Raw genomic sequence first — 55,596 nt, forward strand, 5'->3', positions numbered from 1 at the left:
ACCAGAAGCGGGCGCTGTCCTCGCAGTCGGCGAGGTACAGGAGGCTGCCGAGGATCCGTGCGCCGGAGGGCTCCGGCAGGGAGCTGCCCAGGAAGTAGCCGAGGCCCTTCAGGGCGCCGGGCCGGGTCAGCAGCGCCTCGCAGAGCGCTCGGAGGTCCCGCGCCGCGGGGTGCGGCCGCGGGGACCTGTGGGCCGCCGCGGCGCGCTGCGGGCACACCCGCGGCGCGGGCCCGTCCGTGCCGCCCGCCGCGACCCGGGCGGCGATACGGGCCTCCGCGGCCTCGATGTCCGAGCGGCTGTAGGGGGTCGTGGGGGTCAGCCGCGCCCCCGCCAGCAGGGTGTCGATGTCGCTCACGGTGTCGAAGGTCATGACCGCTCCGCCTCCTCCTCGGCGCACGATGTGTAGATCTCCCGCAGCCGGCGTTTGGCATAGCGCTCGGTGGAACGCACCCCGGCCTCGGTGATCCCCAGCTGGAAGGCCACGTCGGCGGTGCTGTAGCCCTCGCAGTAGCGCAGCCGGATGACGTCGCGCTGGCGCTCGGGGAGGGCGGAGATCGCCCGGAACAGCCGCAGGTTCTGCTCGATCACCTCGAAGGCGTCCTCGGCGCCCTGGAGGGTGACCGTCTCGAAGACGGCCGTGTCCATCAGCGTGGCGCGCCGGCCGCGGGCCCGGGCATGGTCGACGACGCGGTTCTTCATCACCCGCCAGGCGTAGGCGGCGGGGTTCTCGGCGCTCAGTATCTGCGGCCACTGCCGGGCGAGTTGGACGAACGCCTCGTCCACCGCCTCCTCGGCGTCGGCGCGGCAGCGCAGACAGCGCTCGGCCTCGCGGACGTAGCGCGGGCGGTGCATCTGGTGGAAGGCGCTGAAGTCCAGGGGCAGCTTCTCCGGCGCGCGCGGGCTTCCCGCGGGTCGCAACTCCTCCTGGGTCACCGATCGCCTCCCGGGAGCCGGTGGTCCATTTCCCGGACGCCCACCCGCACGAGCGCGGCGACGAACCTGCGCGCGAGGGTGAGGACCGCGGGTCCGAAGACCCGGAGGGCAAGTACGGACAACGCCACGTCGCGGGCGAGCTGTTCGAACTGGTCGTTCACGGACCCTTCGGTCCTTCCGCTGGCTGTGCGGGGCTCAGGGACCCCGGAAGGCATCGGTCACACCTTCTGCCCCCACGGCGTCCGGCGGTGCCGTTTCGTGCACTCCGGATTCGAAAGTCCCACGGAATTGGCCGTTTCGGACTACGGACCGTGCCGTTCCGGGCTAATACCCGTTCCCTGACTGCCGCTTGGCGGGCTACTTCCGCTCACTCCCGTCCGTTTTCGCCCGCCCGCGCCCGCCGTCCGTACCCGCCGCCCGCCGCCCGCCGTCCGTCGTCCGTCGTCCGTCGTCCAAGCCCCGTCCGCCGTCCGTACCCGCCGTCCGCCGTCCGTACCGGGTGCCCGCCCCGCGCCTCGCGCGGCTCAGTGCAGCGGCTTCTCCAGCACCGCCTTGCGGTGGCTGAACGTCTCGATGGACCAGCGGCCGTGGTAGTTGCCCATGCCGCTCTCGCCCACTCCGCCGAACGGCAGGTCGGAGACCGTGAGATGGGCGAGCGGCAGGCCGTAGCCGAGCCCGCCGGAAGAGGTCTCGGCGGCGATGCGGCTCCGGGTCTCGCCGGACTCGGTGAAGACGTACAGGGCGAGGGGCTTGTCACGGTCGTTGATGAAGGCGATCGCCTCGTCCAGTCCGTCGACGGTGACGATCGGCAGGATCGGGCCGAAGATCTCCTCCCGCATCACGGGCGACCCGGGGTCGACGTCGGCGAGGACGGTCGGCGCGAGGTACTTGTCGGTACGGTCGCTGCCGCCGCCGACCACGATCCGGCCGGAGTCGAGCAGCGCGGCGAGCCGGTCGAAGTGACGCTCGTTGATGATACGGCCGTAGGCGGCGGAGGCCTGCGGATCGCTCCCGTACAGCGTCTCGACCGCGCGGGTCAGCAGGGGTTCGAGGGCGGCGGCCGTCTCCGGGTCGGTGAGGACGTAGTCCGGGGCGACGCAGGTCTGGCCGGCGTTGAGGAACTTGCCGCGGGCCAACCGGTCGGCGACGACGGAGAGATCGGCGTCGCGGTCGACGAACGCCGGTGACTTGCCGCCGAGTTCGAGGGTGACGGGGGTGAGATGCTCGGCGGCGGCGCGCAGGACGACGCGGCCGACGGTGCCGTTGCCGGTGTAGAAGATGTGGTCGAAGCGCTCGGCGAGCAGGGCGGTGGTCTCCGGGATCCCGCCCTCGACGACGGCGACCGCGTCGGTGTCGAGATACGCCGGCAGCAGCCGGGCCAGCGCGGCGGAGGTGGCGGGCGCGAGCTCGCTGGGCTTGACGACCACCGCGTTCCCGGCGGCGAGAGCGCCGACCAGCGGGGCGAGCAGGAGCTGCGCGGGGTAGTTCCAGGGCGCGATGACGAGGACCACGCCGAGCGGGTCGACCTGTGTCCACGCGGTGGCGTCGGCACCGAGGTGGGCCGGGACCGGGGCGGACTCGGGGCGCAGCCAGTCGTCCAGGTGGTCGAGGGTGTGGTCGATCTCCCGGACCGTGAAGTCGATCTCGGTGCGGTACGCCTCGGCGGAGCTCTTGCCCAGGTCGGCGTGGAGGGCGTCGGCCAGGTCGGCGCCCCGCTCGGTGAGCAGCAGGCGCAGCCGGTGCAGCTGCGCCGTGCGCCAGGCGACGGGCTTGGTGCGGCCGGTGCGGAAGGTGGCGCGCAGCCGGGCCACGACGTCGGCGGGCTGCTCGGGAGTGGCGGGGGTGGTCACGGTGCCTCGCTGGGGTGCGCGGGCCTTGCGGCCCTGGGGTCTGGGTGCGAGCGGTCGGCTCGTTCTGGGCGCGAGCGGCAGCTCGATGTATATGCCAACCTTTCATGCACCAAAATACATTCCCGGCGACGCCGGCTACTCCCCGGACCCTTCGGTGAGCGCCTGGCGGCGCCGCGCGAGGAAGGCCCGTTCCGCCGGACTGTCGCTCAGCGCGAGGGCCGCCTCGTAGGCCTCCACGGCCTCGGTCACCCGGTCCAGGCGGCGCAGCAGGTCGGCACGGACCGCGTGCCAGACGTGGTAACCGTCGAGGTCCAGCGCGTCGACGAGGTCCAGGGCCCGGTCCGGGCCTTCCGTCTCCGCCACGGCGACCGCCCGGTTCAGCGCCACGACCGGACTCGGGGCGAGCGCCATGAGCTGGTCGTACAGGCGCAGGATCTGGCGCCAGTCGGTGTCGGCGGCGGTCGGCGCGTCGCTGTGCACGGCCTGGATCGCGGCCTGGATCTGGTACGGCCCCGGCCGGCCGCGGCGCAGGCACCGACGGACGAGCGACTGCCCCTCGGTGACCAGGTCCCGGTCCCATCGGCCGCGGTCCTGCTCGGGCAGCGCTACGAGCGTGCCGTCGGCGTCCTCCCGCGCGGTCCGGCGCGAGTGGACGAGCAGCATCAGCGCCAGCAGCCCGGTGACCTCGGGCTCGTCCGGCATCAGCTCGGCGAGGAGCCGGCCGAGGCGCAGGGCCTCGGCGCACAGCTCCGGATCGCCGCCGTATCCCTCGTTGAAGACGAGGTAGACGACGGCGAGCACGCCGTTCAGCCGGTCGGGCAGGTCGGCGTCGTGTGGCACGCGGTACGGGATGCGCGCGTCCCGGATCTTCGCCTTGGCGCGGACCAGCCGCTGGGCCATGGTCGGCTCGGGCACGAGGAAGGCGCGGGCGAGCCGGGCGGTGGTGAGTCCGCCGAGGAGGCGCAGGGTCAGCGCGACCTGCGCCTGCGGAGCCAGCGCGGGATGGCAGCAGGTGAAGATCAGCCGGAGCCGGTCGTCGCGCACGGGACCCTCCTCCACGGGCGGCCCGCCGGTGTACAGCAGGCGGGCCTCGGCGTGCCGGGCGTCCCGGGTGGACTCCCGGCGCAGCCGGTCGACGGCCCGGTTGCGGGCGGTGGTGATGATCCAGCCGGCCGGGCTCGGCGGCACACCGGTCCGCGGCCAGCGGGCGACGGCCGTGGTGAAGGCGTCCTGCACCGCCTCCTCGGCGAGGTCGATGTCACCGAGGAAGCGGACCAGGACGGCGACGGCCCGGCCGTACTCCGCGCGGAACACGGCCTCGACGTCGAGGGGCATCAGGCCTCGCCCATGAAGGGGCGCACCTCGACGGGAAGGGTGGTGGCCCAGGTGGCCCGGCGGCCCCAGTGCAGGGCGGCGTCCAGGTCCGGCGCCTTGATCAGGCAGATCCCGCCGAGGTACTCCTTGCCCTCGGCGTACGGCCCGTCGGTGACGAGGACGTCACCGCCGCCCGGCCGCAGCACGGTGGCCGTCTCCGGGCCGTGCAGCCCCCCGGCGAACACCCAGGCGTCGGCCTCGCGCAGCTCCCGGTGGAACGTCTCGAGGTTGCGGCCGATCTCCGCCATCCCCTCGGCCGACGGGGGTTCGCCGTCGGTGGGCGTGATCACGCTGAGCAGGTAGTACTTCATGACGTCCTCCGTGTCTCGGGTATGTTCCGGCCGTTCTGTCACCTCCTACACGAACGGCGGCCCCCCGGATCGACACCCCGCGCCGCGCAACCGGAAGAATCCCGCCCATGACCGCACCGCACCCCCTCGTCACGCGCGCCCGCAGCCTCGCGGACGGCCTCCTCGCCCCGCACGCCGAACAGGTCGACCAGGAAGAGGTCCCCTTGAGCCACCTCGCGGAGATCAGGCGCTCGGGCCTGCTCGGGCTGAACGCGCCGAAGGAGTACGGCGGGGCCGCGGCACCCGGTGCGGTGCTGCGCGAGACGGCGGAGATCCTGGCCGGGGCGTGCTGCTCGACCTGGTTCGTGCAGGCGCAGCACCACACGCCGGTCCTGACCCTGGCCGGGAACGAGGGTCCGGCACGCGAACGCCTGCTGGGGCCGCTGGCGACCGGTGAACTGCTGTCGGGAGTGGCGTACGCGCACCTGCGGGCGTATCCGCGCGTCCCCGTACGGGTCACCCCGGAGCGGGCCGGCTGGCGCTTCGACGGGACGGTCCCCTGGTACACGGGGTGGGGCCTGAACGATGTGCTGCTGCTCGCCGGGGTCACCGGCACCGGCGAGGTCCTGTTCGCCTTCACCGAGGCACGCGAGCAGCCGGGCCTGCGGGCCTCGGCCCCGATGCGGCTCGCCGCCCTCACGGCGGCCCGCACGGTCTCCCTGGAACTGGACGGCCTGTGGCTCCCGGAGGAGGCGGTGGCGCTGCGCACCCCGCACGAGCGCTGGTCGGCGGCGGACCGCCTCCGGACGGTGAACGCCAACCCGGCGGTCTTCGGTCTCACCGAAGCGGCCCTGGCCCTGTTGGACGAGGACACGGCGGCCCCGCTGCGTGCCCGTCTCACGGAGGTCCGCACCCGGGCCTACGCCCTCGCCGACGGTCCGGCGCCCGATGAGTGCCTGGCGGAGCGGCTGGCCCTGCGGACCCGGGCGTCCGAGGTGATGCGGGCGGCGACCACGGCGGCGGTGGTGACCGGCGGCGGCCGCTCCATGCTGCTGACGAACAGGGCCCAACGCCTGGCGAGGGAGGCCCTGTTCCTCATGGTCCAGGCCCAGACGCGGGAGTCCCGCACGGACCACTTGAGGTCACTGACCGCGTAGTTGTCCCCGGGGGCGGGGAACTGTGCGTGGGACCTGCCACGTTGTGCGGCGCCGGCGCCCCCGGACACCTTGCTCAGCCCGCGAACGGCACCTGCACCGACGTCACCTGCTTCCCGGCGGGGTGTTGCCACAGTCCCTCCCCGGCCAGCCGGGGCAGCACGCCCTCCCCGAACCAGTACGCCTCCTCCAGATGCGGGTAGCCGGACAGCACGAACTCCTCGATCCCCAGCGCCGCGTACTCCTTGATCAGCTCGGCGACCTCCGCGTGGCTGCCCACCAGCGCGGTTCCCGCCCCGCCACGGACCAGGCCGATCCCGGCCCAGAGGTTGGGATGGATCTCCAGCCCGTCCCGGCTGCCGCCGCCGTGCAGCGCGAGCATCCGCTGCTGTCCCTCGGACTCGCTGCGCGCGAGCCCGGCCTGGACGGACCGCACGGTCTCCGCGTCGAACCCGGCGAGCAGCCGGTCCGCCTCCGCCCAGGCCTCCGCCGAGGTGTCGCGGGTGATGACATGGAGCCGGATGCCGAACCGGAGCGTCCGCCCCTCCTTCGCCGCGAGCTTCCGGATCCAGGCGATCTTCTCCGCGACCTGGGCCGGCGGCTCGCCCCAGGTGAGGTAGACGTCGACGTACTTCGCGGCGATCTCACCGGCGATCGGCGAGGACCCGCCGAAGTACACCTCCGGGACCGGATCCGGCACCCGGGCCAGCTTCGCGTCCTCGACGCGGAGGTGCTCGCCCGCCAGGTCGACGGTCTTGCCCTCCCACAGCTCCCTGACGATCCGGAGGAACTCACCGGTCCGGCGATATCGGTCGTCCTTGTCCAGGAAGTCGCCGTAGGCCCGCTGCTCGTGGCTCTCGCCGCCGGTGACGACATTGAGCAGGAGCCGTCCGCCGGTCTGCCGCTGGAAGGTGGAGGCCATCTGCGCGGCGAGCGTCGGCGAGACGAAGCCGGGCCGGAACGCGACCAGGAACTTGAGCCGCTCGGTGTGCTGGCTGACCATCGCGGTGGTCAGCCAGGCGTCCTCGCACCAGGCCCCCGTGGGGGTGAGCACGCCCAGGAAACCGAGGTCCTCCGCGGCGCGGGCGATCTGGCTCAGGTAGGCGACCGTCGGCGGCCGGTCCCTCCCGGAGGCGGTGGCCGGGGTGCCGTGGCCGCCGCCGACGACATGGCGGCTGTCGCCGTTGGTGGGCAGGAACCAGTGGAAGGTGAGGGACACGTGGGGTCTCCGATCAGGGATGTCCGTCTGCCGGGCTGCCGGGCTGCCGGGTTGCCGGTGCGCCGGGTTGCCGGTCTTTCGGGGTCCGGGTCTGCCGGGGTCCGGGTCTGCCGGGTCGCCGGTCCGAAGGGCTTCCGGGCCGAAGGGTTTCCGGGCCCGTGAGGTCCGTCGCGGGCTAGAGCAGGCCGTGGCGCGGCGGCCGGGTGCCGTTCAGCGCGAACCGGCCGAGGTGCTGGATCTTCCAGCGGGTCGGATCGTGCAGGGTGTGGGTGCGGGCGTCGCGCCAATGCCGGTGCAGATTGAGCGAGTGGAGGGCGGACCGGGTCCCGGACACCTCGAACAGGGCGCTGGAGACCTCCACCGCCGCCCGGGCCGCCTGCACCTTCGCGGCGGCGACCGCGAGGGACGCCCCGGCGGCCGTGTCGTCGGTGAGATCGGCGCGTGCGGCGTCGACCGACCGGGCCGCCTCGCGCAGCAGCGCCTCCGACGCCCGCACCTCCAGGGCGAGTTCACCGAACCGCTGGATCAGCAGCGGATCCTCGGCGGCCGTCTCGACGCCGCTCTCGAACCACGGCCGGCTCTTCGTCCGCACGAACTCCGCCGCCTCGGCGAGCGCCCCCGCGGCGATCCCCGCGTCGATCGCCGAGTGCAGCAACTGGGCTGTCGCACCGTGGAGTTGCGGCCCCTCGAAGGTGAGGTGGTGCGGCAGGACCCGGTCACCCGGCACCGGCACGCCGTCCAGCCGGACGGTGCCACTGGCCGTCGTCCGCTGGCCCAGCCCGTCCCAGTCGTCGAGCACGGTGAGACCGGGCGCGTCGGAGGGCACGTACGCGACGTGCAGCCTGTCGTCGTCGGCACGGGCCAGCACCGGGATCCAGTCGGCGAAGAGGGCGCCGGTGGAGTAGTGCTTGACGCCGGTCAGGACGTACGAGCCGTCCGGCCGGGACTCCAGACGGGTGCGGATGTCCTGGACGTGCTTGCCGCCGGCCTCCGACTGGGCGTTGCCGAGGCGCCGGCCGGAGAGCAGCTCGGCGAAGAAGAACTTCCGCTGTCCCTCCGTACCCTGACGGCGGATCACATCGGCGTAGACGAAATGGCTCTGCGGGATCTGGGCGAGGCTGCCGTCGGCGGTGCCGAGCAGACGGAAGACCTCCGCGAGGGTCAGGGCGCTCACGTCCGCCCCGCCGTGGTCGGCGGGGACGGTGACGGCGAGCAGACCGGAAGCCGACAGCTTGTCCAACTCGGCGCGGGGCAGGCGCCGTTCGCTGTCGCGAGCGGAGGCTCCGGCGCGGAACTCCTCGGCCAGCGACGCGGCGACGGCGAGGGCCTCGGCGTCGTCGGCGATGACATGGGCGGACATCGTGCGCTCAGCTCGCCGCGGCCAGGTACGGCGTCCGCCCGAGCGCGGCCGAGAACTGGTCGACGACATGGGTGAGCGCCTCGGTGGCGGTCGGGGCGATCGTCACGGAGCCGTCCTCGTGGGCGGTGATGTCCTTGTCCAGGGTGAACCAGCCCTGCACGATGTGGGCCGCGCCCATGGAGTTGAGCACGGGACGCAGGGCGTAGTCGATGGCGAGGACGTGGGCGGTGGATCCGCCGGTGGCCAGCGGCAGGACCGTCTTGCCGGTGAGCGCGTACTGCGGGAGCAGGTCGAGGAGCGCCTTGAGGACGCCGGAGTAGGACGCCTTGTAGACCGGGGTGGCCACGATGACACCGTCGGCGCGTGCGAAGAGGTCGGTGGCCTCGACGATCGCCGGGTGGCGGAAGTCCGCGCCGAGCAGGGCCTCGGCCGGGACGGTACGGACGTCGAGCGGGATCACCTCGTGTCCCTGGACGGCGAGCCGCTGATCGAGGTGGCGCAGCAGACGGCCGGTGCGGGAGGAGGCGGAAGGACTGCCGGAGACGGACAGGACGGTGGCCATGGGTCCTCTTTCGAAGGAGCCCGGGGCACCCCGGCAGGGCGGGGTGCTCCGGTGGGAGCGGTCAGGAATGCCGGGCGGGTGCGGGCGGTTCGCCCTCGAGGACCCGGCGGCCGACCTCGCGGGGCGTGCGGGCGCCGGGGTCGTGGAGTGTGCGGGGACGGTCAGGCGGGAGCGGGGACGGACTCATCCCGCGGGTCCGGGAGGTGCGCCTCCAGCTCGCGGACCAGGGGCAGGACGCGCTTGCCGAAGTACTCGACCTCCTCGTGGTAGTGCAGGAAGCCGAGGAGGAAGAGGTCGACGCCGAGGCGCTTGTAGGCGACGATGCGCTCGGCGATCTGCTCCGGGGTGCCGATGAGGCCGGTCCGGAATCCGTCGTTGTACTGGACGAGGTCCTCGAAGCCGGAGTCCTGCCACATGCCCTTGCCGTCGGCGGTGGACGGCCCGGCCTGCTTGACGGCGGCGCCGAAGCCCTCGACGGCCTCGCTGTCGGCCTGGGCGACGATCTCCCGGAGGGTGTCGCGGGCCTCCGCCTCGGTGTCCCGGGCGATGAGGAAGGCGTTGAGCCCGAACTTCGGCGCCCGGCGGCCTGCCTGCTCGGCCGAGGCGCGCACGTCGGCGATCTGCTCGACGACCCCGTCGAAGTCCTTGCCGTTGGAGAAGTACCAGTCGGAGACCCGGCCGGCCATCTGCCGGGCGGCGGTGGAGTTGCCGCCCTGGAAGATCTCGGGGTGCGGACGCTCGGGGGTGTTGAGGGGCTTGGGCTTGAGGGTGAAGTCGCGCAACCGGTAGAAGTCACCGGCGAGTTCGGCGTGGTCCTCGGTCCAGATCCGGCGCAGGGCGCGGATGAACTCCTCGGAGCGCCGGTAGCGTTCGTCGTGCTCCAGCCAAGGCTCGCCCAGTGCGGTGAACTCGCCCTTGAACCAGCCGGACACGACGTTCACGGCGAACCGGCCGTTCGAGAGGTGGTCGGCGGTGGCGCCCAGCTTGGCGAGGACTCCGGGGTGCCACAGGCCGGGGTGGACGGCGGCGATCACCTTCAGGCGCTGGGTGGCCAGGAGCAGGGCGAGGCTGAAGCTGGTCGACTCGTGCTGGTACTCGGCGCCGTAACTGGCCATGTAGCGGACCTGGCTGAGGGCGTAGTCGAAACCGTTGTTCTCGGCGAGGACGGCGAGTTCCCGGTTGTAGTCGTACCCCCAGTCGGTACGCTGCTCGATCTTGCTGGTGACGAGTCCCCCGCTGACATTGGGGACCCAGTAGGCGAATTTCACGGGCGCGGCAGACATGCGGAACTCCTGGTGCGGAATGCTTTCGGGCACACCGAATTCACGGGGGCGCGGCGGCGCCGGCGGGGTGCGGACGCCAAGGGGCGGGCGGGCGCGGTGAATTCAGGCGGGGAAAGGAAAAGCGCGGCGGATCGCGAGGGAGGATCAGGCCGCGGCGCAACAGGAGGCGCTGGAGACGCGCGCGAGGTCGACATGGCGTCGCCGCGTGAGGTCCAGTCGCATCTTCATGTCCTCGATCGTGGCAGCCGCCTCCGACGGCAGTCAAGGCAAACCCGACCGGTCTCGTATCGCGGACCATTGAATTTCACGAAGGTGTGACAGGGAAACCCTTGAACGGGCTCCGGACGGACCCGCATTCTTCCGTCGTGCGAACGGAACAGCTGGAATACATCGCGGCCGTCACCCGGCTCGGTTCGCTGCGCCGGGCCGCCGAGGAACTACGGCTTTCCCAGCCCGCGTTGAGCGAGACCGTACGGAACCTGGAACGTGAACTCGGGGTGGATCTCCTGGAGCGCAAACGGTCCGGCGCGACCATGAGCGCGTCGGGCCGGGAACTCCTGCCGCACATCATCGGGGTGCTGGACGCGGTGGACCGGCTGCGCTCGGCGGCGGGCGAGCGGCACCGGATCAGCCGGATGGTGCGGGTCGGCACGGTGAACGCGGCGACCGTGCCGCTGCTCATCCCGGTGGTCCGGGAGTTCCGCGCCGCGCATCCCGTCACCCAGGTGGAGGTGGTGGGCGCCCAGCAGACCGACATCCACCGGACCCTGCTGGAGGGCGGGTTCGACCTGGGCCTGGTCAACCATCTGGAGGGCGACGACGTGCCCGCCGAGTTCGAGTCCACCGAGCTGCTGCGCGGCCGGCCGGTGGTGTGCATGCGCCCCGACAGCCCGTTGGCCTCCGCGCCTTCGGTGTCGGTGGACGACCTGCTCGACGTACCGCTGATCGGGATGCGGTCGGGCTATGTCATGCATCGTTACGTCCACCGTCTTCTCGACGGGCGCGGTCTGTCCTTCGCGTACTCCACCGACGGGGCGGAGATGGGCAAGCTGATGGTGGCCGAGGGACTGGGCGCGACGGTCCTGCCCGACTTCAGTGTGATCGGGGACCCCCTGGAGCGGTGCGGGGCGCTCATCCACCGGCCGATCGGCGGCGACACGACACGGGTGCTGCTGATGCTGCAACGGCGGCGGGCGGAATCCGTACCCCAGGCGGCACGGGACCTGCACGAGGTCTTCGTCCGCACGGCGCGGACGCTGAGTGCGACGCCCGAGGCGCCCTAGGCGGGTGACCACCGGGGTGGCCGTCCCATGATTCACCCGTTCGACGGAGCGCGGGGGCGGTACGGCACCGGCCGCGGAGGTACCCGCGACCGGTGGCCGTCCGGTCGCGTCCACCGGCCGGCACCCGGTTGCCCTGCTCCCCGGCCACGCCAAGCCCCGCACCCGCGACCTGTCCCGGCCCATCGTTCGCGGGACCCTGCGGGAGACCGGCCGCCGTTGAGCCGGGCGTTGCTGGGGGCCACCCGCCGCTCGGGGACGGCCGCCGCTGGGGGCCGCCCGCCGCTCGGGGTCGGCCGCTGCCGAGGGCCGGCCGCGGAGGGCCGGCCTCGGAGTCCGGCCCCGGGCCGCGGTGGCCCGGGGTCAGTCCTCTTCGCCGAGGGGGACCACGACGAGGAAGGCATCCGACTTCAGGTCCATGACCACGGTGGCGGGCTCCCCCTCGGCCCGCCGCCGTGCCGCGTACTCCTCCGCGGGCCACGATCCTCGCGGGGATCCTGCGGGGAAACGCTCCAACACCTTCGCGCCCATGACGGCAGACACCTCCCGATGCGAAACGGTCAAGCTTTTCGAGGTGCGCCTGCCCGGGATCCGCGCGGTCATGTTCGGGTCAGCACCAACGGCTCGTCACCCGCCTTGTCACCCTCGCGACCGAGCCGTCCCGGCCACCAGGCGGGGGCGCCGATGTCCCGCACCAGCGCGGGCACCAGCAGCGAGCGCACCACGAGCGTGTCGAGCAGGACGCCGAAGGCGACGATGAAGGCGATCTGGGCGAGGAAGGCCAGCGGGATCACCCCGAGCGCGGCGAACGTGGCGGCGAGCACCACGCCGGCCGAGGTGATGACGCCGCCGGTGGTGACCAGCCCCCGCAGGACGCCCTCGCGGACGCCGTGCCGCAGCGACTCCTCGCGCACCCGGGACATGAGGAAGATGTTGTAGTCGACGCCCAGCGCCACCAGGAAGACGAAGCCGTACAGCGGCACGGACGGGTCGGTGCCGCTGAAGCCGAACACGTGCCGGAACACGAGACCGGAGACGCCCAGGGTGGCGAGGAAGTTGAGCGCCACCGTGGCCACCAGCAGCGCGGGCATCAGCAGCGAGCGCAGCAGGACCGTCAGGATGAGGAAGATGATGGCGAGGACGACGGGGACGATGAGGGTGCGGTCGCGTTCGGCGGTGCGCAGGGTGTCGTAGCGCTGGGCCGTGTAGCCGCCGACGAGGGCGTCCGCGCCGGGGACGGCGTGCAGGGAGGTGCGCAGCCGCTCCACGGTCCGCAGGGCCGCGTCGCCGTCCGCGGCGGAGTCGAGGGTGACGTCGACCCGGACCCGCCCGTCCACCACCAGGGGTTCGCCGCCGGGCCGGCCGGACGCGGTGGCACCGGCCGCCGAGGCGACGCCCTCGGTGTCCCGGGCCGCGGCGAGGACCTCCGGCAGCCGGCCGGCGTCCGCGACGACCACGGTGGGGTTGCCGGAGCCGCCGGGGAAGTGCCGGCCCAGGGTCTCCTGCGCCGCGACCGAGGGGGCGTCGTTCACGAAGGTCTCGTCGAGGGGGACGCCCTTGGAGGCGAGCGTCGGGGCGAAGGCGGCTCCGGCCAGCAGGACGGCGAGGGTCACCGCCCAGACCCGGCGCGGCGCCCGGTCGACGAGGCCGGCGACGCGCCGCCAGACGCCGTGGCCCGCGCCGCCAGCCTTCGTACGGGCGGGCCAGTAGGCGGCCTTGCCGAGGAGGACCAGGACGGCGGGCAGGAAGGTCAGCGTGCTGAGCACGGCGCAGCCGATGCCGATGGCGCCGACCGGCCCGAGGGCGCGGTTGTTGGTGAGGTCGCTGAGCAGCAGGGCGAGCAGCCCCAGGGCGACGGTCGCGGCGCTGGCCACGACGGCGCCCCAGGACTTGCGCAGCGCGGCCGTGATGGCGGCGAACCGGTCGGTGCGTGCGGCGAGTTCCTCGCGGTAGCGGGCGGTGAGCAGCAGGGCGTAGTCGGTGGCGGCGCCGATCACGAGGATCGAGAGGATGCCCTGGACCTGTCCGTCGACGCGCACCACGTCGTGGTCGGCGAGCGCGTAGACGACCGCGCAGGCGAGGCCGAGCGCGAAGACCGCGCCGAGGATGATCACCAGCGGGAGCAGCAGGCTGCGGTAGACGAGCAGCAGGATGACGAGGACGGTGGCCAGCGCGACGGCGAGCAGCAGTCCGTCGATGCCGGCGAAGGCGTCGGACAGGTCGGCCTGGGTCGCGGCCGGTCCGGCCAGCTCGACCGTGGTGCCGGGGACGCGTTCGGCGGCTGCGCGGATCCGGTCGAGGGTGGGGGCGAGGTCGTCCCCGAGGTCGGGGCGCAGGGGCACCACGCCCTCGACGGCCTCCCCGTCCTCGGAGAGCAGCGCGGGCGACAGGTCACCGGACACGCCCCGGTCGTCGGCGAGGGAGGCGAGCGCCCGGCCGGCGGCGTCCAGTCGTTCCTCGACGCCGGTCCCGCCGGCTCCGGCCGCGGTGTCCGCGGTCCAGACGACGATCGCCGGGAGGGTCTCGTTCTGCCGGAAGGCGTGTTGCGCGGCGATGACCTCCGTGGACTCGGCGCTGCGGGGCAGGAAGGCGGCCTGGTCGTTGGTGGCGACCTCGCCCAGCCGTCCGGCGTAGGGACCGAGGACGCCTCCGACGCCGAGCCACACGGCGACGAGGAGGACCGGGACGAGCCAGCGGGCGCGTCGGGGGGTGGTGGACATCGTTCTCCAGCTCCGGAAGGAAGGGTCTCGGGCGGTGGCAGGGGTTGCTCGACGGACGGGTGACACAGATATCTCAACAACAAACAATCTCAATGATTGAGTAAGTTGCCGCCGAGTGATCGTAGACGTTGCCTGTCCTTCCGTCCCGGGCCGGTCCCCGGATGCGACGGACCGCGGCTTTTTCAGCGGCCGGGAGGAGTGATCCCGGACAGTTCCTCGCCCATCGCCGTGAGGAAGCGCAGCACCACGGAGAGCTCGTCCTCGGTGAACCGCGAGCGCGCGGCCCGGGTCGCCTCGGCCAGGGGCCGGAAGTAGGTGCGGGCCACGGACCTGGCGTCGGCCGCGTAGTACAGGTGGACCACCCTGCGGTCGGCGCTCTCCCGGACCCGGCGGATGTGCCCGGCGCGCTCCAGCCGGTCCACGCACGCGGTGACGGCGCCGGAGGTGAGTCCGAGATGCTCACGCAGTCGCTTCGGGGTCATCGGCCCGTCGGCGTCCAGGATCGCGGCGAGCGCCTGGACGTCCGTCGCGTGCAACCCTTGGTCGCCCGCGAACCCGTGCACCAGCCGGTTGATCTCGCCGTTCATCCGCCGCAGCCGAACGGCGAAGGCGTGCAGGTCGGTCGGCGTACCGGACGCCTCGGACGGCTGTCCCGGCACCCGCCCCTCACGGTCGTTCGCTGTGGCCACGGGGCCAGCGTAGTCGCCGTCCGCGATCACTCGTTCGTGCGCACAAGTCCCCGCCGCATCCGCGGCCCTCCCGGGCGTGGAAGCGATCTGCGAGAGGGCCACCGACGCGAAGGAGCGAGGACTCATGACCGCAGACGGGCGGGGCACCCTGTGCCTGGTGACCGGCGCCACGGGATACATCGGCGGCCGGCTCGTCCCGGAGCTGCTGGCGGCGGGCCACCGGGTGCGCTGTCTGGCCCGCTCCCCCGACCGGCTGCGCGACCACGAGTGGGCCGGCGACGTCGACCGGGTGCGCGGTGACGTCACGGACGCCGCGTCGGTCGCGGCGGCCCTGCGGGGCGTCGACGTCGCGTACTACCTGGTGCACGCGCTGGGCACCGGCGAGGACTTCGAGGACACCGACCGGCGGGCGGCGCGGATCTTCGGGGAGCAGGCGCGGGCGGCGGGAGTGCGCCGCATCGTCTACCTCGGCGGCCTCACCCCGGCCGGGGTGCCCGAGCGGGAGCTCTCGCCCCATCTGCGCTCCCGCGCCGAGGTGGGGAGGATCCTGCTCGACTCGGGCGTCCCCACCACGGTGCTGCGGGCCGCGGTCGTGATCGGCTCGGGCTCGGCCTCCTTCGAGATGCTGCGCTACCTGACCGAGCGGCTGCCGGTGATGGTCACCCCGAGCTGGGTGCACACCCGGATCCAGCCCGTGGCCGTCCGCGACGTGCTCCGCGCCCTCGTCGGCTCCGCCGGGATGCCGGACGACGTCAGCCGGGCCTTCGACATCGGCGGGCCGGACGTCCTGACGTACCGCGAGATGATGCTCCGTTACGCCGTCATCGCCGAACTGCCCCGGCGCATCATCCTGTCCGTGCCGATGCTCACCCCCGGTCTGTCCAGCCACTGGGTCGGACTGGTCACCCCGGTGCCGGCCTCGATCGCGCGGCCGCTGACCGAGTCGCTGCGGCACGAGGTCGTCTGCCACGAGCACGACATCGCCGCCTACGTACCGGACCCGCCCGGCCATCCGCTCGGCTTCGACGAGGCGGTCCGGCTCGCCCTGCGCAGCGTGCGCGAGGCGCGGGTCGCCACCCGGTGGTCCTCCGCCTCCTTCCCCGGCACACCCAGCGACCCGCTGCCCACCGACCCCGGCTGGGCGGGCGGGAGCCTCTACACCGACGTCCGCGAACTGGTCGTCGACGCTCCCCGGGAGTCCCTGTGGCGGGTGATCGAGGGAATCGGCGGTGACAACGGCTGGTACTCCTTCCCGCTCGCCTGGGCCGTCCGCGGGCGGCTCGACCGGCTGGTCGGCGGGGTGGGGCTGCGCCGCGGCCGCCGGGACGCCGCCCGGCTGCGGGTGGGCGACTCGCTGGACTTCTGGCGGGTCGAGGAGATCGAACGCGGCCGGCTGCTCCGGCTGCGGGCCGAGATGCGGCTGCCGGGTCTGGCCTGGCTGGAGATGTACGCGGAGACGGACACCGGCGGCCGTACCCGGTTCCGACAGCGCGCCCTGTTCCATCCGCACGGGCTTCTCGGGCACGCCTACTGGTGGAGCGTCTCCCCCTTCCACGCCCTCGTCTTCGGCGGCATGGCCCGCAACATCGCCCAGGCGGCGGTGGCCGACGCGAAGGCTCGCGAGGGGGAGCCGGTCCGCTGACCGGCCGTGCGCGCAGGCCCGCCCGCGCCGCACCCCCTGCATCCGCCGGACCTCGCCTGCCGGAAGCAGGTGACCGTCCGAACCCCTGCCCCGGAGCCCTGCCATGAACGTCTCGGTCGTCCTGTTCACCGCGGACCTGCGTCTGCACGACCACCCGCCGCTGCGCGCGGCCCTCGACGGGACACGTGAGGTGGTGCCGCTGTTCGTCCGCGACCGGGCCGTGGACGGTGCCGGGTTCGCCGCGCCGAACCGGCTGGCGTTCCTCGCCGACTGTCTGCGCGATCTCGACGCCGGGCTGCGCGAGCGGGGCGGCCGGCTCGTCCTGCGCTCGGGCGACCTGGTCGAGCAGGTGTGCCGGGTGGCCGCCGAGGCCGACGCGGACGAGGTCCACCTGGCCGCCGACGGGAGCGCGCACGCGCGGCGCCGCGAGGAACGGCTGCGGCGCGCCCTGGAGTCGGAGGGCGTACGGCTGCACGTGCACGACGCGGTGACGACCGCCGTCGGTCCCGGTGCGCTGACCCCGGCCTCCTCGGACCACTTCGCCGTCTTCACGCCGTACTTCCGGCACTGGTCGCAGTGGCGGCTGCGCGAACCGCTCGGCGCGCCGCGGACCGTGACGGTGCCGGACCGGGTCGGTTCGGAGGAACTGCCGACCCGCAAGGGGCTGGCCGGACTGTCGCCGGGGCTGGCCACCGGAGGCGAGGAGGAGGGCCGCGCGCGCGTCACCGCCTGGCTGCGGTCGGGCGTCGAGGCCTACGAGGACGGGCACGACGACCTGGCGGGCGACGCGACCTCCCGGCTCTCGCCGCATCTGCACTTCGGCACCCTGTCCCCGGTGGAGCTCGTGCACCGGGCGCGCCGCGTGGGCGGGCCGGGAGCCGAGGCGTTCGTGCGGCAGCTGGCCTGGCGCGACTTCCACCGCCAGGTGCTGGCGGCCCGGCCCGCCGCGGCGCGCGCCGACTACCGCACCAAGCACGACCGGTGGCGTTCGGAGCGGACGGCGGGCGAGGACGTCGAGGCCTGGCGGGCGGGCCGCACCGGCTATCCGGTCGTGGACGCGGCGATGCGGCAGCTGTGCCACGAGGGGTGGATGCACAACCGGGGCCGGCTGCTCACCGCGAGCTTCCTCACCAAGACGCTGTACGTCGACTGGCGGGTCGGCGCCCGGCACTTCCTGGATCTGCTGGTCGACGGGGACGTGGCCAACAACCAGCTCAACTGGCAGTGGATGGCGGGAACCGGCACCGACTCGCGGCCCAACCGGGTCCTCAACCCCGTCACCCAGGCGAAGCGGTACGACCCCGACGGGACGTACGTACGGCGCTGGCTGCCGGAGCTCGAGGGCGTGGCGGCGCCCGCGGTGCACGAGCCGTGGAAGCTGCCGGACGCCGACCGGGCGGCGCTCGACTACCCCGGGCCGATCGTCGAGCTCGCCGAGGGACTCGCCCGCTTCAAACGGGCCAGGGAGCGCTCCTGAGCGCCCGCCGCCTTCCTCACCAGGCGGGTGCCGCGCTCAGCAGGAGATCGCGGACCCGGGCCACGTCCCCGTTCACCGGGGCGCCGGGGCGCTGGACCAGGAAGGCCGTGTTGATCGGCGGGTCCGGTGGCTCGTGGAGCGGGACGAGGGCGCCGGAGGCCAGTTCGCCGAGGCACAGGTAACGGGGCAGCACGGTGACCCCCGCCCCCGCGACGACCGCGGCCAGCACACCGCGCAGGTCGGGAACGGTCACCGCGGCCGAGCCCGACAGGCGGCGGCCGAAGACGTGCCGCCAGTAGCGGCGCGCGATGGGCAGGTCCTCGGCGTAGGTGACCAGCGGGACGGTGTGCAGGGCCGTCGGTCCGTCGGCGGCCAGCGGTCCGCGCAGCCGGGCGGCCCACTCCGGGGCGGCGACCAGCACGAACTCCTCGTCGGTCAGCGGGACCGAGGTCAGGGCGCGGCCGCGCGGCCGGGTGGTGGCGATCACCAGGTCGTGGCGTCCCGTCCGCAGCTCCTCGAGCAGCGGGTCGGTCAGGCCGGTGGCGACGCGCAGCCGGACTCCCCCGGCCACCAGCGGCGCCAGCGCCGGGAGCACCCGGGTGCACAGCAGTTCGGCGGGTCCGGCGAGATGTACCGGGTCGGCCCGGCCGGCCACCGGGTCCGGACCGGCCACCGCGGCCAGCTCGTCGAGCGGCGCGGAGACGCGGGCCGCGAGCTCGTCGGCCACGGCGGTCGGCGAGACGCCCCGCGGGAGCCGCTCGAACAGCTCACGCCCGGCCTGCCGCTCCAGTGCGCGCATCTGCGTCGTCACCGTCGGCTGGGACAGCCCCAGCAACTGCGCCGCTCCGGTGAACGAGCCCGAGCGGTACACCGCGAGGAAGGTGCGCAGCAGGTTCAGGTCCAGATGCTCGGCGGGGCGGCCGTCGGTATGTTCCACCTGGCCAGTATTCCTCCCGCACCCATAGGAAGCCCTATGTCGGGCATTGGAATCCTCATTGGATCCCTATGTCTCGACCGCCTACGTTCGACAAGGCACCTCACGCGCCGGGCTCCGCGATCGCGAACCCGGCACCCGATCCTTCCGGAGTTCACCCATGGCCAAGATCCTTTTCGTGCTGACCGGCGCCGACCACTGGACGCTCGCCGACGGCACCCTGCACCCCACCGGTTTCTGGGCGGAGGAAGCCGTCGCACCGTACGAGGCGTTCCGGGCGGCCGGTCACGAGGTCGTCGTCGCCACGCCGGGCGGAGTCGTCCCGACCGTGGACCAGGGCAGCCTGGCGGCCGAGGTCAACGGCGGTCAGGAGGCCGCCGACCGCGTCGCCGCCGCGCTCGACGCCATCCAGGAGCTGCGCCGACCGCTCCGGCTGGAGGACGTGGACCTCGGCGATTACGCGGCGGTCTTCTACCCGGGCGGGCACGGCCCCATGGAGGACCTGGCGGTCGACGCCGTCTCCGGTCGTCTCCTGGTCGACGCCCTCCGCTCGGGCAAGCCCCTCGGTGTCGTCTGCCACGGCCCCGCCGCGCTGCTCGCCGCGGTGACCGAGGACGGCTCCAACGCCTTCAGCGGCTACCGGGTCGCCGCGTTCACCAACGCGGAGGAGCTCCAGGCCGGCCTGGGCGACAAGGCCAAGTGGCTGCTCCAGGACCGGCTGACCGAGGCGGGCGTCGAGGTCCGGGTCGGCGAGCCGTGGGCGCCGCACGTGGTGGTGGACCGCAACCTGGTCACCGGCCAGAACCCGGCCTCCTCGGCCCCCCTCGCCACAGAACTCCTGAAGCAGCTGGGCTGACCCGCCCCACCCGCCCCGCCGGGCTCACGGGGCGGGGCGGGAGCGGCGGGTCCGGCCCGGTGCATGTCTGTCGTGCGGCGGGTGGGTGCCGGTCGTCAGGGGGTGCGGGTGCCGGCCAGGACGGTCAGGGCGTCGCTCAGGCCGGTCGGGCGGGGCAGGCCCGGGGCGGGGCGGCCTGCCCAGCCGGGGCCGGCGAGCATCACGGTCGGGGCTCGGCGCGCTCCCGTGACGCCCCAGCGGGTCTCGGCGAGATGCCGGGCGAGGGGCAGGCTCGCGGTGGAGCGGGCCTGGGACCACAGGACCACGGCGACGGGACCCAGCCGCTGCACGGCCGCGGTCAGCGCCTCGACGGGCACGGCCGCCCCGAACATCCGGGTGGGGACGCCGAGTTGGCCGAGCCCCGCGTTGAGCGCCTCCAGCGGCAGGCTGTGCTGCTCGCCCGGCACACAGGCGAGTACCACCGGCCCCGGCCCGCCCGCCGCGTCCCCCGGCACGACCGGGCGGGTGGCGCGGCGCAGGGCGGTGGAGACGTGCCAGGACAGCAGGTGCTCCACCTCGACGTACCGGTCGCCGGACGAGGCCCATTTGCGTCCCACGGCGTGCAGCGTCGGGACCATCACCTCCTGCCAGGCGACGGTGAGCCCGTGCCGTTCGACGGCCGTGGCCAGTTGGTCCGCCACGGCCGGCGCGTCGAGCCGCACGGCCGCGCGGGCCAGCCCCCGGCACTCCTGGCGGACGTCGCCGCCGAGCGGCAGGGCGCCCGCCGCGGCCGGCCGTTCGGTGACCGCGCGCGCCGGTTCGGCAGAAGGCGCGAGCACCCCCTCCCTGGCCGCTCGGGCCGCGTCCGCGGGCGGCACACCGGACGCGGTGAGCCGGCACATCGTCTCCAGTACGGCCACGTCCGCCGCCCGCCAGCGCCGGTGCCGCCCGTCGGCGCGGACGGCGGGCCCGATGCCGTACCGGCGGTCCCAGGAACGCAGGGTGGTGGGCGCCACGCCCAGTCGGCGGGCCAGCGCCCCGGTCGTCAGGCCGGCCTCGTCGGGGTTCGGGAATGCGCTCATGAGGCGACGATACGACGCAGAAACGATGCGTGTTGAGGCGACCGGTGTGCGGCTCGCAGGATGAGGTGACCGGGGCAAGCCCCGGAGCACGTCCCGGAGTGGCCTGAGCGCAGGCCGCCCGACGCGAGGAGCCGTCGTCATGAGCCCGCAGCCGACCGCCGTCCCCTGTCCCGCCCCGACGCAGGATTCGCTCGCCGACGAGGAACTCGCCCGCGGCCTGCTGTCGGGGGACGAGGCGTCCCTGGCCGCCGTGTACCACCGCTGGCGCGGCCTGGTGCACTCGCTCGCCTGGCGTTCGCTGGGCGACGCCAGGGAGGCCGAGGACGTCACGCAGCAGGTGTTCCTCGGGGTGTGGAGCGGCCGTGCGGGCTACCGGCCCGAGCGGGGCGCGCTCGGCGGCTGGATCGTGGGCATCACCCGGCGCAAGATCGCCGACGCGCTGGCCGCCCGGACCCGCCGCCAGGAACTCGTGGCCTCGGCCGGCTCCTGGCTGACCCTGCGCGACCCCGGCCGCGGTCGCCCCGAGGAGGTCCTCGACCGCGTCCTGGTGCGGGGCGAGCTCGCCCGGCTCCCGGCGCCGCAGCGGCAGGTGCTGCGGCTGACCTTCTACGAGGACCTGACACAGACGCAGATCGCCGAGCGCACGGGCTGGCCGCTGGGCACGGTCAAGAGCCACGCCCGGCGCGGCATGCTGCGGCTGCGCGGCCGTCTGGAGCCCGGGCCGTACGCCTGAGACCCCCATTCCGCACGCGCGTTCCCCGGGCGAACCCGAATTCGACGCACAAACGCTGCATTCGACTTCGCGGGGGAACAGCGGGCGCGGACCAATCCCCCGCCCCCCGTGCACCGGATTACGTCCGGACCCGCCGCACTCCCGAAGGATCCCCCGTGAAGGAAGCCGTCCACATCGGCCGGAACCCGGCATCCCAGCCGGATCCCCAGGAACTGCTGGGCGCCGTGGCCCTGGGCGACCAGGAGGCCTTCGCCGGCCTCTACGACATCGTCGCGGGGCCGGTGCTGGGGGTCGTGCGCGCGGTGCTGCGCGACCGGGCGCAGTCCGAGGAGGTGGCCCAGGAGGTGCTGGTGGAGGTGTGGCGTTCCGCTCCCCGGTACCGCCCCGAGCGCGGCTCGGCCGTCAACTGGGTGCTGACCATGGCGCACCAGCGGGCCGTCGACCGGGTCCGTTCGGTGCAGGCCGCGGCGGCGCGCGAGCACCGGGCCGCCCTGCTCGACCACGCGCCCGAGTACGACGAGGTCATCGAGCAGGTGGAGGCCCGGCTCGAACGGGAGCAGGTCCGGCGCTGTCTGCGCACGCTGACCGATCTTCAGCGGCAGGCGGTGGAGCTCGCCTACTACCGGGGGCTGACCTACCGGCAGGTCGCCGAGGCGCTGGCGGTGCCCCTCGGCACGGTGAAGACCCGGCTGCGCGACGGGCTGATCCGGTTGCGCGACTGCCTGGGGGTGAGCGCGTGATCATGTCGGATCTGCACACGCTGTCGGGCGCGTACGCCCTGCACGCCCTGGAGGACGACGAGCGCGCCGCCTTCGAACGCCACCTCGCGGACTGCGAGGCCTGCGCCCGTGAGGTCGGGGAGTTCATCGCGACGGCCGCCCGGCTGGGGCTGGCGGTGTCGGTGCAGCCGGCACCCGGCGAGCGGGACCGGGTGCTGCGGCGGATCGCCGAGGTCCGGCAGGCAACCGCGGCCCCGACGCCCTGGGAACGCCCGGGACGCAGGGCACGCAGGGCGTGGTGGGCGTCCCGCTGGATCCTGGCCGCCTGTCTGGCGGCGACGGCCGCGCTGGGCGGCACGACGGTGTGGCAGTACCAGCGCGCCGAGGACGCCCGGGCCGAGGCCGGCCGCTCCCAGCGCGCGTCCGCGGAACTGTCCGCGGTGCTCGCGGCGCCCGACGCCCGCTCGCGCACGGTCCGGCTGGCGGACGGGGCCGAGGGGACCGTGGTGGTGTCCGCGAGCCGCGACCGCGCCGCGTTCCTCGCCGCAGGGATGGCCGAACCGCCCGGCGGCAAGGTCTACCAGCTGTGGTTCGACGAGCACGGCGTCATGCGCGACGCGGGGCTGATGGACCCGCGTCGCACGAGCCAGGCGGTGGTGCTGCAAGGGGCGGTGGACGGCGCGTCCGCCATGGGCATCACGGTCGAGCCGGCGGGCGGCTCGAAGGAGCCCACCTCACCGCCCGTCGCGCTGCTGCCGTTCCCCGCCTGATCCGGGCGGCCGCCCGGATCGACGCCCGGTCGACACCCCGTCGACGCCCGGCCAGCACCCGGTCAGCGCCCGGTCGACGCCCGGTCAGCGCCTGGGCGGCAGCGGGAAGAAGCCGCTCGTCCGCGCGACGTACTCGGCGTAGCCGGGCCGCTCGGCCATGTGCCGTTCCAGGAGCGGCTTTCCGCTGCCCCTGATCAGCAGGAAGCTCATCACGAGCGGTGAGACGAAGCCGACGAGGGCCGAGGCGGCGGAGTCGCACGCGATGAGGAACAGACCCCACCAGACACAGAAGTCCCCGAAGTAGTTGGGGTGCCGGGTGTAGCGCCACAGGCCGCGGTCCATGACCCGGCCCCGGGTGGCCGGATCGGCCTTGAACCGGGCCAGCTGGGCGTCGCCCACCGCCTCGAAGAACATCCCCACCGCCCACAGCGCGGTGCCGGCCCAGGCGACCGCGGTCATCCGGGCCGGCACGTACTGCGCGGCCTGCACCGGCAGCGACACCAGCCACACCAGGGCGCCCTGGAGCAGGTACACCATGCGCAGCGCGTACAGGTTCCGGCTGCCGGGAGCCTTCGCGAGCATCGCGTCGTAGCGGGGGTCCTCTCCGTGACCGCGGCCGCGGCGCGCGATGTGCGCGGCCAGCCGCAGTCCCCAGACAGCCGTCAGGACGGTGACCAGGACCCTGCGCCCGGTGTCGCCCTCCCCGGCGGAGGCCACGCAGGTCACCAGGGCGACGGCGGCGAAGGCGACTCCCCAGGCGACGTCCACGAGACGGTGCACGCCCTTGCGTACGGCCAGCGCGAAGGTGGCGAGCAGGACGACGAGGACGGCCGCGGCGGCCCAGGCGAGGTTGACCGCGAACGCGGCCCAGGGGAAACCGCTCATGACCGGTCCAGCCCCGCGTACCAGCCCTCGGGGCCGGCGGGCATCCCGCTGTCCCCCCGCGAGGTCGGCCGCACGCAGAGGATCTGGTCGACGCCCATGCGGCCCTCCTCGAAGGCGAGCGCCCCGCCGACCAGATAGAGCCGCCACACCCGGGCCGTCTCCTCACCGACGAGCCGCACCACGTCGGTCCAGCGGTCCTCCAGCGTGCGGTGCCAGGCGGCGACGGTGCGCACGTAGTGCTCGCGCAGCGACTCGGCGGACCGCACCTCCAGCCCGGCGTCCTCCAGGAACGTGACGGTCTCGCCGAGCGGCCGCATGTGCATGTCGGGGGCGATGTAGGCCTCGATGAAGGGACCGCCGCCGGGCGCGTTCCGCCCGCGCGACATCTGCTGCACGAGCACCCGGCCACGCGGGCGGACCAGTCGGCGCAGTGCGGCGGCGAAGGCCGGGTACTCGGCGTCCCCGACGTGTTCGCCCATCTCGATGGTGGCGACGGCGTCGTAGGCCCCGCCGTCGATGTCGCGGTAGTCCTGACACACCACCTCGACCCGGTGCTCCAGGCCCCGTTCGCGCACCTCGCGCCGGACGTACGCGGCCTGTTCGTGGGCCAGGGTGACGGCGGTGACCTGGGCCTTGTGCCGCTCGGCGGCGTACAGGGTGAGCGAGCCCCAGCCGCACCCGATGTCGAGCAGCCGCGCGCCGGGGACGACGGCGAGCTTGCGGCAGACGAGTTCCAGCTTGGCGTACTGGGCCTCGTCGGGTGTGCGGTCGGGGTCCTCGTCCGCCCAGTAGCCGCACGAGTAGGCCATCGGCTCGCCGAGGAGCAGGCGGTAGAAGTCGTTGGACAGGTCGTAGTGATGGCTGATCGCGGCCCGGTCCCGGGCCCGGGTGTGCAGGCCGCCGCGCAGCCGGGCCTGGGCGGCGGGCGGAGCGGGACGGGGTCCGACGGCGCCGAGCCGCAGTGCCTCGGAGGCGAGGCGGGTGCGGTCGGCGAGGCCGGGCCGCGGGGCGCGCGGGTCCCGTTCCCGGGCGGTCGCCCAGAGGGTGCGCAGCGCGTGCCCGAGGTCGCCCTCGATGTCGAGTTCGCCGGTCACGTAGGCCTGGGCGAGGCCGAGTTCGCCGGGTTCCCAGAGCAGGCGGCGCAGGGCGCGGCGGGAGCGTACGACCACGACGGGGCCGCCGGCCGGGCCCGCCTCGCTGCCGTCCCAGGCGCGCAGCCGGACGGGCAGGGCCGTGCCGAGCGTCTCCTCGACGAGAGCGGCGAGCCGGTGGGCGGTGCCGGGCCGGGCGGTGCGGGCGGTGCGCACGTCGGTCATCGGGTCGGGTCCTCCTTAACGAACAGGTACTGCTGGACGTCGAGGTAGCCGGAGCGGAAGCCGGCCTCGGAGTAGGCGAGGTAGAGGGTCCACATCCGGCGGAAGGTGGCGTCGAAGCCGAGGGCGGCGACCTCGTCGGCACGTTCGGTGAACCGCTCGCGCCACAGCCGCAGCGTCTCGGCGTAGTGCGCGCCGAAGCCGTCGCGGCGGGCGACGGTCAGCCGGGTGTGGTCGCGGACCGTGTCCTCGACGGCCTCGACGGAGGGCAGCAGGCCGCCGGGGAAGATGTACTTCTGGATCCAGGTGTGGGTGTCCCGGCTGGCCAGCATCCGCTCGTGCGGCATGGTGATGGCCTGGAGGGCGGCCCGGCCGCCGGGGGCGAGCCGGTCGTCGAGGGTGCGGAAGTAGACCGGCCAGAACTCCTCGCCGACGGCTTCGATCATCTCGACACTGACGACGGCGTCGTAGGTGCCGCGTGCCTCGCGGTAGTCGCACAGCTCGACCGTGACCCGGTCGGCGAGGCCGGCGTCCCGGACCCGGGCGAGGGCCAGGTCGCGCTGTTCGGCGGAGAGGGTGAGCGAGGTGACACGGGCGCCGCGTGCCGCGGCCCGGAGCGCCAGTTCGCCCCAGCCGGTGCCGATCTCCAGCAGCCGGGTGCCGCGCTGGACGCGGGCGAGGTCGAGCAGCCGGTCGATCTTGCGGTGCTGGGCGGCGGCGAGCAGGTCCCAGCGGGCGGGGAAGCCGCGGAAGATCGCCGAGGAATAGGTGAGTGTCTCGTCCAGGAACAGCGTGAAGAGGTCGTTGGACAGGTCGTAGTGGCGGCTGATGTTGGCGCGGGCGTTGTCCGGGGTGTTGCGCCGGTGGTGCGGCTGCCGCTGGGCCCACCGGCCGCGCAGGCGCTGGAGCGGGGCGGGGATCAGGTCGGCCGCGTGGGCGGCGAGCACGGTGAGCGGGGCGACCAGGTCGGGCGCGTCCCACTCGCCGGCCATGTAGGACTCGCCGAAGCCGATCAGGCCGTGCGCGCCGATCCGGGCGTGGAAGGCGCGCGGGTCCCTGATCTCCAGCAGCGGGCCGCCCCGGCCCACGCAGGTGCCGTCCGCGTAGCGTGCCCGCAGGGGCAGCCGGTCCAGTGCCCGGCGGACGACGGCGCCGGTCACGGCGGTCCGGACGCGTGCGGCGGACGGCGGGGCGGCCACGCCGGGCCGGTGTGCGGCGTCCGTGTGCGGGACGGCGTGGCAGTCGCCCCGCCGCACGGTGGCGGGGCGGGGCTCGACGTACGTCATGGGTTGTTCTCTCCGGTGCGGTGGTCGGGACGGGGTCGGACGGGCAGCCCGCGCAGGTACAGGCGGATGCCGTGCAGTCGGATGGCGGCGGAGACGGCGACGGTGGACCAGGGACGGCGCAGCGCCTGGCGCAGCAGCCGCCCGTTGGTTGCTTCCCGTCGCGTGCCCCGCACGGTTGCGGTGAAGGGGCGCCCGCCCGCGCGGTCGAGGTGCACGGTGAGGTCGAGCCGCTCGTCCGGCCTGGGCAGCCGCATGCGGTAGTGGCCGTCGACGGGGAAGAACGGCGAGACGTAGAACTCCTTGTCGGTCCGTGCCCTGCCGTCGGCGTCCGTGTCGAGCAGATAGCAGTGGCGTTCGCCGTAGGTGTTGTGGACCTCGGCGACCACGCAGCGCGGCTCGCCGTCGGGGCCGTGGCACCAGTAGACGGTGAGCGGGTTGAAGACGTGTCCGAAGACGCGGGCCTGGGTGAGCATGAGCACCGGGCCGCCCGCCAGGTCGACGCCGTGCGCCGCCAGGAAGGCGTCCAGGCCCGCCCGGATGCCGGGTGCTTCGCCGGTGAAGTGGTCGCGCGGGTCGAAGCGGGTCAACGCCCTCAGCGGACGCGGGAGTTCCGGCGGGTGATCGACGTCGACCAGCCACAGATGAGTGCGGTGGCGCAGCACGTACCGCAGGGGTGCGGTGCGCACATGGGTGATCGTGCAGGGGTACAGGGCGGGCGTCGGCCCGACCACCCGCTCGGCCCGCGCGCCGCGGGGGGTCACCATCGCACCCCCAGTGCGGCCGCCGCCGCCACGCCGGAACGGCAGCCGTCCTCGTGGAAGCCCCAGCCGTGGTAGGCGCCCGCGAACGCGGTGACGGTGGTGTTCAGACCGGGCAGGTCCCGCTGGGCGGCGACCGACTCCGGGGTGTAGACGGGGTGTTCGTAGGCCATGCGGGCGAGGATCCGGTCGGGGTCGACACGGTCCTCGCCGCCCAGGGTGACCACGTACGGCTCGGCCGCGTCGAGCCGCTGGAGCCGGTTCATGTCGTAGCTGACCCGGACGTGGTCGGCGCCCGCGGCACAGGACGGCATCAGGTAGTTCCAGGAGGCCCGGGCGCGGCGGGCGCGCGGGAGGACCGCGGTGTCGGTGTGCAGGAGGGTGACGTTGCGCGCGTACCGGAACGCGCCGAGCACCTCCTTCTCCCGGGGGGAGGCGTCGGCGAGCATCCGCAGCGCCTGATCGGGGTGGACGGCGATCACCACGGCGTCATAGGCCTCGCGCACGCCGTCGTCGGTGGTGATCTCGGCGCCTTCCGGGGTGCGCCGCACGGCCCGTACGGGGGTCGCGGTGCGGACGGCGTCCAGGCGCCGGGCGACCCGGTCGACGTACTCGCGCGAGCCGCCGGTCACCGTGCGCCACACCGGGGAGCCGCCGATGGCGAGCATCCCGTGGTGCTCCAGGAAACGGAACAGATAGGCGGCCGGGTAGCGCTGGGCGGTGGCGGTGTCGCAGGACCAGACGGCCGCGACGACCGGCGTCATGAAATGCGCGCGGAAATAGGCGGAGAAGCCCTCGCGGTCGAGGAAGTCCCCCAGCGTGAAGGTGTCCTCGGCTCCGTGGGCCAGCAGCCGGCGGGCCGCCCGGTGGAAGGCGGGGACCTCGGCGAGCATGCGCAGGTAGGGGAGCCGCACGGCGTTGCGCGGCCGGGCCAGGAGGCCGCCGGGACCGCGGGCGCCGGTGTACTCCAGCCCGCAGCCGTCGCACCGTACCGACATGCTCATCTCCGACTCCTGGGTGGAGACGCCGAGATCGTCGAAGAGCCGCAGGAGGTGGGGGTAGGTGCGGCGGTTGTGCACGATGAAGCCGGAGTCGACGTGGTGGACCCGGCCGTCGGGTGCCGTGAGGTCGTGGGTGTGGGCGTGTCCGCCGAGCCGGTCGTCGGCCTCGTAGAGGGTGACCCGGTGGTTCCCGCGACGCAGCACATGCGCGGCGGTCAGTCCGGCCACCCCGCTGCCCACGACCGCCGTCCGCCGTCGCCCGTCGGACCCGGCTCCGGGCCCTCCGCGCGGCTCTGTGTCGGCTGCCGCTGTCGTCCGCACCATCGTCCGCTCCTCCCGCCCGGCCCCGGGGCGGGGCCGTCGCGTGTAATCCGAGGCCGCGGCCGGAGCGGATTGGCGCGGAGCCCGGGATTCCTTGCCGTGGAGATGAATGACCGGATAGCCGGAGAATGCGTTCGACCTCTACACATAAAGAATAAATAAGAGCAGAATGGACAGGCGCGGCACTTACCGCACACCGCTCCGCAGCGGTCGGGCCTGAGAGTCGAAGGAGACGGATCATGGCCAACGTCTCGCCCACCAGAGGTGACATGTCGACGCACCCCGATGTCCCCGAGATGCAGGCGCGGTACGCCCGCATGCTCGGCGGTCGTGATGTGGCGCTCGTGGACGGACCGGTGTTCCTGCTCGGTCTGTACTGCGCCGTGTCCCCGTGGATCCTGCACTACACCGTCAGCCAGCCGGCGCTCATGACCCACAACCTGATCGTCGGGATCGCGATCGGTCTGCTGGCCCTCGGCTTCACCGCGGCTCCCGCGCGGATGTACGGCCTGAGCTGGGCCATGTGCGCGCTGGGCATCTGGATGATCATCGCGCCATGGGTCGTCGGCGACAGCCCGGACGCCGGTGTCGCGGTCAACAACATCATCATCGGCGCACTGGCCCTGATCCTGGGGCTGATGTGCACCGTCACGGCGGCGAAGAGCACCTCGCAGCCATAGAGAGCCCGTCGCACCCCGGACGACGGCCGGGGCGTTCCCGCCGCACGCGGGACCGCCCCGGCCGTCGTGCCGGACATCGCCCGCGGGTGGGCCGATGTGCGCACGCGCCTTCTCCCGGTCGTCGCACACCTCACGCCGGGAAGTCGATCACCTGTACGCCGCTCGGGCCGTCACTGGCAGGATCGGGGCATGCAGACCCAGGGGATTTTCGTCGTGCCGCCCGCACCGCTGCGGCTCGAGGGGGTGGGGATCACCCTGCGCGAATGGACCGATGACGACCTCCACGCCATGGTGGAGGTGTACGACGACCCCGAGATCGCCCGGTGGACCCCGGTCGTCTCCCCCTTCGACGCCCGGGCGGCCCGCGCCTACCTCGACCACGCGCGGACGAGCCGGGCCGAGGGACGCACGGCGCAGCTCGCGATCACCACGGACGGCGGGCGCCCCCGGGGCGAGGTGCTGCTGTTCCGCAGCGCGTCGGACGAGCGGGACGCCGAACTCGCCTACGGGGTCGGCGCCGAGCACCGCGGGCAGGGCCTCGCCGGGCGGGCGGTGCGCCTGGTCGCGGAGCTCGCGGTGCGCGAACTACGGCCACGGCGGCTGCTGTTGTGCATCGAGGACGGCAACACGGCGAGCGAGGCGGTCGCCCGGGCGTGCGGCTTCGCACTCGCCGACGAGGCGCCCGTGACCCGGCAGGCCAAGGGCCGCGAAGTCGTGCTGCGCACCTGGTCCCTGCGTCCGGAGGGCGCCGACCGGTGGGTCCGCCGGGAAGGAGCGGCCCCACCGGCCTGACGTCAGGTGACGTTGCGGCCCGACGTCAGGTGACGGCGAGCGCGGTGTCGTCGATGACGAACGAGGTCTGGAGCTTGGAGCCCTCGGTGCTGGTGAATCTGAGCGTGACCGTCTGGCCGGCGTACCCGCTCAGGCTGAAGCTGCGCTGGGTGTAACCGGAGGCCGCGTTGAGGTTGGAGTACGAGGCCAGGGTGGCCAGGACCGTGCCGGAGCTGTTGAGGACCTGGACCTGAAGGGTGTCGTAGGCGGTGCTGGTGGTGGTCTCCGCGGTGTCGATGTGCAGGTAGAGACCGAGCGTGGCGGAGCAGCCGGACGGGATGGCCACCGACTGGGAGAGCGTCTCGGTCCCGGCGGTGCCGTTGCCGCCGAGCCAGGCGTAGTAGGAGCCCGTACGGGCGGACTCGCCGCCGGAGTTGGTGATGACGCCGCTGGTGGCGCTCCAGGTCGTGGCGCCGGACTCGAAGCCCGCGTTGCCGAGCAGCTGGGTGTCGGCGCAGTCGGTGCCGCCGCCGCCCCCGCTGCCGCTCGCGCCGGAGAGCCACTCGGTGGCGTTCAGGGCGAGGGCGGCATTGGTGGCGCCGGTGTCGTTCCAGCCGTCGTAGAGGGTGTTGCCGGACTGGCCGGTGCCGTCGTCGATGGGTGAGCTGTCGCCCCAGAAGGCGACGCGGCCGCTGCCGAAGGTGCTGGTGGCGAAGAAGGCACCGGTGTTGCCCGAGTAGCCGCTGCGGTACAGCAGGCCCTTGACGGAGGAGTTGTCGGCGGGCTTGAGCGTGGCGGTGGTGCCGGAGGCGATCAGGCTCTTGGTGACGGTGCCGAAGGAGCCGTGCAGGACGGGGTCGGCGCTGTCGCTGATCGCGGCCGGGTAGCCGGAGCTGATGGAGAGCGAGTCGACGGAGAAGCCGAACGGGTCGGTGGAGTCGACACTGTTGTCGCTCATCAGGTCATTGAAGATCTCGACCGCGTCCTCGCCGTCGTTGTTGCGGTCGGCGCCCGTGTGGTCGGAGACCATGAACAGGCCTCCGCCGTTCTTCACGAAGGTCATGATCGCCGTCTTCTCGGCGGCGGTGAACAGTGTGTTGGGCTCCGGCAGGACGAGGGTGTCGAAGTTCGACAGGTCGGTGGCGGCCGAGCCGCCGTACGTGAGGGCGCTCGTGGCGGTCTTGAGGCTGTAGTCGCCGGTCTGCTGCAGGGCGACGCCCCACGACGACAGCGCGCCGGTCCAGTCCGTCTCCGAGGACGGGGAGGAGTCCTGCGAGAGCGGGTCGGGCTTGCTGGTCGAGATGATCCAGTCGGCGTTGCCGGCCTCTTCCGCGTGGCCGTCGTCGTACAGGATGCGGTGGGGGGTGGCCGCGTGGGCGGGCGTGGCGCTGGTGCTGACCTGAAGGGCCGCTCCGGTGACGAGCAGCCCGAGACCGGCCAGGACGGTGGTGACCTTGCGGCGGGATCTCCGTGATCCGAGCATCCGGCGAACCTCCGTGAGATGGGGGACACGAGGCGGGTGCGGGCGCCAAATCTGCGCGCGTAGATACCGCATTCGAGGGTTCTACCCGCGTGGAACGATTGAAAGGTACATGGCATGACTGCGGGATGAACATCAAACGCGGGCAATAACGCGAGCGAAAACGTCAACACCCGCGCGGCACGGCGGCGGCTGGGCGGCCCGACCGGGGTGGGGGCGGCACGAACAGGGTGGAGCGGCCCAGTTGCGGCGGGGCGGCACGAACAGGGTGTGGCTGGTCCGACCGGGGTGGAGCAGCCCATGGCTGGTCCGACCGGGGTGAAGCAGCCCAGCCCCGGCGGGATGGCACAACCGGCTGGAGCGGCCCGGCCGCGGCGGGCCGGCACGACCGGGGTGGCGCGGCCCAGCCGCGGGCGGGACGGCTCGCCGTCCCCGTCCGACGGCGCATCGGCGCGTTGCCGACGATCGCCGCCGGCGTCCTGGCCGCGCCCGTCGGATCCTCAGGTGCCGCGGCGTTCGGCGGGGACGGGCACCGAGGGCGTCGACCGGGGCGAACGGCCCGTCCGGCTTGAGATCGACCCGGCCCGGCCCGGCCTGGCCCGGCCTGGCAGCGGTGGGCGTCGGGCCTGCCGCGGCTACCGCCCTACCGCGCGGACACGTACGGCGTCGTCGTGCTCAGGGGCGCGAAGCCCAGGCGTTCGAGGATGGGGCGGCTCTGGTCGGAGGCGTCGACCTGGAGGTAGCGGTAGCCGCGGTCGGCGGCGATGCGGGCACGGTGGGCGATCAGCGCACGGTAGACGCCCCGGCCGCGCCAGCCCTCGACGGTGCCGCCGCCCCACAGACCGGCGAACCTCGTCCCCGGGATGAGCTCCATCCGCGCCGAGCTCACCGGCACGTCCCCGGCCATCGCGACCAGGGCCACGATCGCGTCCGGGTCGGCGGCCAGCCGGGCACGCAGAAGATCCCGCAGCCAGGAGCCGTCGCGACCGAACGCCCTCTCGTTCGCCTCGACCATGAGCTCGATCCCCGCTCGGTCCGTGACGGGGACGATGCGGACACCCTCGGGCGGTCCGGCGTCGACCAGCTGGTCGCCGGTCTCGCCGATCATCAGGGTCTCCTCCGGGTCGGCCGTGAAACCGGCCGCCGTGAGCCGCTGTCCGAGGTCGGCCGGACGGTCGTGCGCGTGCAGCTTCCACTCGAACTCGTGGCCGAGCCCGGTGAAGTAGGCGATCTGTTCCGCGATCGCCGCGTCGGCGTCGGCGGAGTCCAGGTCCGACCAGAGCACCCCGCTCCAGCCGCCCTCGCCGCCGACATGGCGGACCACGCCCCCGGCGCGTTCGACGCGCGCGTCGGAGCTCTCGGGGCGCGCGCCTTCGCGCATGTCCCGGTCGTACAGGGCGAGTACCGCGGCATGATCCATGGGCCCACTCCAGCACCCCCGCCCGGCCGCGACAACGGAATTACGGGTGCGGGGAGGAGCGGGGCGCCGCCGCGCCGTCCGGCCGCACCGCCGCCAGGTACGCGCTCAGCCGGTCGCGGTTGCGGGCCAGACAGTCGATCCGGGCCTGGATGCGGTCGATGTGCCCCTCGAGGAGGGCGGCGGTCTCCGGGGTGAGGTGCTCGGCGGGCAGGACGATCTCGTCGGGGCCGGACAGGTACGGCAGGATCGCGCGGATCATCTCGGTGGTGAGGCCGGAGTCGAGCAGCCCGCGGATCTGCTGGACGTCCCGGACGGCCGCCTCTCCGTACGAGCGGTAGCCGTTCTCGCCGCGGTCCGGGTGCAGCAGGTCCTGCTCCTCGTAGTAGCGCAGCAGCCGGGTGGGGACACCGGTGCGGCCGGAAAGTTCGCCGATCTTCATTCCGCGCTCCGCTCCTCGCTCACCGCCGCCAATCAGCGCTCGTCGCTCAGCCGCACCCTGCCGCCGCCCCCCCTGCCGTCGTTACCCGACGGCGCTCCGCGAGCGGCGCGCAGGGCCACGCTTGCCTTCACACTGATGTGAATGTTCGACCATGGTGGCATGTCCACCACCTCCATGGCCAAGGGCACCGCCGTGCCCGCGTCCCTGCCCTGGCCGGGGCTGCTCGCCCTGTCCACGGCCGCCTTCACCGCCGTGGTGACCGAGCTGCTGCCCGCCGGGCTGCTGCCACGCATGGCGCCGGGCCTCGGTGTCCCCGAGGCCCGGGTGGGCTTCCTGGTCACCGGGTACGCGGTGGCGTCGTTCGTGGCGGCCGTCCCGGTGACCGCGCTGCTGCGCGGCCTGCCGCGCCGGCGGGTCCTGGTCGGCACCCTGCTCGGCTTCGCGCTGAGCAACGCTGTGGTCGCGCTGTCGTCCTCGTACGGCCTCACCTTCGCCGCACGCCTGGTCGCCGGGGTCATGGGCGGCACGCTGTGGGCGATGCTCGCGGGCTACGCGGCCCGGATGGTGCCCGCCGGGCGACGCGGCCGGGCCATCGCGGTCGTGCTCGCCGGCATCACGCTCGCGCTGTCGCTGGGGGTGCCCGCCGGGACCGCGCTGGCCGAGGTGGTGGGCTGGCGAGCGGCGTTCGGGCTGCTGTCCGGACTGGCGGTGCTGCTGGTGGGCTGGGTGCGGTGGCGGGTCCCCGACTTCCCCGGCGAGGCGCGGAAGGAGCGCGTGCCGGCGTCCCGGGTCGCCCTGCTGCCGGGAATCCCCGTGATCCTTTCCGTCACCCTGTTCCTCCTGCTGGGCCACCAGGTGCTCTACACGTACATCGCCCCCTTCTCCGAGCACGCGGGGTTCGGACGTACGGATGCGGTGCTGCTGGTGTTCGGGGCGTCCACGGTCGCCGGGATCTGGGGGACGGGTCTGCTGGTGGACCGGCGCCCGCGGGCCACGCTGCTCGGCGCGCTCGCCCTGTGCGCGGCGGTCATGCTCACCCTCGGCCGGTACGCCGACGCGCCGGCCGTGCTGCCGGTCTCCGTCGCCCTGTGGGGAGCGGCCTTCGGCGGGGCGCCGACCCTCATCCAGACGGCGCTGGTGAACGCGGCGGGGCCCGCCGCCTCCGACATGGCGACCTCGCTCCAGACGACCGTGTACAACGCGGGCATCGCGGGCGGCTCGCTCACCGGAGGTGTGGTCCTGGGGGCGCTGGGCCCGGGGGCCCTGCCGTGGACCGCGCTGCCGCTGGTCGCGGTGGCACTCACCGCGGTCGCGCTGGGCCGCGGGCACGCCTTTCCGGTCGCGCGGAGCCGAGCCTAGGCCGCCCCGAAACCCGGGTCGCACCGTCGGGGGGGCCGTACGTCAGGGTCGGGGCCGTCGAACCGTCATCCCCGCGCCGCTGCGTGGAACGCGCCGCCGAGACACCGCGGGTCGGCGAGGAGCCGTTCGGTTCGGGACCGATGGGCGGGGACGGCACGGCCTTCGCCGAGGACCACGACCGGGTGGCTTTCGCCGAGGACCACGACCGGGTGGCTTTCGCCGAGGACCACAACCGGGTGGCTTTCGCACAGGACCACGACCGGGTGGCTTTCGCCGAGGGACCACGACCGGGTGGCCTCCGGCGCGACCGCACCCGGCACCCCGAAGTCGAGCCCGGCCGCCGGTCGGCCCGTCCGACGGCCGCGGGGTGTGCGCGGCGACGGGCTGGCACGGCGGGCGCACACTGTCCGATGGGCGCGGTCGCCCACGCGTGGGTGCGCCTGGGCCGGATCGTGAACATCGCCTCGTCCGAGCAGCTCACGACCTGGCTGGGCCGGTGGGGTGCGCCCGCCCCGCCGGTGCGGACCGACCCCGCCGGTGCGCGAGGTCACCCCCGGCGTCACGGTGGACGGGCGGTACCCGGGCTGGTCGAGGAGGTCCACGCACGGCACCGGCCCTTCCGCGGCGGCTGAGGCGGACCCCTCCGCCCGCACCCACGCTTCGGCGGCCCCACCCGAGCGGGCCGCCGGATCCACGCAGGGCCCCCTGTCCCCGCACGGGAGGACCGAGGGCGCCTTCGCACTCCCGCGCCGAGGAGGGCGGGTCAGCGCTCCGCGTGCGGGCGGAACCGCCGCTGGAGGGCCAGGCCGCCCAGCAGCAGGGCCGCGCTGCCGGCGACGGCGGGCAGCGTGGCGTCGGCCCCGGTGTGGGCGAGCGAGGACACGGCCTCGGGCACCCCGCTCTGGGGCGCGACGGCCGGCGCCTGCGGAACGGCCCGCGGGCCGGGGTGCTGCGGCTCCGCGGGCGGGTTGTGCCGGGTCGGCGGCTGCGGCGCGGGCTCGACGGGCGGCGGGGGCTCCTCGTCGGACACGTTGACGGACTCGTTGCCGAACGCCGGGTTCGCGATGCCGACGACGTTCACGCTGTTGCCGCTGACGTTCACCGGGAGGTGGACCGGCAACTGGACGCCGTTGCCGGAGACGACGCCCGGGGAGCCCTGCGTGGCGCCGTGTGCGGTGGCGCCCCCGCCGGAGGACGCGCCGTGCGCCCCGGAAGCGCTCTCACCGCCGGACGACGCGCCGCGCGCTCCGGAGGCGGCGGCCCCCTTGTTGGCGCAGGCGTTGCCCGCGGCGGGGTTCAGCACGCCCACCACGTTCGCCGTGTTCCCGCACAGGTTCACCGGGAGGTGCACCGGCAGCTGGACACCGTTGCCGGAGATCAGTCCGGGCGAGCCGGCCGCGGAGCCGTCCGCCGCGGAGTCGGCGTGTGCGGGCAGCGTCACAGCCATCGCGCCGGAAACTGCGGCGACGGCCAACACACCGGTTCGGGTAGCCCGTCTCATGGGTCCCTGCCTTCCAGACTCGAGTCGCGGGCACTCGCCCGCACCCGGTAGAACGCCGGCGCGGCATCCGGGTTATGCCTGAACACCCTTTCACCCCATCGGGCCACCCTCGCGATCCCGCTTCGGCCCCCTCGTCGAACTGGTGTCAGACCCGTCGCGCGGGGATCGCGGGGCGCCCGGGGCGCCACCCGCGCAGGGGCGCGGGGTGGCCCCCGGCCGCCCGGAGGCGGGTCGTCGGCAGGCCGCCTATCGTGAGCCAGGGCGCCGTTCCCGGACCGCTGCGGGCGTCCCTGGAGGCACTGATGCTGGCCATGCTGCCGACGCGGCCCGGGCTGCGGCGCTGCGCGCTCGCCGCCACCGCCGCACTGACCCTGGTGGGCGCGGGCCTGCCGACGGCGACCGCGAACCGGAACGCCGCCGGGGACGACCGTGCCGACCTCTCCCGGTTCTACGACCAGAAGGTCACGTGGTCGGCGTGCGACGGCGACGGCATGCCCGATGACCTCCAGTGCGCCGACCTGACCGTCCCCCTCGACTACGACCGCCCCAAGGCCGCCACGCTCGACCTCGCGCTCGCCCGCTACCGGGCCACGGGCGACAAGCGCGGCTCGGTGGTGCTCAACTTCGGCGGCCCCGGCGGCCCCGGTGTTCCCGAACTCGGTCATGGCGGCAAGGAGTTCATGGACCTCACCGACGGGTACGACGTGGTCACCCTCGATCCCCGGGGGGTCGGCCGCTCCTCCCCCGTCAGCTGCGGTGACGAGGCGTACGGCGGACTCGCCTCCCTGGACGACGACTCTGTCCTCGCCGATCCCCAGGCGCTCCTCACCCGGTTGAAGCGGGTCGCCGCCGACTGCGCCGAGCACTCCGGGCCGGTGCTGCCGCACATAGGCACCGTCGACGCGGCACAGGACCTGGACGTGCTGCGCGCGGCACTCGGTGACAAGAAGCTCAACTACCTGGGGTTCTCCTACGGCACCCGGCTCGGCGCGGTGTACGCCGCCCGGTTCCCCGACAAGGTGGGCCGGCTGGTCCTCGACGGCGTCGACACCCTGACCGAGCCGCTCACCGAGCAGGGCCTCGCGGGCGCCCGGGGGCAGCAGGTGGCGCTGGACGACTTCGTCGGCTGGTGCACGAAGGACATCGCCTGCCCGTTCGGGCAGGATCCGCGAGTGGCCCGCGAGGAGGTCGTCCGGCTCGTGCGCTCACTGGACGAGGACCCGGTGCCGACCGACTTCGGCGACGACTTCTCCGGCCAGGACCTCGTTGGCGCGCTCGGACAGGGGCTGTACAGCAAGGAGCTGTGGCCCCTGCTGGAGCGGGCGCTGGCGCAGCTCATCGAGAGCGGCGACGCCAGCGGGGTCCTGAGCTTCTCGACCGGCGGCTTCGCCCTGCCGCTGCCCTTCCCGCTCCGGACCGCGGGCCGCGACGAGCCCTCCCCCGGGGCGCTCGTCGACGAGGAGGACATCCCCCTCGACAACCTGCCCGCGGCGCTGATGGCGATCAACTGCGCCGACGATCCCGACCGCCCGACGGCCGCGCGGATCTCCGCAGACCTCAAGCGGCTGCGCGCCGCGTACGACAAGGCCTCTCCGGTCTTCGGGCAGTACCGCCTCACCGAGGTCCTCATGTGCTACGGCCGCCCCAGGGGAACCGACTTCATCCGCGACGAGGTGAAGGACCTGAGCACCCCGCAGATGCTGCTGGTCGGCACACGCGGGGACCCGGCGACGCCGTACCGCTGGACCGTGGAGACGGCGGAGCGTCTCGGTTCCCCGGCCGTGGTGCTCGACAACAAGGGCGACGGCCACACCGGTTACGGGTCGTCCAAGTGCGTGCACCGCAAGGTCGACGACTTCCTGCTCTACGGCTCCCTCCCGCCCAGCGGCAGCTCGTGCGGGCCCGACGAGGACGACGACTGAGTGCGCCGGTTCCTGCCGCTGCTGCTCGTCTGCCTCCTCGCGGCCGCGATGACGGTCGCCGCGTCCGCCGGGTCCGCCTGGTGGTGGCTCGCGGCCGGACCGCTGCTGGCGTCGGCCTGCCTGGGGGGCTGGGATCTGCTCCAGCGCCGCCGCTCCGAACTGCGCAACCACCCGCTGACCGGCCGGCTGCGGTATCCGACGGGGCGGCTGCGCGCGCGTGCCGGAAGCGTCGACGCAGGGAAGCCGTTCGGTGGCGAAGGGGGCGCGTACGAGTATCTGGTGCCGTCGCTGCGGCCGGTCGAGCCGGCCGAGGAGCCGCCGGTGGTGCGGGTGGGCGGGCCGGACTGCTCCCAGCCCTACGACATGGCGCTGCTCAACGTGTCCGCGATGAGCTTCGGGGCACTGTCGTCGCGCGCGGTGCTCGCCCTCGGCAGGGGTGCGGCGCTGGGGCGTTTCGCGCAGGACACCGGGGAGGGCGGACTCTCGGAGCACCATCTGCGCGGCGGCGGCGACCTGGTCTGGGAGATCGGGACGGGGTACTTCGGCTGCCGCGACGCCGACGGCGGCTTCGACGCACGGGAGTTCGCGGACAAGGCGGCGCTGCCCGAGGTGAGGTGCGTGTCGCTGAAGCTGTCCCAGGGGTCGGCGCCGGGCAGCGGCGGAGTGCTGCCGGGGGTGAAGGTGAGCGCCGAGATCGCGCGGGAGCGGAAGGTCCCGGTGGGCGAGACGGTGGTGTCGCCGGCCTCGCACCGGGTGTTCTCGACGCCGCGTGAACTGGTGCTGTTCCTGGCCCGGCTGCGTGAGCTGGCCGGAGGCAAACCGACCGGGTTCAAGCTGTGCGTGGGCTCGCGGCGGGAGTTCCTCGCGGTGTGCCGGGCGATGGTGGCGGAGGGTCTGACGCCGGACTTCGTGGTGGTGGACGGGTCGGAGGGCGGCACCGGCGCCGGGCCCGCGGGGTTCGCCGGGCATCTCGGCATGCCGCTCACCCAGGGGCTGATCACCGTGCACAACGCCCTGGTGGGGGTCGGGCTCCGGGACCGGGTCCGGATCGGGGCGAGCGGCCGGGTGGCCACCGGCTCGGACATCGTCACCCGTCTCGCGCAGGGCGCCGACTACACCAACGCGGCCCGGGCGATGATGCACGCCGTCGGTTGTGTCGGCGCGCTGCGGTGCCACACCGGGACCTGCCCGGCCGGCGTCGCGACCCAGGATCCGCTGCGGGCGCGCTCGTTGAACGTGGCCGACAAGGCCCGGCGGGTCCGGCGCTACCAGCGGGAGACGGTGCGTGACGCCGTCCGGATCATGGCGGCGATGGGTATCCGCGAGCCGGCCGAGCTCACCCCCGCCCACCTGGTCCGGCGGACGCGGCCGGGCATGGTCCGCTCGTACGCGGAGCTGTACGAGTGGCTGGCGCCGGGAGAACTGCTCGCCGGACCACCGCCGTCCTGGGAGACCGACTGGAAGGCCGCGGACCCGGACAGCTTCGGCTAGCGGCCCCGCGGCGGACGGCCACGAGGCCTACGAGGCCCACGAAGCGCACGAGGTCTGCAGCAGCTGCAGCCGCAGCGGCCGCACTGGCCGCATCAGCCGCACTGGCCGCATCGGCTAAGAGGGCTTGACGGTGACGAAGCGTTCGATCGCCGCCGTCAGTTCGGCCGGCTTCTCGACCGGGAGTTCATGGCCCGCGTCGAGGATGCGGACGGTGGCGTCCGGATAGGCCTTGGCCATGCGCAGCATCTGCCGCACCGGGAGCTGGATGTCGTGGTAGCCGTGGATCATCAGGGTCGGGGCCTGGATCTCCCCGACCCGGTCCAGCACGTCGAAGGCGCGCATGGCCCCGTACAGCGTCATGACCACCTCGCGCGGGGTGTCCGCGGAGGACTTGACGTACGCGCGGATCTCCTCGCGGGGGTAGCCGGGGGCGAAGGCCCGCTGGATGTTGGCGGCGACGAACAGCTTGAAGGGGACGAGGGTGGAGACGCCCATCAGCAGGCCCCTGCCCCGGCTGTAGGTCATCCGGCCGATGGAGTTCACCAGCACCATGCGCTCCACCCGTTCGGGGTGGGAGAGGGCGACGGTCTGCGAGATCATCCCGCCCATCGAGTGGCCGACCAGCACGAACCGCTCCACCTCGAGGTGGTCGAGGAGGGCGAGGAGGTCCTTCGCCAGCTCCGCGACCGTCTTCACGCCCGCACCGCTGCTCTCGCCGTGCCCGCGCAGGTCGAGCCGGATCACCCGGCGCCGCTCGGCGAAGTGCGCCACCTGGTGGTCCCAGCGGTGCCGGTTCGCCGTCCAGCCGTGCACGAACACCAGGGGCACCCCGTCGCCGTCGCGCGGGCCCTCGTCGTCGTACGTCAGTGCTGCGCCGTCGACTTCGAGCTGCGGCATGGGTGCCTCCTGCGGTGCGGTCCCGGTTACTGACGCGTACGGTAACCGGCCGAGGGGGTCGCCGTCACCGTCGGGCGGGTGCGAGATCGCGATCAGAATTCCACGGGATCGCACACCGGGGGGCAGGTCGGCGGTGTCCGCCGTCGCGTCCGCGGCCGAGCTCGCAGCCCCCGGAGACGATGACCTCGATGACGACGACCCGATGACGACGACCTCGACACGAGGGACGGGAGCGAGGCGCCGCCGGCCGGGGAGCGCCCGTCGGCCACCGCCGCGACCGTGGCGACGCGGCCGCGCGGATGCGCAGGGACATTGCCCCAAATGCCTGAAGGCCAAATGGGACCTATCGTGCTGATATGGAGCACGCACTGAGCCCAGCGACCCTCTCCGAACTGCGCCGCCCGCGCCCCTATCCCGCGGTGTCCGTGCTGACGCCGACGCACCGGCGGGAACCCGAGAACACCCAGGACCGGGTCCGGCTGCGCAATGTCGTGGCCGAGGCGAAGAAACAGCTGGAGACCGACCCGGCGGTCAGCCGCGAGCGGCGCGCCGACGTCGCCGACCAGCTCGACCGGGCCCTGGCCGAGGTCGACCTGGCACATACCGAGGACGGCCTGGTCATCTACGCCGCCCCGGGCGAGCACCAGGTGTGGTCCCTGGCCCGCGCCGTCCCCGAACGCGTCGTGCTCTCCGACACCTTCCTGACCCGCAACCTCGTCTCGGCCCAGGCGGCCGACCGCCCGTTCTGGGTCCTGTCGGTCTCCGCGGACCGTGCCACGTTGTGGAACGGCGGCGCCGACCGGATCACCGAGGAACACGCGGGCGGCTTCCCGCTGGTCAAGAGCCGGCCGAACTTCGACGCCGAACGCATGGAGCGGATCGGCGACCTGCCCAGCACGTTCCGCGACGAGGACACCCGCCACTTCCTGCGCGAGGCCGACACCACCCTCGGCAGACTGCTGCGCGAGGACCCGCGCCCGCTGTACGTCACCGGCGAGCAGGCCGCGCTGTCGCTCCTCGACGAGCTGGGCGGAGTCACCCGGGACGCGGTGCACGTCCCGCACGGCGGACTCTCCCACGGCACGCCGGACGCCGTGTGGCAGGCGGTGCGCCCGCTGCACGAAGCGGAAGGCCGCCGGAACACCGCCGCCGTCGCCCGGGAACTCGACTCCGCCCGGGGGCACAAGACGTTCGCGGCAGGCGTCGACGAGCTCTGGCGGAACGCCCGCGAGGGCCGGATCCGGCTGCTGGCCGTCGAGGAGAACTACCGCGTCACGGTCCGCGACGGCGGCGCACATCTCGTCCCCGCCGTGAGCGGCGATCTCGACGCCCGGGAGGACATCGTGGACGAGATCGTCGAACAGTGCCTGGAGACGGGCGCCGAGGTGCGCTTCGTACCCGACGGCGCACTGGGCGACGCGGACGGGATGGCAGGCGTGTTGCGCTACTGACCCGCTCGGCGGGGGCCCCGGCCGGTTGCGCCGGCCGGGGCCCCCGCTGCGGCTTTCACCGGCGGCGTACGCTACGGCGTGATCGTCCACCGGGAGGGTGAGTACGCGTGAGTGACCTGCTGGGCGTGGCCGTGCTGGGTGCCGGCCACATGGGAGCCGACCACATACGCCGCCTCGATCGCGTGGTCAGCGGAGCCAGGGTCGCCGCCGTGGCCGATCCCGACGCCGCGCGCGCGAAGGAGGCCGTGTCCGGGATCGAGGGGGCGACGGTCCACACCGAGGTCGAGGCCGCGCTCGACGCGCCGGGAGTCGAGGCCGTGCTGATCGCCTCGCCCGGCCCCGCGCACCAGGAGGCGCTGCTCGCGGCGTTCGCCCGTGGACTCCCGGTGCTGTGCGAGAAGCCCATGGTGCCGGACTCGGCGGGGGCGCTGCGCGTGCTGGAGGCGGAGGCCCGGCTGGGACGGCGGCTGACCCAGATCGGGTTCATGCGGCGCTACGACGCCGGGTACCGCAGGCTCAAGGCGCTGCTGGACGACGGGCGGCTCGGGCGGCCGCTGATGCTGCACTGCGTGCACCGCAACGTCTCCTCACCGCCGGGCTTCACCAGCGCGATGCTGATCGACAGCTCGGTGTCGCACGAGATCGACGCGGCCCGCTGGCTGCTCGGCCAGGAGCTGACCGCGGTCACCGTGAGGCGCCCGCGCCCCTCCGCCGGCGCCCCGCAGGGCCTGCTCGACCCGCAGTTCGTGCTCTTCGAGACCGACGGGGGCGCCCTGGTCGACGTGGAGGTCTTCGTCAACTGCGGCTTCGGGTACCAGGTGCGCTGCGAGGCCGTGTGCGAGGCGGGCAGCGCGCGCATCGGCGACGACCAGGGGATGCTCGTCACCGCGGGGGCCACCGCCGCCGCGGACGTGCCCCAGGACTACCTCGTGCGGTTCATGGACGCCTACGACCGCGAGGTGCAGGCCTGGGTCGACGCCACCCGGCGCGGTCTGGTCACCGGACCGACCGTCTGGGACGGCTACGCGGCCTCCGTCGTCGCCGAGGCCGGGATCCGCGCCCTGGAGAGCGACACCCGCGTGGCGGTCGAACTCGCCCCGCGCCCCGGCCTGTACACCGCGGACGGCCACTGACGGCCGGCGGGCCTCAGGCACTGCCGAGCAGGGCCTCCAGCCCCTGGTCGACGGCGGCGCCGACGTCCTCCCGGCCCGCCGCGACCACGGCGTAACTGCGCAGCAGGAACCGGCGCAGGGCACCCGTGTCGAACTGGAGCAGGGCCAGGCCGAGCGGAGAGTGGAACTCCACCACCGTACGGACCGGCCCACAGGGCCAGATGTGCACGTCCCCGCTCCCGGCCGGACCGCTCACGCCCTGTTCCAGCAGGGCCCGGCCGAAGGTCCAGGTGACGGCCTCACCCGCGAGGGAGACCTCCGGCGGGAAGTCGACGTGCACGGCGAACGGGTCGGCCGAGTCGTAGCGGAGCGTGGCGGGCACGGGCAGCTCCTGGTCCTCCGCGGTGATCAAGCGGGCGCGGGCGGGTTGTTCCAGAGTGATGTCCATGCATGTACGACCTCGCGGGGCCCACTTGCATTACGCGAAAGCGGTGTCCAATTCCTGTGACCTGCGTCACAGTGGCCGCTGCCTGGAACATCAGCCCGGCGAACAGGCGACCGATGGTCACCTCGACCGCCTCAGGAGTCCCTCAAGTCACGTACGTCACCTACGACTTGACCCCCTCCCGACGCATGCCGACCGCCTCCCGTCACCCCTCCTCGAAGACACTGGCATATGCCAGAAGCACCACCGAATCGTGTGTTGCCAAATCCCTTACACGCCGTCGCGGGCTGTGCAACAGTCGTAACGGCCCTTGTGTCAGCCTTCGCCGTACCGTCCCGCATCGGAGTGCGTCATGCCGCCCCATGTCTCCGCGGACCGCTCAGCCGCCCAGCCGCCGGGGCGCGGCTCGGTCGACGCGCTGATCACGCAGACACGACGGCTCAAGGGCGACATGGACGCCGTACGCCAGGACACCCGGAGCGACGCGGCGGACCCGCAGGGACGCTGGCAGCGCGCGCTCTGCGACCTGGCGCTGCACCAACTAGACGACCTCGACACGCACCTGGCCCAGTTGCGGGACGGTCCGCCGCCCGTCCCGGCCGCCGAGCCCGCGCCGGCGGCACCCGTCGCCGCCCGGCGCGAGGCGCTGCTGAGCCGGGTCGGCAGCGCGGAGTGGAACCTGCTGACGGACGAGGCCGTCTGGTCCGAGGAGCTCTACGGGATCCTCGGCCGCGACCCCGCCGCTCCCCCGCTCACCCTCGACGAACTGCCCGCGCTCGTCCTCGACGAGGACCGGCCGAAGCTGACCGCGATGGTCACGGACTGCCTGATCGACGCCCGGCCCATCGACGGCGAGTTCCGCGTCGTGCGCCCGGACGGCGAGCGCCGCACCGTGCACATGATGGGCGAGCCCGTGCTCGACGCCGAGGGCGGCACCACCTCGATGTGGGCCGTGCTGCGGGACGTCAGCGCACTGCGCCGCAGCCAGCGCGCGGTGCGCGAGAGCCGTGACTCGCTCCAGCGGCAGCGGCACCGGGCCCAGACCGAACACCGGCTCGCGGTGGAGTTCCAGGAGGCCGTGCTGCCGCCGTGGCGCGGCTCCCCGCGTCTGCCGCACCAGGGCCCCCGCTCCCTCGACCTCGCCGCCCACTATCTGCCCGCCGCGACGACCTCACGGATCGGCGGCGACTGGTACGACGCGCTCGAACTCGCCGACGGGCAGACGCTGCTGAGCGTCGGTGACCTCACCGGACACGGCCCGACCGTCACCTCGACCACGGCGATGCTGCTGGGCGCCCTGCGCGGAATGGCCATGGCGGGCACCCACCCGGCCCAACTGATGTCCTGGCTCAACCAGTTACTGGACGCCACGGTCCAACCGGCCCTGGGCAGCGCGGTCTGCTGCCGCTACCGGCCGGACACCCGCACCCTGATGTGGGCGCAGGCAGGACACCCCGCCCCGCTGCTGTTCCGCGACGGGACGGGACGCCGGCTGGACGCACCCCAGGGCGTGCTGCTCGGAGCCACCGCACGCGCCGCCTACGGGCAGGCCGAGGAGACCCTCGAAGAAGGCGACCTCCTTCTGCTGCACACCGACGGGCTGGCGCCCGCCGACCGCCTCCTCGGCCTGGCCCCTCGCCTGGACAGGGCGCGCACCGCACAGGAGTGCGTACGGATGGTCGTGGAGGAGTGCGGCGAGAGCGAACGCGCCGACGACGCCTGCGTGCTGGTCGCCCGGGTCACCCGCTGAGCGGACCGGCCGACGACAACCCGCTCACACCTGAGTGCCGTTGCCTCCCTTGCTCCCCCTGCCGCTCTTCTGCTTCGGCAGCGCCAGCCTGATCTCCTCCCGCAGTTCACTGATCCTCGGGTAGCCCGCGTACTGCGCGGTGAGCCGGTACATCTGGCTCAGCCGGTCCCAGGTGCGCCGGGAGGAGTTCGATCCCATCGACATCAGGGCCAGCCGCGCGAACCGGTCCGCCTGCTCGGGGTCGTCGGCGATGAAGCAGGCGGACGCCATGGACAGATGGTCGAAGATCTTCGACCGCTCCCGCCCGTCGACGCGCAGCGCCAGCGCCTTCTCCGCGTAGTACTGGGCATGCGTGGCCGCCTGCGGCTCGAACTCGGCCAGCGTGCGGTAGGCCAGCGCCTGCATGCCGTACAGATCCTCGTCCTTGAAGGTCTGCATCCAGGACGGCGGTGTCACGTCGCCCTTGTCGGAGACGAAGAGGTCCTCCGCCAGGCCGAGCGTGCGGCGCATGGCCTGGCCCTTGCCCATCGACGCCTGCGCCCAGGCCTCGATGGTGTGGAACATCGCCCGGGTGCGCGGGGTCACGTTGTCACCGGATCCGGACTGGGCGAGTTTCATCAGGTCGAGGGCCTCGTCCGGCCGCCCGAGGTGGACCATCTGACGGGCCGCCCGGGAGAGCGCCTCGCCGGCCCGTGGGCGGTCACCGCCCTCCCGTGCGGCATGGGCGGCGATGACGAAGTACTTCTGGGCCGTGGGCTCCAGACCGACGTCGTGCGACATCCAGCCCGCGAGGACGGCGAGGTTGGCCGCGACGCCCCACAGGCGCCGCTGGAGATGGGAGGGGTGGTGGTAGGCGAGGATGCCGCCCACCTCGTTGAGCTGTCCCACCACGGCCTTGCGTTGCAGCCCGCCTCCGCGGGCCGCGTCCCAGGCCCGGAACACCTCCACCGAGCGCTCGAGTTCGTCCACCTCCTCCGTTCCGATGGGGGCGGCCTCGTAGCGGTCGAACCCGGCGGGGTCGGCATGGTGGAGGAGGGGATGGTCGATGACAGGAGCGTCGGAGGAGAGGGTGGGGTCGGTGTGCAGCCACTCGTACATGGCACTGCTGAGAGCTGATCCCGCGGCGAGCGCGGCACCCGCGCCCACCAAGCCGCGTCGGTTGAGCATGAGGTCCATTCCCGTGAATTCGGTGAGGACCGCAGCAGTCCGTTCGGGCGCCCACGGCACATCGTCGGGATGTTCCACACTCCCGCCGCCGGGCCGATTCCCTGTACGCCCGTGCCGGACCAGACCGAGGTCCTCGATGGTCACGACACGGCCGAGACGCTCGGTGAACAGAGCCGCCAGCACCCGCGGTACCGGATCGCGCGGGATCTCTCCCATGTCGATCCACCGCCGCACCCGGGAAGTGTCGGTCGACAGCTGGGGGTGGCCCATGGCCGCCGCCTGCCGGTTGACCAGCCTCGCGAGTTCCCCCTTGGACCAGCCGGCCAGGCCGAACAGGTCCGAGAGGCGGGTGTTGGGTTGTCCGCTCACGTCAAGCCCCCAGGTTCTCGGCTGAGTTGACAGTAGCCCGGTGAAAGTTGCCGGGCGACTATTCGCCAGGGTTCGCCAGGGTTCGCCAGATGGTGTGCCACTGGGCGACGGGTGTCAGGTAGGAAAGCGCCACCCCGACCCGGTCGCCGAGGGACATTCCCCAGGGTGCACCCGAAAGGACCGGTCGGGGCAGCGTTCTGACGTCCGGCACACGAAGGGATCTGTTTCTCCCATGTACGCAGCATCGTCCTCCGTGTCCGCCCCGCCCCGGTCGCTGCACACCCGCCCGGGCGGCGGCGGCCCCTACCTCGACCCCGCCGCGCGGTCCGCGGGTCACCCGCTCGGCGCCGGTCCGGCCCGGCGTCCCGCGGGGCTCGGCACCCAACCGCTCAGCGGGAGACTCGACCTGTCCGGCCCGCAGGGCGCCCAGCTGCGCACGGCGATCGCGTCCGTGCACCGGATCTGCCCGGAGTTCGCGCCGGTGCAGGTGCTGCGCCGCAGCGGACGCTCGGTGCTGCTGGTCGGTACGACCGGGCGCAGCACTGCGGTCGCCAAGTGTTTACTCGACCACTCCCCCGTGTGGGCCGAGCAGATCCGGCACGAAATAGCCGCGTACCGCACGTTCGTCCGGCACCGCCCTCCGGTGCGGGCGCCGAGACTGATCGCGGCGGACCCGGACAACTGCACACTGGTGATCGAGCGGATGCCGGGCCGGGTGGCGGCACTCCAGCGGCACCCCACCGAGGCCCCGCCGCGGGCGGACGTGCGGGCGGCACTCGGCGCGGTCTGCCGGCTGAACGCCTGGCGGCCGCCGGCGGGGACGTTCGACGCCCCGCTGGACTACGCCGCTCGTATCTCCCGCTACCACGAGCTGGGTCTGCTCACCGACCGGGACCTGGGCGACCTCCAGAAGCTGCTGCACGGCATCGCGGCCTCCGCGGGCCGGCAGGGCATGGGCCAGTTCTGTCACGGCGACGCCCTCCTGTCGAACATCCTTCTGTCACCGGCCGGTCCAGTGCTGGTGGACTGGGAGCACGCGGGTTGGTATCTGCCGGGCTACGACCTGGCGACGCTGTGGTCGGCGCTGGGCGACGCGCCGGTGGCGCGCCGTCAGATCAGCCAGATCGCCCAGTCGGCGGGCCCGGCCTCCCGGGACGCCTTCCTGGTGAACCTGATGCTGGTCCTGACCCGCGAGATCCGGACCTACGAGACGGCCGTGCAGCGTTCGATGCACGACCTCACCCCGGCGGCTCCGGGGGGCCATCCGGGTGGCGCGCCGTCCGGTGAGGAACAGCGCCTGCTGCTGCGACGGCTGCACGACGACTGCCAGCTGGCCCGCCGGGCCGTACGCGCGGCGGTCGGCACCCGCTGAGGGGACGGGGGTCCGCGGTTGCGCCTGAACGGCGGCGCACCCACGGACCCCCGGGGTGCGTCGACGGTGTCTTGGCGCGGGAAATCTCCTGTCTGTGGGCATGATTGACGGGTTGTCGGCAAGCCGGTGACCGATGGCTCATGTCCGGCCCCGCACGCCCCGCCCGCTCGTCCCAGGAGGCCGCCTTGCGAAAACCCGTCACCCACCCCGGACCTGGCAGACACACCCGTAGAGCCGCAGGCGCCATGGCGTCGGCGGCTCTGCTGTTCCCGCTGCTCGGCGCGGCCTCCCCGGCCGAGGCCACCGATCCTTCGGCGTCCCGAGCCGCCGGGGCGACCAGCCTCCAGCGGGCCTTCGCCGTCGCGGCCGCCGAGTACCACGTGCCGCGGAGCCTGCTGCTGGGCGTCTCCTATCTGCAGTCCCGCTGGGACACGCACGGCGGTGCGCCGAGCGTGACCGGCGGCTACGGACCGATGCACCTCACCGACGCGCGTGCGGCGCTCGCCGCGGCACCGCACCACAGCGGGGGCGCGGAGGACGCCCGTGGCGACTCCGCCCGCCCGGCCCGTGTCCCCACGACGCGGCTCCCGGCCACCGAGGAGCTCCCGGCCCGGCTGCGCACGCTGCCGAGGGCGGCGGAACTCACCGGCCTGAGCGCCGAGGAACTGCGCACGGACCCCGCGGCCAACATCGCGGGCGGCGCCGCGCTCCTCGCCGCAGCCCAGCGCGGCCTGGGCGAGCCGCTGAGCGGGGACCCGGCGGACTGGTACGGCGCGGTGGCGCGCTTCTCGGGCGCGGACGACCGTGCGACGGCCGCCGACTACGCCGACGACGTCTTCGAGGTGCTCCGCACCGGCGCGGAACGCGTCACGGACGCAGGTGGGCCGGTGGCCCTGGCCGCCGTGCCGGACCTGGACGCGCGGACCGCCCAGCTGCGGGAGACCGGCCTGCGCACGGCGTCCAGGGCGGGCACCGAGTGCCCGCCGACGGTGTCCTGCGAGTGGATCCCGGCGCCGTACGAGCAGTTCGGCGACAACGACTACGGCAACCACGACCTCGGCGACCGGCCCACCGCGCCGGGCATCAGGTACATCGTCGTGCACGACACCGAGGGCGGCTGGGAGGGGGTGCTGAACATGGTCCAGGACCCCACCTATGTGTCCTGGAACTACACCCTGCGCTCCACCGACGGCCATGTCGCCCAGCATGTGAAGGCCAAGGACGTGGCCTGGCACGCGGGCAACTGGTACGTCAACGCCAAGTCGATCGGCCTGGAGCACGAGGACTTCCTCGCCCAGCCGGACTCCTGGTACACGGAGGCGATGTACCGGTCGTCGGCGCGCCTGGTGAAGTACCTGGCCGCGCGGTACGGCATCCCACTGGACCGGCAGCACATCCTGGGCCACGACAACGTGCCCGGGCCGACCACCGCGACCGTCTCCGGAATGCACACCGACCCGGGCCCCTACTGGGACTGGCGGCACTACTTCGAGCTGCTGGACCGGCCCTTCGCGGCGACGGCCCGCAGGAGCGGCGCTCTGGTGACGATCCGGCCGGACTACCCGGCCAACCAGCCGGTGTACACGGACTGTGTCACCAAGGGCCGGCCGTGCGACGCGCACGGTTCGGGCGCGGTGCGGCTGTACTCCGACCACGACGAGAAGTCGGCCCTGATCACGGACATCGGCCAGGGCTCGGCCCCGACCACGGGCGTGAACGACATCTCCTCGCGGGTGTCCACCGGCCAGCAGTACGCGGTCGCCGACCGGTGGGGTGACTGGACGGCGATCTGGTACCTGGGGCAGAAGGCGTGGTTCCGCAACCCGAAGGACCGGCCGACGGCGGTACCGGCGGCGGGCCGGGTGATCACCCCGAAGGACGGCCGCGACAGCGTCCCGGTCTACGGCCGCGCCTACCCGGAGGCGTCGGCCTACCCGGCGGGCGTCCCGGCCCAGGCGGTGTCACCGCTGCCGTACACCCTTCCGAAGGGCCAGAAGTACGTGGTCGGTGACAAGGTGGCGGGCGAGTACTACTACGCGGTCACCTTCGCCACCGGGTCGCACCGGGTCGTGACCGGTGAGGACCAGTACTACGAGATCCAGTACGGCCACCGGGTGGCGTTCGTGCGGGCCGCGGACGTGGACCTGATGTCGTCCACGTCGTAGCGGCGCCTCAGCCCTGCTGGAACAGCTCCGCCGGGAGCGGTTTCAGCAGGGCGTACAGGTCGTCGGTGATGGGACGGTCCCAGGCGGCGATGGTCACCAGGACGTTGTCGCTGCGGTCGAACTGCACGCAGGAGATCCGGCCCTCGGAGAGCTTGAGGCGGCGCACGATCAGGAGGTTGTCGCCCTGCATCACGGGCATGTCCTCGGTGCCGACGACCGTCACCTCCTCGTCGTTCTCCAGCGCGAGCAGCAGCTGGGCGACCTCGAAGGGGACCTCGTCCTCGTCCACCTCGCGGGCCGGTGAGCCCTCGGGCAGATTGCCGATGATCATCGCGGGCCCGCGGCCGCCGAACAGGTCGTAGCGCAGGAAGACGCCCTGGCAGCTGCCGTCGGGGGCAGGCAGCAGCCCGGCACCCAGATTGCCGGGCCAGTCGCCCGGATCCATGGCCAGGACGTCGAAGTCGGGCCCGGCGGGAGTGGCGCTGCGGCGGCGGAGGAACGACATGCCGCCATGGTACGTGGACAGCGCCGTCCGGCGACCGCCGGGAGGGACGCGGTTCGTCGTCCCGGGGTGCCGTGACTCCCCGGGTGGTGGCGGCCGATGCCAGTCCGGCCGGTTCCCGCGTCGGGTCCCCCGGTCGGGGCAGGCTTCCGCTGCCGGCCGTGCGGCCGGCGCCGTTCTCAGGTCAGGTCGAACTCCCCCTCCCGCGCCCCCGACACGAACGCGCCCCACTCGGCGGGCGTGAAGATCAGGGAAGGGCTCTGCGGGCTGCCGCTGTTGCGCATCGCGATGAATCCCTCGACGAAGGCGATCTGGACATCCCCCCGCCCCCGGCTGCTGGACTGCCACTCGGCGTTGCTGAGGTCCAGCTCCGGCTTGTCCCAGCCCGTGAGCGGCTTCTGCTGGATGGTGCTCTCGGCCACGTCCGTGCTCCTCCCGGTTCGTCGTCCGCGGCTCAGCCTAGCGATCGGTCCCGGACGCCGACAGAGCACGTGAGGGGGACCTTTCAGCACTCCGGTGGCCGCGCTCCCACGAGCCACATGGAGAAGAACTGCGAGCCGCCGCCGTAGGCGTGCCCGAGGACCTTCCCTGCCCGCTCCACCTGGTGTTCCCCGGCCTGGCCGCGCACCTGGAGCGCCGCCTCCGCGAAGCGGATCATGCCGGAGGCCCCGATCGGGTTGGTGGACAGGACGCCGCCCGACATGTTGACGGGCAGGTCGCCGTCGAGCTCCGTCACCCCGGCCTCGGTCAGTTTCCAGCCCTCGCCCTCGTCGGCGAAGCCGAGGTTCTCCAGCCACATGGGCTCGTACCAGGAGAACGGCACGTACATCTCGACGGCGTCGATGTCGCGGCGCGGGTCGGTGACGCCGGCCTGCCGGTAGACGTCGGCGGCGCAGTCCCGGCCGGCCTGCGGCGACACGGCGTCCTTTCCCGCGAACAGGGTCGGTTCGCTGCGCATCGCGCCGCCGAGCATCCAGGCGGGCGGCCGGGGCGCGCGGGCGGCGCCGGCCCGGTCGGTGAGGATCATCGCGCAGGCGCCGTCGGAGGAGGGGCAGGTCTCCGAGTAGCGGATCGGATCCCAGAGCATGGGCGAGGCCTGGACCTTCTCCAGCGTGATGTCGTGCTCGTGGAGGTGGGCGTAGGGGTTCTTCAGCGCGTTGCGCCGGTCCTTGTACGCCACCAGCGAGCCGACGGTGTCCGGGGCGCCGCTGCGCCGCATGTACGCCCGCACGTGGGGCGCGAAGAACCCGCCCGCCCCGGCGAGCAGGGGCTGCTGGAAGGGGATCGGCAGGGACAGTCCCCACATGGCGTTGGACTCGGACTGTTTCTCGAAGGCGAGGGTCAGCACGGTGCCGTGGACGCGGGCCGCGACGAGGCCGGCGGCGACGAGCGCCGTGGACCCGCCGACCGAGCCGGCCGTGTGCACCCGCAGCATGGGCTTGCCGACCGCGCCGAGGGCGTCGGCGAGGTAGAGCTCGGGCATCATGACGCCCTCGAAGAAGTCGGGGGCCTTGCCGATGACGACGGCGTCGATGTCCGCCCACGTCAGCTCGGCGTCGTCGAGCGCGCGTCGGGCGGCCTCGCGGACCAGCCCCGCGATCGACACGTCCCGGCGGGCCGCGACGTGCTTGGTCTGGCCGATCCCGACGACGGCCACGGGCTCCTTGCTCATCGCGGTTCCCCTTCGAGTACGGCGACCAGGTTCTGCTGGAGACACGGGCCGGAGGTGGCGTGGGCGAGGGCGCGGTCGGACTCGCCCCGGTGGATGCGGGCGGCGGCCTCGCCGACGCGGATGAGGCCGGCGGCCATCATCGGGTTGGCGGCGAGGGCACCGCCGGACAGGTTCACCCGCACGCTGTCGTCGAGCCGCAGCGCCTTGCGCAGGACGACCTCCTGGGCGCTGAACGGAGCGTGCAGTTCGGCGGTGTCGACGGGCCGTTCGAAGGCGCCGGCCCGTTCGGCGGCCAGGCGGGTGGAAGGTGAGTCGGTCAGGTCGCGCACGCCGAGCGAGTGGGCCTCGATCCGGTGGTCGATGCCCCTGATCCAGGCGGGCCGGGAACACAGTTCGCGGGCCCGCTCCCCGGCCGCGAGGATCACGGCGGCGGCGCCGTCGCCGACGGGCGGGCAGTCGCCGGTGCGCAGCGGCCGTACGACGTAGTCCCCCTGCCGGGCCGCACCACGGGACTGGGCACGGGGGTTGAGGGTCGCGACCCGGCGGCTGCGGGTACGGATCGCGGCGAGTTCGCTCTCGTCGGTGTCGCCCGCGTCGATCAGGGCCTGTGCCTGGAGGGCGGCGAGGGCGACGGAGTCGGGCCACAGCGGGGCGACGTAGTACGGGTCGAGCTGACGGGTGAGCACGTCGCGCAGGGAGCCGGGTGAGGACTTGCCGTAGGAGTAGACGAGCGCGGTGTCGGCGTCGCCGGTGAGCAGCTTGGTCCACGCCTCGTACAGGGCCCAGGCGCCGTCCATCTCGACATGGGACTCCGAGATCGGCGGCCAGGCGCCGACGCCGTCGAGGGCGAGGGTGAAGGAGAAGGCCCGGCCGGCCAGGTAGTCGCTGGAGCCGGAGCAGGTGAAGCCGATGTCGGCGGTCTTCAGGCCGGTCCGGTCCAGGACGCTGTGCAGGACCGGCATGAGCATCTCGACCTCGGAGAGCTCGTCGGTGGTCGGCAGGACGTCGGTCTGCGCGAAGGCCACCACCGCGATGTCCCGGTTCACAGCAGCTCCTTGTAGGCGTCGTAGTCCGCGTCGGGTTCGCCGGTCGGCCGGTAGTGGTCGGGGTAGCGGGCGCCGTCCGTCCACACGGGTTCGACGCGCAGGCCCATGCGCACCTGGTCGTAGGGGATGCCGCCGATACGGGCGTGCAGCGCGAGGTCGGCGCCGTCGAGGGCGATGTGGGCGTAGACGTAGGGCACCTCGATGTCGAGGTTCTTCGCCTTGATGTTGACGATGCAGAAGGTGGTGACGGTCCCGCGCGGCCCGACCTCGACCTGTTCGGCGGTCGGGACGCCGCAGGTGGGGCAGGCCCCGCGCGGCGGCACGTAGACCTTGCGGCAGGACGGGCAGCGCTCGCCGACGGTCCTGCGGTCGGCGAGGGAGTTGATGTAGGCGGTCTGGGCGCGGCCGGGCGAGTAGGTGTAGTCGAGCCGGGCGGCGGCCACGATGCCGGCGACCGGGTCGGTGAACTCGCCGGTGCTGCCGGTGAGTTCGGCCGGCCCGCCGTCGTACGGCTCGAAGCAGGCGATGTCGGTGATGGCGCCGGCACGCTCCTCGGCCCAGCGGATCCGGACGCGCATTCCGGTGTGCACGGCGTCGGGGCCGGGGGCGTCGAGGGCGTGCAGGAGGGCGGTGTCGGCGCCGTCGAGGCGGACCAGGACCCAGGCGAAGGGGGTGGTGAGGGGCTGTCCGCGGCGGGGGGCGTGGTTCCAGGCCCAGGTGGTGACCGTGCCGGTGGGGGCGACCTCGACCAGGTCGCGCAGGTCGTCGGCGGTGACCGGGTCGTACTCGACGGGCGGGACGAGGGTGCGGCCGTCGGTGGCCGTCACCCCGAGCACGACCCGCTCGCGCAGACCGGTGAGAAAGGCACTCTGAACGGGCCCGAGAGACCGGGTGAACGGAAACTCGACGACAAGCGGCGCTTTGAGCACTTCGGGCATCGGGGCTGCCTCCTCGGGAAGCCGACGTCGGCGGGAGCGCCCCTCGAAAGGGGCGCGGGGAACTGCGCGACCGGCCACGGCGGACCCGCAGTACGGCGAACAGCGCTGAGCGTCCACGCACTCCGCGGAGCGTCACGCACGCCGGTAGACCGGTGCCCGCTTCTCCGCGAAGGCACGGGCGCCTTCCTTCGCGTCGTCGGTGTCGAACACCGGCCACCCTCGGGTGAGTTCGGCGGCGAGCCCGTCGGTCTCGGTCAACTCGGCCGCCTCGTACACGGACGCCTTCACGGCCTCCACCGCAAGTGGCGCGCAGGCATTGACGCGTTCGGCGATCTCCAGGGCCCTGTCCAGGGCGGTGCCGTCGGGGACGACATGCCCGATCAGCCCGATGCCGGCGGCCTCTCGGGCGGTGTAGGGCCGGCCGGTGAGCAGCATCTCCAGGGCGTGGGTGCGCGGGATCTGGCGCGGTAGCCGGACCGTCGAGCCGCCGATCGGGAAGAGGCCGCGTCTCACCTCGAAGAGTCCGAAGGTTGCGGACTCCCCCGCGACACGGATGTCGGTGCCCTGGAGCATCTCGGTGCCGCCCGCCACGCAGTACCCCTCGACGGCGGCGATCACCGGCTTGCGGGGGCGGTGGTGGCGGAGCATCGCCTTCCAGTGCAGGTCGGGGTCGGCCTTGAGCCGGTCGCGGTGCCGCTCGCCCTCCATGCCACGGCCGGCCAGGGCCTTGAGGTCCATGCCGGCGCAGAAGGAGCCGCCCGCGCCGGTGAGGACGACCGAGCGGACCGAGTCGTCCGCGTCGGCCTCGAGCCAGCCGTCGTACAGGCCGACGAGCATGGCGATCGAGAGCGCGTTCCTGGCCTCCGGTCTGTCGAGCGTGAGCACGAGTGTGGCGCCCTCGCGGCGCACGGTGAGGTGTTCGGTGCCGCCCATCGCAGGTCTCCCCTCGGAAAGAACGAGAACAGGTTGCAGGAGGCGTGATGGCAGTTCAAGGGTTTTCTGACAGTCAGTCAGATTTATTGGCGCGAGCCCTTCCCACTTGCCGCCCCCTTTGCTCAGATGACCGACGAACCGTCGGAGAACCAGGCCCCCCGGTCAGGAGGAGCGGTGGAGTACAACCTTGCCGACCTGTTCGAGTCGGTCGTCGACGTGGCGGCGGACCGCGAGGCGCTCGTGT

Annotated in this window: 53 protein-coding genes (2 of these 53 running past the window's edge); 20 read left to right on the top strand and 33 right to left on the bottom strand. The window is 73.4% G+C overall.

Features of this window, described 5'->3' with window-relative positions; all coding sequences use genetic code 11:
* From ASD48_RS31215 to ASD48_RS31235, 6 genes are all read right to left on the bottom strand, one after another.
* Positions 1-370 carry the 5' portion of a hypothetical protein gene (locus ASD48_RS31215; protein ID WP_057605162.1) on the bottom strand. The gene continues 497 nt to the left of window position 1, outside the view, so only the first 370 of its 867 coding nucleotides appear in the window; the start codon lies at positions 368-370; its stop codon lies beyond the left edge, outside the window.
* Positions 367-933: a sigma-70 family RNA polymerase sigma factor gene (locus ASD48_RS31220; protein ID WP_242432793.1), complete on the bottom strand. Its 567-nt coding sequence runs from the start codon at positions 931-933 to the stop codon at positions 367-369. The genes ASD48_RS31215 and ASD48_RS31220 overlap by 4 nt, the downstream gene beginning before the upstream one ends.
* The gene (locus ASD48_RS44525; RefSeq protein WP_157880749.1) at positions 930-1,094 is read right to left on the bottom strand and encodes a hypothetical protein; all 165 of its coding nucleotides are present in this window, start codon (positions 1,092-1,094) and stop codon (positions 930-932) included. Before ASD48_RS44525 ends, ASD48_RS31220 begins: the two co-directional genes overlap by 4 nt.
* A 363-nt stretch (positions 1,095-1,457) precedes the next feature.
* A complete protein-coding gene (locus ASD48_RS31225) occupies positions 1,458-2,783 on the bottom strand; it encodes an aldehyde dehydrogenase family protein (protein ID WP_057605163.1) in 1,326 nt (441 codons plus the stop codon).
* A 135-nt stretch (positions 2,784-2,918) separates the two neighbouring features.
* Entirely contained in the window at positions 2,919-4,118 is a 1,200-nt protein-coding gene (locus ASD48_RS31230) for an RNA polymerase sigma factor (RefSeq protein ID WP_057605164.1), read from the bottom strand.
* Entirely contained in the window at positions 4,118-4,468 is a 351-nt protein-coding gene (locus tag ASD48_RS31235) for a YciI family protein (protein WP_057605165.1), read from the bottom strand. Before ASD48_RS31235 ends, ASD48_RS31230 begins: the two co-directional genes overlap by 1 nt.
* 107 nt (positions 4,469-4,575) lie before the next feature.
* Between ASD48_RS31235 and ASD48_RS31240 the strand changes: the two genes are divergently transcribed.
* A complete protein-coding gene (locus tag ASD48_RS31240) occupies positions 4,576-5,604 on the top strand; it encodes an acyl-CoA dehydrogenase family protein (protein WP_057605166.1) in 1,029 nt (342 codons plus the stop codon).
* 73 nt (positions 5,605-5,677) lie between these two features.
* Here ASD48_RS31240 and ASD48_RS31245 read toward each other — a convergent pair whose 3' ends face one another.
* From ASD48_RS31245 to sfnG, 4 genes are all read right to left on the bottom strand, one after another.
* A complete protein-coding gene (locus tag ASD48_RS31245) occupies positions 5,678-6,820 on the bottom strand; it encodes an LLM class flavin-dependent oxidoreductase (protein WP_057605167.1) in 1,143 nt (380 codons plus the stop codon).
* A gap of 175 nt (positions 6,821-6,995) precedes the next feature.
* Positions 6,996-8,180 (bottom strand): SfnB family sulfur acquisition oxidoreductase, encoded by a 1,185-nt coding sequence (locus ASD48_RS31250; protein ID WP_057605168.1) that lies wholly within the window; start codon positions 8,178-8,180, stop codon positions 6,996-6,998.
* A gap of 7 nt (positions 8,181-8,187) precedes the next feature.
* A complete protein-coding gene (gene ssuE / locus ASD48_RS31255; protein WP_057605169.1) occupies positions 8,188-8,742 on the bottom strand; it encodes an NADPH-dependent FMN reductase in 555 nt (184 codons plus the stop codon).
* A 161-nt stretch (positions 8,743-8,903) separates the two neighbouring features.
* On the bottom strand, positions 8,904-10,025 hold the full coding sequence (gene sfnG, locus ASD48_RS31260; protein WP_057605170.1) for a dimethylsulfone monooxygenase SfnG: 1,122 nt from the start codon (positions 10,023-10,025) through the stop codon (positions 8,904-8,906).
* 365 nt (positions 10,026-10,390) lie between these two features.
* Between sfnG and ASD48_RS31265 the strand changes: the two genes are divergently transcribed.
* On the top strand, positions 10,391-11,308 hold the full coding sequence (locus ASD48_RS31265) for a LysR family transcriptional regulator (protein WP_057605171.1): 918 nt from the start codon (positions 10,391-10,393) through the stop codon (positions 11,306-11,308).
* Between the two features lie 360 nt (positions 11,309-11,668).
* On the opposite strand, the gene ASD48_RS31270 is transcribed toward ASD48_RS31265, so the two are convergent.
* From ASD48_RS31270 to ASD48_RS31280, 3 genes are all read right to left on the bottom strand, one after another.
* Positions 11,669-11,836 (bottom strand): hypothetical protein, encoded by a 168-nt coding sequence (locus ASD48_RS31270; protein WP_199876062.1) that lies wholly within the window; start codon positions 11,834-11,836, stop codon positions 11,669-11,671.
* 68 nt (positions 11,837-11,904) lie between these two features.
* Complete coding sequence (locus tag ASD48_RS31275) at positions 11,905-14,025, bottom strand: MMPL family transporter (protein ID WP_057605173.1); 2,121 nt, start codon at positions 14,023-14,025, stop codon at positions 11,905-11,907.
* 182 nt (positions 14,026-14,207) lie between these two features.
* A complete protein-coding gene (locus ASD48_RS31280; RefSeq protein WP_079074123.1) occupies positions 14,208-14,684 on the bottom strand; it encodes a MarR family winged helix-turn-helix transcriptional regulator in 477 nt (158 codons plus the stop codon).
* 154 nt (positions 14,685-14,838) lie between these two features.
* Between ASD48_RS31280 and ASD48_RS31285 the strand changes: the two genes are divergently transcribed.
* Together ASD48_RS31285 and ASD48_RS31290 are read left to right on the top strand one after the other, a co-directional pair.
* Complete coding sequence (locus ASD48_RS31285) at positions 14,839-16,356, top strand: SDR family oxidoreductase (protein ID WP_057605174.1); 1,518 nt, start codon at positions 14,839-14,841, stop codon at positions 16,354-16,356.
* A 103-nt stretch (positions 16,357-16,459) separates the two neighbouring features.
* The gene (locus ASD48_RS31290) at positions 16,460-17,833 is read left to right on the top strand and encodes a deoxyribodipyrimidine photo-lyase (RefSeq protein ID WP_057605175.1); all 1,374 of its coding nucleotides are present in this window, start codon (positions 16,460-16,462) and stop codon (positions 17,831-17,833) included.
* 16 nt (positions 17,834-17,849) lie between these two features.
* On the opposite strand, the gene ASD48_RS31295 is transcribed toward ASD48_RS31290, so the two are convergent.
* The gene (locus tag ASD48_RS31295; protein ID WP_057605176.1) at positions 17,850-18,770 is read right to left on the bottom strand and encodes a LysR family transcriptional regulator; all 921 of its coding nucleotides are present in this window, start codon (positions 18,768-18,770) and stop codon (positions 17,850-17,852) included.
* A gap of 157 nt (positions 18,771-18,927) precedes the next feature.
* Here ASD48_RS31295 and ASD48_RS31300 point away from each other — a divergent pair, with 157 nt between their 5' ends.
* Positions 18,928-19,623, top strand: coding sequence for a type 1 glutamine amidotransferase domain-containing protein (locus ASD48_RS31300; RefSeq protein WP_057605177.1), 696 nt, complete (start codon positions 18,928-18,930; stop codon positions 19,621-19,623).
* 95 nt (positions 19,624-19,718) lie between these two features.
* Here the strand turns inward: ASD48_RS31300 and ASD48_RS31305 are convergent, their stop codons facing one another.
* On the bottom strand, positions 19,719-20,684 hold the full coding sequence (locus tag ASD48_RS31305) for a MerR family transcriptional regulator (protein WP_057605178.1): 966 nt from the start codon (positions 20,682-20,684) through the stop codon (positions 19,719-19,721).
* A 139-nt stretch (positions 20,685-20,823) separates the two neighbouring features.
* On the opposite strand from ASD48_RS31305, the gene ASD48_RS31310 reads away from it, so the two are divergent.
* From ASD48_RS31310 to ASD48_RS31320, 3 genes are all read left to right on the top strand, one after another.
* Positions 20,824-21,417, top strand: a complete 594-nt coding sequence (locus tag ASD48_RS31310; protein WP_057605179.1) for a sigma-70 family RNA polymerase sigma factor — start codon at positions 20,824-20,826, stop codon at positions 21,415-21,417.
* 155 nt (positions 21,418-21,572) lie between these two features.
* Positions 21,573-22,157, top strand: coding sequence for a sigma-70 family RNA polymerase sigma factor (locus ASD48_RS31315; RefSeq protein ID WP_057605180.1), 585 nt, complete (start codon positions 21,573-21,575; stop codon positions 22,155-22,157).
* On the top strand, positions 22,154-22,906 hold the full coding sequence (locus ASD48_RS31320; RefSeq protein ID WP_079074090.1) for an anti-sigma factor: 753 nt from the start codon (positions 22,154-22,156) through the stop codon (positions 22,904-22,906). Before ASD48_RS31315 ends, ASD48_RS31320 begins: the two co-directional genes overlap by 4 nt.
* 84 nt (positions 22,907-22,990) lie before the next feature.
* Here ASD48_RS31320 and ASD48_RS31325 read toward each other — a convergent pair whose 3' ends face one another.
* The 5 genes from ASD48_RS31325 to ASD48_RS31345 are packed head-to-tail and all read right to left on the bottom strand — an operon-like array spanning position 22,991 to position 28,389.
* Positions 22,991-23,791: a DUF1295 domain-containing protein gene (locus tag ASD48_RS31325; protein ID WP_057605182.1), complete on the bottom strand. Its 801-nt coding sequence runs from the start codon at positions 23,789-23,791 to the stop codon at positions 22,991-22,993.
* Complete coding sequence (locus ASD48_RS31330) at positions 23,788-25,107, bottom strand: cyclopropane-fatty-acyl-phospholipid synthase family protein (protein ID WP_057605183.1); 1,320 nt, start codon at positions 25,105-25,107, stop codon at positions 23,788-23,790. The genes ASD48_RS31325 and ASD48_RS31330 overlap by 4 nt, the downstream gene beginning before the upstream one ends.
* Entirely contained in the window at positions 25,104-26,390 is a 1,287-nt protein-coding gene (locus ASD48_RS31335; protein ID WP_057605184.1) for a class I SAM-dependent methyltransferase, read from the bottom strand. The genes ASD48_RS31330 and ASD48_RS31335 overlap by 4 nt, the downstream gene beginning before the upstream one ends.
* The gene (locus tag ASD48_RS31340) at positions 26,387-27,154 is read right to left on the bottom strand and encodes a DUF1365 domain-containing protein (protein ID WP_057605185.1); all 768 of its coding nucleotides are present in this window, start codon (positions 27,152-27,154) and stop codon (positions 26,387-26,389) included. The genes ASD48_RS31335 and ASD48_RS31340 overlap by 4 nt, the downstream gene beginning before the upstream one ends.
* The gene (locus ASD48_RS31345) at positions 27,148-28,389 is read right to left on the bottom strand and encodes an FAD-dependent oxidoreductase (protein ID WP_057605186.1); all 1,242 of its coding nucleotides are present in this window, start codon (positions 28,387-28,389) and stop codon (positions 27,148-27,150) included. Before ASD48_RS31345 ends, ASD48_RS31340 begins: the two co-directional genes overlap by 7 nt.
* Before the next feature lie 320 nt (positions 28,390-28,709).
* Between ASD48_RS31345 and ASD48_RS31350 the strand changes: the two genes are divergently transcribed.
* Both ASD48_RS31350 and ASD48_RS31355 read left to right on the top strand, forming a co-directional pair.
* Complete coding sequence (locus ASD48_RS31350) at positions 28,710-29,150, top strand: SPW repeat protein (protein ID WP_057605187.1); 441 nt, start codon at positions 28,710-28,712, stop codon at positions 29,148-29,150.
* 189 nt (positions 29,151-29,339) lie between these two features.
* Entirely contained in the window at positions 29,340-29,942 is a 603-nt protein-coding gene (locus tag ASD48_RS31355) for a GNAT family N-acetyltransferase (protein ID WP_057605188.1), read from the top strand.
* Positions 29,943-29,967: 25 nt separating this feature from the next.
* Here the strand turns inward: ASD48_RS31355 and ASD48_RS31360 are convergent, their stop codons facing one another.
* The 3 genes from ASD48_RS31360 to ASD48_RS31370 all read right to left on the bottom strand — a co-directional run bounded on the left by ASD48_RS31360 (position 29,968) and on the right by ASD48_RS31370 (position 33,260).
* Complete coding sequence (locus ASD48_RS31360) at positions 29,968-31,404, bottom strand: hypothetical protein (RefSeq protein ID WP_057605189.1); 1,437 nt, start codon at positions 31,402-31,404, stop codon at positions 29,968-29,970.
* 640 nt (positions 31,405-32,044) lie between these two features.
* Positions 32,045-32,821 carry a GNAT family N-acetyltransferase gene (locus ASD48_RS31365; protein ID WP_057605190.1) on the bottom strand — a complete coding sequence of 259 codons (777 nt, stop codon included), beginning with the start codon at positions 32,819-32,821 and terminating at the stop codon, positions 32,045-32,047.
* A gap of 40 nt (positions 32,822-32,861) precedes the next feature.
* The gene (locus ASD48_RS31370) at positions 32,862-33,260 is read right to left on the bottom strand and encodes a MerR family transcriptional regulator (protein ID WP_057605191.1); all 399 of its coding nucleotides are present in this window, start codon (positions 33,258-33,260) and stop codon (positions 32,862-32,864) included.
* A 159-nt stretch (positions 33,261-33,419) separates the two neighbouring features.
* Between ASD48_RS31370 and ASD48_RS31375 the strand changes: the two genes are divergently transcribed.
* Together ASD48_RS31375 and ASD48_RS31380 are read left to right on the top strand one after the other, a co-directional pair.
* The gene (locus tag ASD48_RS31375) at positions 33,420-34,619 is read left to right on the top strand and encodes an MFS transporter (protein ID WP_057605553.1); all 1,200 of its coding nucleotides are present in this window, start codon (positions 33,420-33,422) and stop codon (positions 34,617-34,619) included.
* 83 nt (positions 34,620-34,702) lie between these two features.
* Positions 34,703-35,251 carry a nucleoside deaminase gene (locus tag ASD48_RS31380; RefSeq protein ID WP_348983241.1) on the top strand — a complete coding sequence of 183 codons (549 nt, stop codon included), beginning with the start codon at positions 34,703-34,705 and terminating at the stop codon, positions 35,249-35,251.
* Between the two features lie 131 nt (positions 35,252-35,382).
* On the opposite strand, the gene ASD48_RS31385 is transcribed toward ASD48_RS31380, so the two are convergent.
* Positions 35,383-36,066: a chaplin gene (locus ASD48_RS31385; RefSeq protein ID WP_282438356.1), complete on the bottom strand. Its 684-nt coding sequence runs from the start codon at positions 36,064-36,066 to the stop codon at positions 35,383-35,385.
* A 356-nt stretch (positions 36,067-36,422) separates the two neighbouring features.
* On the opposite strand from ASD48_RS31385, the gene ASD48_RS31390 reads away from it, so the two are divergent.
* Positions 36,423-38,042, top strand: a complete 1,620-nt coding sequence (locus ASD48_RS31390; RefSeq protein ID WP_057605554.1) for an alpha/beta hydrolase — start codon at positions 36,423-36,425, stop codon at positions 38,040-38,042.
* A 48-nt stretch (positions 38,043-38,090) separates the two neighbouring features.
* Entirely contained in the window at positions 38,091-39,533 is a 1,443-nt protein-coding gene (locus ASD48_RS31395) for an FMN-binding glutamate synthase family protein (protein ID WP_057605555.1), read from the top strand.
* 114 nt (positions 39,534-39,647) lie between these two features.
* Here ASD48_RS31395 and ASD48_RS31400 read toward each other — a convergent pair whose 3' ends face one another.
* Complete coding sequence (locus ASD48_RS31400; RefSeq protein WP_057605193.1) at positions 39,648-40,430, bottom strand: alpha/beta fold hydrolase; 783 nt, start codon at positions 40,428-40,430, stop codon at positions 39,648-39,650.
* A gap of 356 nt (positions 40,431-40,786) precedes the next feature.
* On the opposite strand from ASD48_RS31400, the gene ASD48_RS31405 reads away from it, so the two are divergent.
* The gene (locus ASD48_RS31405) at positions 40,787-41,881 is read left to right on the top strand and encodes a hypothetical protein (protein WP_057605194.1); all 1,095 of its coding nucleotides are present in this window, start codon (positions 40,787-40,789) and stop codon (positions 41,879-41,881) included.
* A gap of 107 nt (positions 41,882-41,988) precedes the next feature.
* A complete protein-coding gene (locus tag ASD48_RS31410; protein WP_057605195.1) occupies positions 41,989-43,014 on the top strand; it encodes a Gfo/Idh/MocA family oxidoreductase in 1,026 nt (341 codons plus the stop codon).
* Positions 43,015-43,027: 13 nt separating this feature from the next.
* Here the strand turns inward: ASD48_RS31410 and ASD48_RS31415 are convergent, their stop codons facing one another.
* A complete protein-coding gene (locus ASD48_RS31415) occupies positions 43,028-43,441 on the bottom strand; it encodes an SsgA family sporulation/cell division regulator (protein ID WP_057605196.1) in 414 nt (137 codons plus the stop codon).
* Between the two features lie 349 nt (positions 43,442-43,790).
* Here ASD48_RS31415 and ASD48_RS31420 point away from each other — a divergent pair, with 349 nt between their 5' ends.
* A complete protein-coding gene (locus ASD48_RS31420) occupies positions 43,791-45,188 on the top strand; it encodes a PP2C family protein-serine/threonine phosphatase (protein WP_057605197.1) in 1,398 nt (465 codons plus the stop codon).
* Between the two features lie 24 nt (positions 45,189-45,212).
* On the opposite strand, the gene ASD48_RS31425 is transcribed toward ASD48_RS31420, so the two are convergent.
* Entirely contained in the window at positions 45,213-46,724 is a 1,512-nt protein-coding gene (locus ASD48_RS31425) for a hypothetical protein (RefSeq protein ID WP_057605198.1), read from the bottom strand.
* Between the two features lie 232 nt (positions 46,725-46,956).
* On the opposite strand from ASD48_RS31425, the gene ASD48_RS31430 reads away from it, so the two are divergent.
* A complete protein-coding gene (locus ASD48_RS31430; protein WP_057605199.1) occupies positions 46,957-48,096 on the top strand; it encodes an aminoglycoside phosphotransferase family protein in 1,140 nt (379 codons plus the stop codon).
* Positions 48,097-48,341: 245 nt separating this feature from the next.
* Complete coding sequence (locus ASD48_RS31435; RefSeq protein WP_107104454.1) at positions 48,342-50,261, top strand: N-acetylmuramoyl-L-alanine amidase; 1,920 nt, start codon at positions 48,342-48,344, stop codon at positions 50,259-50,261.
* A gap of 7 nt (positions 50,262-50,268) precedes the next feature.
* Here the strand turns inward: ASD48_RS31435 and ASD48_RS31440 are convergent, their stop codons facing one another.
* The 6 genes from ASD48_RS31440 to ASD48_RS31465 all read right to left on the bottom strand — a co-directional run bounded on the left by ASD48_RS31440 (position 50,269) and on the right by ASD48_RS31465 (position 55,352).
* Complete coding sequence (locus ASD48_RS31440) at positions 50,269-50,766, bottom strand: hypothetical protein (RefSeq protein ID WP_057605201.1); 498 nt, start codon at positions 50,764-50,766, stop codon at positions 50,269-50,271.
* A 176-nt stretch (positions 50,767-50,942) separates the two neighbouring features.
* The gene (locus tag ASD48_RS31445; RefSeq protein WP_057605202.1) at positions 50,943-51,185 is read right to left on the bottom strand and encodes a DUF397 domain-containing protein; all 243 of its coding nucleotides are present in this window, start codon (positions 51,183-51,185) and stop codon (positions 50,943-50,945) included.
* An 83-nt stretch (positions 51,186-51,268) separates the two neighbouring features.
* Positions 51,269-52,435, bottom strand: a complete 1,167-nt coding sequence (locus ASD48_RS31450; RefSeq protein WP_057605203.1) for a thiolase domain-containing protein — start codon at positions 52,433-52,435, stop codon at positions 51,269-51,271.
* On the bottom strand, positions 52,432-53,481 hold the full coding sequence (locus ASD48_RS31455; RefSeq protein ID WP_057605204.1) for a thiolase domain-containing protein: 1,050 nt from the start codon (positions 53,479-53,481) through the stop codon (positions 52,432-52,434). The genes ASD48_RS31450 and ASD48_RS31455 overlap by 4 nt, the downstream gene beginning before the upstream one ends.
* The gene (locus tag ASD48_RS31460; RefSeq protein ID WP_057605205.1) at positions 53,478-54,419 is read right to left on the bottom strand and encodes an OB-fold nucleic acid binding domain-containing protein; all 942 of its coding nucleotides are present in this window, start codon (positions 54,417-54,419) and stop codon (positions 53,478-53,480) included. Before ASD48_RS31460 ends, ASD48_RS31455 begins: the two co-directional genes overlap by 4 nt.
* Positions 54,420-54,551: 132 nt before the next feature.
* Positions 54,552-55,352, bottom strand: coding sequence for a crotonase/enoyl-CoA hydratase family protein (locus ASD48_RS31465; RefSeq protein WP_057605206.1), 801 nt, complete (start codon positions 55,350-55,352; stop codon positions 54,552-54,554).
* Positions 55,353-55,526: 174 nt separating this feature from the next.
* Here ASD48_RS31465 and ASD48_RS31470 point away from each other — a divergent pair, with 174 nt between their 5' ends.
* On the top strand, positions 55,527-55,596 hold the 5' portion of the coding sequence (locus ASD48_RS31470; RefSeq protein ID WP_057605207.1) for an acyl-CoA synthetase. Its footprint extends 1,535 nt past the window's final position; the window shows 70 of its 1,605 coding nt (coding positions 1-70); its start codon is at positions 55,527-55,529; its stop codon lies beyond the right edge, outside the window.

Origin of the sequence: Streptomyces sp. Root1310 (assembly GCF_001426425.1) — a bacterium.
Taxonomy (GTDB): domain Bacteria; phylum Actinomycetota; class Actinomycetes; order Streptomycetales; family Streptomycetaceae; genus Streptomyces.

Excerpts from the sequence above, each read along its gene's own strand:
- ASD48_RS31230 (WP_057605164.1), bottom strand. The coding sequence starts at position 4,118 with ATGCCCCTCGACGTCGAGGCCGTGTTCCGCGCGGAGTACGGCCGGGCC.
- ASD48_RS31235 (WP_057605165.1), bottom strand. The coding sequence starts at position 4,468 with ATGAAGTACTACCTGCTCAGCGTGATCACGCCCACCGACGGCGAACCC.
- ASD48_RS31240 (WP_057605166.1), top strand. The coding sequence starts at position 4,576 with ATGACCGCACCGCACCCCCTCGTCACGCGCGCCCGCAGCCTCGCGGAC.
- ASD48_RS31250 (WP_057605168.1), bottom strand. The coding sequence starts at position 8,180 with ATGTCCGCCCATGTCATCGCCGACGACGCCGAGGCCCTCGCCGTCGCC.
- ssuE (WP_057605169.1), bottom strand. The coding sequence starts at position 8,742 with ATGGCCACCGTCCTGTCCGTCTCCGGCAGTCCTTCCGCCTCCTCCCGC.
- sfnG (WP_057605170.1), bottom strand. The coding sequence starts at position 10,025 with ATGTCTGCCGCGCCCGTGAAATTCGCCTACTGGGTCCCCAATGTCAGC.
- ASD48_RS31270 (WP_199876062.1), bottom strand. The coding sequence starts at position 11,836 with ATGGGCGCGAAGGTGTTGGAGCGTTTCCCCGCAGGATCCCCGCGAGGA.
- ASD48_RS31275 (WP_057605173.1), bottom strand. The coding sequence starts at position 14,025 with ATGTCCACCACCCCCCGACGCGCCCGCTGGCTCGTCCCGGTCCTCCTC.
- ASD48_RS31285 (WP_057605174.1), top strand. The coding sequence starts at position 14,839 with ATGACCGCAGACGGGCGGGGCACCCTGTGCCTGGTGACCGGCGCCACG.
- ASD48_RS31290 (WP_057605175.1), top strand. The coding sequence starts at position 16,460 with ATGAACGTCTCGGTCGTCCTGTTCACCGCGGACCTGCGTCTGCACGAC.
- ASD48_RS31300 (WP_057605177.1), top strand. The coding sequence starts at position 18,928 with ATGGCCAAGATCCTTTTCGTGCTGACCGGCGCCGACCACTGGACGCTC.
- ASD48_RS31305 (WP_057605178.1), bottom strand. The coding sequence starts at position 20,684 with ATGAGCGCATTCCCGAACCCCGACGAGGCCGGCCTGACGACCGGGGCG.
- ASD48_RS31310 (WP_057605179.1), top strand. The coding sequence starts at position 20,824 with ATGAGCCCGCAGCCGACCGCCGTCCCCTGTCCCGCCCCGACGCAGGAT.
- ASD48_RS31325 (WP_057605182.1), bottom strand. The coding sequence starts at position 23,791 with ATGAGCGGTTTCCCCTGGGCCGCGTTCGCGGTCAACCTCGCCTGGGCC.
- ASD48_RS31330 (WP_057605183.1), bottom strand. The coding sequence starts at position 25,107 with ATGACCGACGTGCGCACCGCCCGCACCGCCCGGCCCGGCACCGCCCAC.
- ASD48_RS31335 (WP_057605184.1), bottom strand. The coding sequence starts at position 26,390 with ATGACGTACGTCGAGCCCCGCCCCGCCACCGTGCGGCGGGGCGACTGC.
- ASD48_RS31340 (WP_057605185.1), bottom strand. The coding sequence starts at position 27,154 with ATGGTGACCCCCCGCGGCGCGCGGGCCGAGCGGGTGGTCGGGCCGACG.
- ASD48_RS31350 (WP_057605187.1), top strand. The coding sequence starts at position 28,710 with ATGGCCAACGTCTCGCCCACCAGAGGTGACATGTCGACGCACCCCGAT.
- ASD48_RS31355 (WP_057605188.1), top strand. The coding sequence starts at position 29,340 with ATGCAGACCCAGGGGATTTTCGTCGTGCCGCCCGCACCGCTGCGGCTC.
- ASD48_RS31360 (WP_057605189.1), bottom strand. The coding sequence starts at position 31,404 with ATGCTCGGATCACGGAGATCCCGCCGCAAGGTCACCACCGTCCTGGCC.
- ASD48_RS31365 (WP_057605190.1), bottom strand. The coding sequence starts at position 32,821 with ATGGATCATGCCGCGGTACTCGCCCTGTACGACCGGGACATGCGCGAA.
- ASD48_RS31370 (WP_057605191.1), bottom strand. The coding sequence starts at position 33,260 with ATGAAGATCGGCGAACTTTCCGGCCGCACCGGTGTCCCCACCCGGCTG.
- ASD48_RS31375 (WP_057605553.1), top strand. The coding sequence starts at position 33,420 with ATGTCCACCACCTCCATGGCCAAGGGCACCGCCGTGCCCGCGTCCCTG.
- ASD48_RS31385 (WP_282438356.1), bottom strand. The coding sequence starts at position 36,066 with ATGGCTGTGACGCTGCCCGCACACGCCGACTCCGCGGCGGACGGCTCC.
- ASD48_RS31390 (WP_057605554.1), top strand. The coding sequence starts at position 36,423 with ATGCTGGCCATGCTGCCGACGCGGCCCGGGCTGCGGCGCTGCGCGCTC.
- ASD48_RS31395 (WP_057605555.1), top strand. The coding sequence starts at position 38,091 with ATGACGGTCGCCGCGTCCGCCGGGTCCGCCTGGTGGTGGCTCGCGGCC.
- ASD48_RS31400 (WP_057605193.1), bottom strand. The coding sequence starts at position 40,430 with ATGCCGCAGCTCGAAGTCGACGGCGCAGCACTGACGTACGACGACGAG.
- ASD48_RS31405 (WP_057605194.1), top strand. The coding sequence starts at position 40,787 with ATGGAGCACGCACTGAGCCCAGCGACCCTCTCCGAACTGCGCCGCCCG.
- ASD48_RS31415 (WP_057605196.1), bottom strand. The coding sequence starts at position 43,441 with ATGGACATCACTCTGGAACAACCCGCCCGCGCCCGCTTGATCACCGCG.
- ASD48_RS31420 (WP_057605197.1), top strand. The coding sequence starts at position 43,791 with ATGCCGCCCCATGTCTCCGCGGACCGCTCAGCCGCCCAGCCGCCGGGG.
- ASD48_RS31430 (WP_057605199.1), top strand. The coding sequence starts at position 46,957 with ATGTACGCAGCATCGTCCTCCGTGTCCGCCCCGCCCCGGTCGCTGCAC.
- ASD48_RS31435 (WP_107104454.1), top strand. The coding sequence starts at position 48,342 with ATGGCGTCGGCGGCTCTGCTGTTCCCGCTGCTCGGCGCGGCCTCCCCG.
- ASD48_RS31440 (WP_057605201.1), bottom strand. The coding sequence starts at position 50,766 with ATGTCGTTCCTCCGCCGCCGCAGCGCCACTCCCGCCGGGCCCGACTTC.
- ASD48_RS31450 (WP_057605203.1), bottom strand. The coding sequence starts at position 52,435 with ATGAGCAAGGAGCCCGTGGCCGTCGTCGGGATCGGCCAGACCAAGCAC.
- ASD48_RS31460 (WP_057605205.1), bottom strand. The coding sequence starts at position 54,419 with ATGCCCGAAGTGCTCAAAGCGCCGCTTGTCGTCGAGTTTCCGTTCACC.
- ASD48_RS31465 (WP_057605206.1), bottom strand. The coding sequence starts at position 55,352 with ATGGGCGGCACCGAACACCTCACCGTGCGCCGCGAGGGCGCCACACTC.